The sequence below is a fragment of the Paraburkholderia gardini genome (genome assembly GCF_907164575.1).
Classification (GTDB): domain Bacteria; phylum Pseudomonadota; class Gammaproteobacteria; order Burkholderiales; family Burkholderiaceae; genus Paraburkholderia; species Paraburkholderia gardini.
In genome coordinates, this window is record NZ_CAJQYY010000004.1 from 114528 (window position 1) to 169971 (window position 55444).

The window sequence follows — 55444 nt, forward strand, 5'->3', positions numbered from 1 at the left end:
TGACGTCGTCAGGGCGCAGCAGCGGCACGAGTTGCTGCGCGAGCCACGTATTGACGCGGCAATAGCCTTCGAAATCGTGCCGGTCGTACTGTACGAGATCCGCGCGATAGTGGAACGCCGGCCAGAGCGTTGCATTCGAAAACCCGCGGTAATACTGGTCGTAATCGCGCCGCACGAGGCCGATGGTCGCGAACGTCACCGGTCCGCGCTCCTCGACGCTGATCCGCGGCTGACCGGACGGCAGCACGTCGCCGCTCCAGCCGAACCACATGCCGCCGGTTTCCTTCAGCGCGTCATAGACGCCGACTGCCAGCCCGCCCGCCGCGGGGCCCCCTTCCGAGATCGGCGCGACCCGGTTCGATACGATGATCAGTCGACTCATGAAGCGCAATTCTCACGCTGAAAAAAACAGTCACTGCGACGGAAGTGCCGCATGAACGTCACGCCTTGCCGCCTGCCGCGACAACCGCGGCGAGCCAGTCGATCAGCGCGCCGACCGAGTCGAGCCGCGTTCTGGCGACCGAATCGCCGCCGCCGACCTTGATCGACACGCCGCCGCGCTCGTTGACGACGACGAAGCCTTTCTCGTCGGTCAGGTCGTCGCCGGCGAATACGGGCGTGCGACCGGTGAACGGAGGCTCGTCGAGAAAGGCGCGCAACGCGCGACCCTTGTCGACGTCCTTCGGCTTGATTTCATAGACCATCTTGCCGGGCTGGAGCACGTACGCATCCGGATATTCGGCGACGAGGCGACGGGTGGCCTCGCGAGCGACGGGTTCACGCTCGGGCGCATTGCGATAGTGCAGCGCGACCGCGGCGCCCTTGATCTCCAGCAGCATGCCCGGATTCGTGCGGACGACCCCGGCGAGTTCCTGCTCCATGCGCAGCAGCCGGTCGTCGTTAAAACCCGTGCGTTGGGTGTCGCCGTTCGCGTCACGCCGCTCGGCGCCGTGCAGCCCGGCGATCGGCATGTCGGGCATGCCGAGAAACGAATCGATGCTGTCGATGCTGCGCCCCGAAACGATCGCGACCGCGCCGTTCGTGAGACGCTGCAGCACGCCCAGCAGTTCGATGACCCTGGGTTGCACCAGCACGCCGTCGGGCGTCGGCGCCAGCTCGACGAGCGTGCCGTCGAAGTCGAAGAAAAAAGCCGTCTCGCTCGGAGACAGAACAGCCGGGAGTGCTCGCATCGTGTTGTCTTGCCTTTCAGCCGCTTGCAGCCGGAAAAGTGTGCGCATCTTACCGCGCATCCACCAATTTTTCGAGAAGGTAAGGTTCACGCGCTGGCTGGCCGGACATCGGCGCCCGTCCGTCAAACCGATTTCGTTCAAAAACAGAACAATCCGGTTTCATGCAGCTTTCAGCCACATGTGGCATTTTGCCCTGGTCGCCCCGTGCAAACAGGCGCACGGACGCATTGTCCGACGAATTGCGATAAAGTCGCAGGCACCGCGCGTTGCGCGGAACGCGGCCGTTGTCCTGGAAACTGCAACAGCGCACCTTTCTTCCGCATTGCCTGATCGAGTTATCGAGATCCCATTTGTTCCCTTCCGCCCCATCCAGCCGCCAGACACAGCGCCAGCGTGACCTGTCGCACGAGGCCGCAAACCGGCCGCGCGCGAAGCGCATCGTGTCGCGTGGCCTGCTTGCGCTGCTTGCCACCGCGTTCACCACGCTGGCCGCCGGCGCACTCACGGCCTGCTCGCACGACAGCACGCCGTGGCAGTTGACGAACGTGACCGGCCACCTTCCCGACCTGCAGTTCGCCCTGACCGGGGACGACGGCAAGCCCGTCACCGGCGACACCTTCAAGGGCCGCGCGGCGCTCCTCTATTTTGGTTATACGCACTGCCCGGATGTCTGCCCGGAAACGATGGGCCGGTTGATGCAGGTGATCGACCGGCTCGGCCCGGATGCGCAGCAGGTGCGCATCCTGTTCGTGACCGTCGACCCCGCCCGCGACTCGGCGCAGGCGCTGCACGATTACGTCGGCGCGTTCGATGCGAAGCACGCGTACGGACTGACGGGCAGCGACGCCGAAATCGAAGGGCTCGCAAAGCGCTATCGCGTCGCGTACCAGATGGAAAAGCGCGACCCGAAAGGCAATTACGAAGTCACCCACAGTTCCGCCGTCTACGTGTTCGATGCAGCGGGCCACGCGCGCCTGCTTGCCACCGATCACGATTCGCCCGACGCTATCGCCCACGATCTGCGCCGTATCATTGACGCTCGTTCCTGACCTACGCCAACCATGACGCTCATGCCGACCAAGACCTCCATTTCGACCACACTGGCTGCACTCTTCGCGGCCACCACGCTTCTCGCTGCCACCGCCCACGCGGCCGGCGTGCAAGCCATCACGACGCAAAACGCATGGGTTCGCTGGCTGCCGAACAACCTGCCTGCCGGCGGTTACGTGACGCTCGTGAATGCAAGCGACAAACCCATCGATCTCGTCGATGTTTCGAGCGACGACTACGGCAGCGCGATGCTGCACGAGACAGTCTCGAACGGCTCGACGCAAAAAATGGTGATGGTGGACAAGCTCACCGTACCGGCGCACGGCGAGGCGAAGATCGCGCCCGGCGGCTATCACGTGATGCTCGAGGAACCGAAGCACAAGATCGCGCCGGGCGACACGGTGCATCTGAAACTGACGTTCTCCGATGGCGAGACGCTGAACACGCCGTTCGCCGTCAAGTCGCCCTCACAGACGAAGTAACGCCGCGCGATGAACCTGCTTGTCTGGCTCGAACCCTGGGAGTTTTCGCCGACGGTCGTCGTCGCGGTTGTCTTGACGGCCGTGCTGTTTGCCCGCGGCGTGAGCAAGGCGAAGGTGTCGATCGCGCGACAGCTGTCGTTCTGGTTCGGGCTGATCGCGCTGTACGTCGCGCTGCATACGCGACTCGATTATTTCTTCGAGCATGAATTTTTCATGCATCGCGCGCAGCATCTCGTGCTGCATCATCTCGGGCCGTTCTTCATCGCGCTGTCGTATCCCGGCGCGGCGATCCGCGCGGGCATTCCGTTTTCCTGGCGCCAGCGTTTCGTGCGTCCCGTTCTGCAAACGCGCGTCGTGCGCGCGACGCTCGACGTGGTCATGCATCCGGTCGTCGCGGTTGTGCTGTTCGTCGGACTGATCTATTTCTGGCTGCTCTCGCCGGTGCATTTCGTCGCGATGCTCGACTGGCGGCTTTATCGCGTGATGAACTGGAGCATGGTGATCGACGGCCTGCTGTTCTGGTGGCTCGTCCTCGACTCGCGCGCGGCGCCGCCGGCGCGGCTCTCACCCGGCCGGCGCGTGCTCATCGTGATCGCGGCGATTCCGCCGCAAATCCTGCTTGGCGCGTTCATCTTCTTTTCGTCGCACGAACTGTATCCGGTGTATTCGATCTGCGGACGCGCGTTCACATGGCTGAGCCCGATGCGCGACCAGCAGATCGGCGGCCTGCTGGTGTGGATTCCGGGTTCGATGATGAGCGTGATCGGCGCGCTCATCGCACTGCGTCACTGGATGCGGCTTTCAGGCCGCGGGCGACTGCGCGACGGGCGTAAGGCGCCGGCGAAGGCTGCGAACCCCGCGCATTCGCGCGCCTCGCCCGCCGGCCAGCCTTGACTTGACGGCCCGATTCGCGACGCGCGCGGCTCAGGGGAGCGCATTCTGCTCAGGCGGAGCGCATCCAGATGTGCGGGATGCCGTCTTCTTCGTGGACGTCTGAAATCGCTTCAAAGCCGAACGCGCCGTAAAACGGCTGCAGATGCGCCTGCGCATGCAGACGGATCGGCGTGGTCGGCCATTGCCTGGCGATATATTCGAGCGCGCATTCGAGCATTCTCGTACCCAGCCCCTGACCGCGAAAATCCGCGGTGGTCAGCACGCGACCGATACGGATATCGGTTTCGCTTTCGTCCGGCAGGAGCACGCGGAGGTAACCGGCTAGCTTCGCGCGCGGCGCGCCCGGACCGTACGCAAGGAGATGCCAGGCCTCGGTGTCGAGGCCGTCGATGTCCCCATACAGGCAATTCTGCTCGACGACGAAGACCGCGCTACGCGCGGCCAGCATGTCGTAGACCTCGGCGGGGGTCAGGTCGTCGAAGGCTTTCCAGCGCCATTCGATCATCGGTTGCGACAAGGTCTGATCCATATCAATCTGTTTCGAGGAGGCGCTTGCGCGCACATCAAAGCCGGATTATGCCGCGCCGCGCGTCTGAAGGCCAATATGGTGTCACCCTGTATGCCGATCGCAGGTCATTTTGAACGGCTGGTGCGTGCGCAAGTCAGTTTTGAACAAACCGGCCTATAACGATGAAGGACAGCACGTTGCCCACCCTGTTGAAGCAGGAGTTGCCATGACCGACGTCATCACTGAAATTGCACGCTTTAACGCCGGGCGCGATCCAGAACGGCTCGCGATGAAGTACGCGAGCATGCGCACATCGGCGTTCGTCTTTCTGCGCGGCACGTGTCACCTGTTCTACGCGCGGATGCCCACAGGCGGCGTACTCGACCATATCCCGCAGACGTGGATCTGCGGCGACATGCATCTGGAAAATTTCGGCAGCTACAAGGCCGACAACCGCCTCATCTATTTCGACATCAACGACTTCGACGAAGCCTGCCTCGCGCCGTGCCTCGCGGAACTCGTGCGTCTGCTCACGAGCGTGCTCACCGCCGCGGACGGCCTGCACGTCAGCCGTGCCGAAGCACTCGCGCTCTGCCACACCGCGATCGACGCATACAGCGCCGCACTGCGCTTTGGCAAGGCACGCTGGATCGAAGAGGAACTGGCGACCGGCATGGTGCGTGAGCTGTTCGACGCGCTGCACGAACGCACGCGCGTCGACCACCTGAACCGGCGCACGGATCTGAAAGGCAAGAAACGGACGTTAAAGGTCGACGGGAAAAAAGCGTTGCCCATCGACGATAAAACGCGCGCCGCCGTAACCGCGTTCATGAAGGCGTTCGCCGCGAGCGAGCCGGACCCGTCGTTCTACAGGATGATCGATATCGCGCGACGCATCGCGGGCACAGGCAGTCTTGGCGTCGATCGATATGTGATGCTCGTGGAAGGCAAAGGATCGTCGGACGGCAACTATCTGCTCGACCTGAAGGAAGCGTTGCCTTCTTCGGTCGCGCCTCATGTGAAGACGAAGCAACCTGCGTGGGACACCGAAGCGCAGCGCGTCGTCGCGATCCAGCAGCGCGCGCAAGCGGTCTCGCAGGCGTTCCTGCACGTGGTCGAATTCAACGGCAAGCCGTATGTATTGCGAAGCCTGCAACCGTCGGAAGATCGAGTGACGCTCGCGAACTGGAACGGCAAGCTGTCGCGGCTCGAATCGGTCGTGAACAACATGGCGGAATTGAGCGCGTGGTCGCAGCTACGCAGCGGCGGTCGCCAGGGCTCCGCCATCGCCGATGAACTGATTGCATTTGGCAACCGTACCGACTGGCAGATGCCGCTCATCCAACTCGCGGTGCAATGCGAGGCCCAGGTGGAAGCCGACTGGCACGCGTATTCGGATGCGTATGACCGTGGTGTTTTTGGGGCGAGCGCGAAGCGCTAGCGATCGCGTCGAATTTCGAGCCTGCGTGATGCGCGTGCGGAGTCAGCATGGCACTTCGCGTCGTACTGCTTCGGATTGACCTGCGTCGAAGGAAGATATGCGGAAAAAAGAAAAGCCCCGATTTTTCGGGGCTTTTCTTTCAATGCTGGAGGCGCGAGCCGGAGTCGAACCGGCCTAAACGGCTTTGCAGGCCGCTGCATAACCGCTTTGCTATCGCGCCGTAAGCGGACTGCCGAACCGTGAAAACGCGCTGCATTTTGACGATTCGCAGATTTGTGCGATGGCCAGATAACCAACCGGCCTTCCAAACAAAAAGGGAAGCGCTGCTTCCCCTTGTGTATGGAGCGGGAGACGAGGCTCGAACTCGCGACCTCAACCTTGGCAAGGTTGCGCTCTACCAACTGAGCTACTCCCGCGTTGTACTTCACTGCTAACAACGCCCTGCCATTTTCACTGCTGCAAAACGCTGCTTCAAAATCTGGAGCGGGAGACGAGGCTCGAACTCGCGACCTCAACCTTGGCAAGGTTGCGCTCTACCAACTGAGCTACTCCCGCGTTGTGCTGCTGCTTTGCTGCCTTCCGCTGCAGAACCGCTTGCACCGGAGAGACGAGATTATGTACAAGGCGCTGAAACGTGTCAACCCCTTTCCAGCGAGAGATCGCGCGTGATTTAAACGATCCCGCCCCGCTCACGAATCTGCGGCCATGCCAGCTTCATGTAGTACAGCATCGACCAGATCGTCAGCACAGCGGCGAGATAGATCAGCCAGCAGCCCCACACACGCGTATCGATCGAAAACCCCGCGACGAGCGGCACCGGCTCCCACAACAGCAACATCGGAATGGCGACCATCTGGCACGCCGTCTTGAACTTGCCGAGCGAATTCACCGCGACGCTTTTCGACGCGCCGATCTGCGCCATCCATTCGCGCAGCGCGGAAATCGCGATCTCGCGGCCGACGATCACGAGCGCGATCGCCGCGTCGAGCCGGGCGAGCTGCACGAGCACGAGGAGCGCGGCGGTCACCATCAGCTTGTCGGCGACCGGGTCGAGAAACGCGCCGAACGCCGACGTCTGGTTCCATTTACGCGCGAGATAGCCGTCGAACCAGTCGGTCAGCGCCGCCAGGATGAAGATCACCGCGGCCGCGAGATTGCGGTGCGGGAGGCTCATCACCGAGTCATTCAGATAGAAGACGCCCACGACGAGCGGGATCAGTACGATCCGCAGCCACGTCAGGAAAATCGGAAAATTAAACGGCATGGGCGGGGGCCACGTCAGACAAGGGAGATGCAATTGTGCCGTGTCGCCGGATATGCCACAAGCAAAGGGACGCGCGGCGCGCACGCTTCGGCCCGTGGTCACGCGGTTTCGCGGCGCGGGTGCCGGTCGCGGCGTCAGTGCAGTTGACGGTAAATCTGCTCGGCAAGCGCCTGGGAAATGCCCTCGACGCTCGCCAGATCGTCAACGCTCGCCGCCACCACGCCGCGCAGCCCGCCAAACCGCGCGAGCAGCCGCTGACGGCGTTTCGCGCCCACGCCCTCGAGTTCCTCGAGGCGTGACGTCTGCCGCGTCCTGGCGCGTTTCGCGCGCATCCCGGTGATCGCGAAACGGTGCGCTTCGTCGCGGATCTGCGCGACGAGCATCAGCGCGGCGCTTTCCTTGCCGAGTTCGAGCGGCAGGCGGCCGCCCACGAAGATCAGCGTTTCGAGCCCGACCTTGCGCCCTTCGCCTTTCGCGACGCCCACCAGCATGTCGGTATCGAGCCCGAGCTCCGTGAACACCTGGCGTGCGATCTCGACCTGGCCCTTGCCGCCGTCGATCAGCACGATCGTCGGCAACGTGCCGCCCGCGGCGACGGGTTCGGCGGCATCGGGCGTGACGGCTGGGCCGGCGGTGTCTTCGGGTTGCAGCGTGGCCGCTTCATCGGCGGCATTCTGCGCGGCCTGCGCGACCATCTTCTCGTAGCGCCGCGTCAGGACCTGGCGCATGGCGGCGTAATCGTCGCCGGGCGTGATGCCGGTGATGTTGTAGCGCCGGTACTCGCCCGACTGCATCTTGTGATGGTGATACACGACGCACGATGCCTGTGTGGCCTCGCCCATCGTGTGACTGATGTCGAAGCATTCGATGCGCAGATGCGCGAGATCTTCACATTCAAGACCCAGCGTATCGACGAGCGCCCGCGTGCGCGCCTGTTGCGAGCCCTGCTCCGAAAGCAGCCGCGCAAGCGCGAGCCGCGCATTCTGCACAGCCATCGCGAGCCAGACACGCTTCTGGCCCTGCGGCTGCCGCAGCAGCGTGACCTTGTGGCCCGCCTGTTCGTTCAGGAGATCAATCAGCTCGCGGTTGGCAGGCGCGTGGCTTACGACGAGCACCGGCGGAATCCGGTTGCCCAGGTAGTGCTGCGCGATAAACGCGTCGATCACCTCGCCTTCGATGCCTGGGCCGCGTGGCGTGTCGCCTGCATCCGTATCCGCCGTATCTGTATCGGCATCTATATCCATTTCCGCAGGAAGCGCCTGCGCCATGACAAGCGCATCCGGCACATCCGAAGCATCGGCTTCGACGGAAACAGCCGGCGCGGTCAGCGCGACGTCGGCGCTTTCCGCGGCGAGGCCGCCTTCGCCGGCCGTCAGCGCGGCTTCGACATGCGTCGGGAAATACGCCTTGTCGCCGAGATGGCGGCCGCCGCGCACCATCGCGAGATTCACGCACACACGCCCGCCCAGCGCGACGACCGCAAGAATATCGACGTCGCTCTCGCTGCCGGTTTCGATCGCCTGCTGATGCAGCACAGTCGAGAGCGAACTCATCTGGTTGCGCACCGCCGCCGCCTGTTCGAACTTCAGATCGACGGCGAACGCATGCATCTTCTGTTCGAGTTCCTGCATCACTTCTTTCTGCCGGCCGAGCAGGAAGCGCGACGCGTTCGCCACGTCGCGCGCGTAGTCTTCCTCGCTGATCGCGTTGACGCACGGCGCGGTGCAGCGCTGGATCTGATGCAGCAGACAGGGCCGCGTCCGGTTGTTGAACACGGAGTCTTCGCAGGTGCGTAGCTGGAACACACGCTGCAGGATCTGGATGCTTTCGCGCACCGCCCACGCACTCGGGAACGGACCGAAATACTGGTTCTTTTTATCGACGGCGCCGCGGTAATACGCCATGCGTGGAAACGTGTGGCCCGTCAGCTTCAGGAACGGATAGGACTTGTCGTCGCGAAACAGGATGTTGTAGCGCGGCGCGAGTGCCTTGATCAGATTGTTCTCGAGCAGCAGCGCTTCGGCTTCCGAACGCGTGACGGTCGTCTCGATGCGCGCGATGCGCGTCACCATCATCGCGATACGCGGCGACAGCAGCGTCTTCGTGAAGTAACTCGACACACGTTTCTTGAGATCGCGCGCCTTGCCGACATACAGCACGGCGCCATGCGCGTCGTAATAACGGTAGACGCCCGGCAGGTGCGGTAACTGGGCCAGTATTTTTTTGGGCTCGAAAGCGTCGGAATCGGTCATGCAGGATCAGGCTGGGCGCCGCGCGCAAGCACGCGGAATCGGGGGCAAGTGCTTTAGAATCGCCAGTTTAGAACATTCCGCGCGCGTCCGAACAACGTCCGCCGGCCGCCATGTCCGCTCCGACTGTCTCCAGCTCTCCTCCGCCCGCCGGCATCGCGTGCGATATCTTCTGCGCGGTCATCGATAATTTCGGCGACATCGGCGTCTGCTGGCGCCTCGCTCGGCAACTCGCCGGGGAACACGGCTGGCAGGTGCGCGTGTTCGTCGACGACCTCCACGCGTTCCAGAAACTTTGCCCTTCGCTCGTCGTCGAGCGCACGCGCCAGTCCATCGAAGGCATCGTGATCGAGCATTGGCACACGCCATCGCATGCCGGCGATACGCTCGAAATCGCGGATGTCGTCATCGAGGCGTTCGGCTGCGAGCTGCCGTCCGCGTATGTCGCGGCGATGGCCGGACGTGAGCGCACACCGGTCTGGCTGAACCTCGAATACCTGAGCGCGGAAGACTGGGTCGCCGATTTCCATCTGCGCCCGTCGCCGCATCCGCGCCATGCGCTCAGGAAGACGTTCTTTTTCCCCGGGTTAGGCCCGGGAACCGGCGGCGTCCTGAAAGAGCGCGGGCTCGACGCGGCCCGCATCGCCTTCGAATCCTCCGACGCCGCGCGCGCCGCATGGTGGCAGCAGGCAGCGGGCGTACGGCCCCCCGCACCGGAGGCGACGGTCATTTCGCTGTTCGCCTACGAAAACCCGGCCGCCGACAGCCTCCTCGAACAATGGCGCGATAACCCGGGCGAAATCGTCCTGCTCGTGCCGGAAGGCCGTATTTCAGGCGCGGTCGCGCGCTTTTTCGGGCTGCCGTCGTTCGCGGCGGGCACGCATGCGCGGCGCGGGCACCTCACCGCCCACGCGCTCGCCTTCACCGACCAGCGCGGATACGACGCGTTGCTGTGGGCGAGCGACGTCAACTTCGTGCGCGGCGAAGATTCGTTCGTGCGCGCGCAATGGGCGGCAAAACCGTTCATCTGGCACATTTATCCGCAGGCCGATGACGCCCATCTGCCGAAGCTCGACGCCGCCCTCGCCCACTATGCCGGCCCGCTGCCGGACACGTCCCGCGAAGCGCTCGCCCGCTTCTGGCACGCGTGGAACGGCGTGGGCACGCCGGACTGGGCGAAATTCCAGCGCCACCAGGCAGCCTTCGAAGCCCGCGCCGCCGGATGGGGGCGCGAACTTGCGGGCGTCGGCGATCTCGCTGGAAATCTGGCCGGATTTGCAAAAAGTCAGTTAAAATAAGCGGTTATCCAACGGCCGACGACTCAAGCGCGGCCCGATTGCAGCGACGCGCCAGACCTGAAACCGGCGCTTTTTGCTGGATCGGCGCCATTCGTATGCGCCTGAATGGGTAACCCCGGGATAACCGCCGGGGTAAGCACCGGGCACCGGACGCGTTTGCGTCGTATGCCGTTGAGCACAAAAGTTGAAGCTACTTATTTCGTACAGGACAGTTTTATGAAGATCGCACAGGAACTCCGCACCGGTAACGTCGTGATGATCGGCGCAGACGCGATGGTCGTGCAGAAGGCCGAATACAACAAATCGGGCCGCAACTCCGCCGTCGTGAAGATGAAGTTCAAGAACCTGCTGACGGGCGCAGGCATGGAATCGGTCTACAAGGCCGACGACAAGTTCGACGTCGTGCTGCTCGAACGCAAGGAAGTGACGTACTCGTACTTCGCCGACCCGATGTACGTGTTCATGGACGCCGACTACAACCAGTTCGAAGTCGAAGCCGAAATGATGGGTGATGCGCTGCACTACCTCGAAGACGGCATGGCTTGCGAAGTCGTGTTCTACAACGAAAAGGCCATCTCGGTCGAACTGCCGACCACGCTGGTCCGCGAAATTCTGTACACGGAACCGGCTGTCAAGGGCGACACGTCGTCGGGCAAGGTTCTGAAGACAGCAAAGCTGAACACCGGCTTCGAACTGCAAGTGCCGTTGTTCTGCAGCATCGGCGACAAGATCGAAATCGATACGCGTACGCACGAGTACCGTAGCCGCGCCTGATTGAGCGCCGGATCTGCCCCGCCGTTTCTTCGAAGCGGCGAATCGCGAAAAGCGCCCCTCGGGGCGCTTTTTCTTTTTTGCACGACCGTGTATGGTTTAAGCAAACTTTACCGGCCCGACGTGAAAATTTTCCGGTGTCGATACAACCGATATCTGTCCGGGGCAGACAAAACGTTGATAAATATGAATATTTCTCTTTGGCACGCTCTCTGCTTATGAAAGAAGTCACTCCCGACTGCACGGCGCAATCAGAGCCGGTGAAGTTTGCCTGATCCAAAGCAGTTGCCATCGCACCTGTCGACACGCGCGTGATGTCTGAGCGAAGCGCGTGCCGGCAGGGATTTCCGATCAATTGAAAAGTGCGTCCGCCATGCCACACGCCCTGATTGTCGAAGACGATCCCAATAGCCTGTCCGGGCTGTCCGCCATCCTGGCCGCCGACGGTTTCTCCGTCGACACCGCCACGACGCTCGCTGAAGCGCGCGCCGCGCTGGCGCGCTTTATCCCCGACGTCGTTCTCGTCGACCTGAACCTGCCGGACGGCAGCGGGCTCGACCTGCTCCAGCATCTGCCCGCGCAACCGCCCGGCGGCGCCCTGCCCGTCATCGTCATGACCGGCAACGCAACCGTCGAAAGTGCGATCGAGGGCTTGCGGCACGGCATCTGGGACTACCTGTTGAAGCCGGTCAACATTCCGCGTCTGCGCAGCCTGCTCGCGCGCATCCCCCGTCCTTACGAGCTGACCGAAGAGGTTCAGACGCTGCGCGCGGCGCTGCGTCTCATGGGCCGGTTCGGGCCGATGGTCGGCCGCAGCAGCGCGATCCAGCATGTCTACGACACGATCGAGCACATCGCGCCAACAGAAGCCGCCGTCCTGATCTCGGGCGAATCCGGCGCGGGCAAGGAAGTGGCCGCGCGCACGCTGCACGAGATGAGCCGGCGTCGCAAAGGTCCGTTTGTCGTGTTCGACTGCCAGACGGCCGCCGCGACGGCGGGCGACCGGCCGCTCGACAGCCAGCTCTTCGGGCACGAGCGCGGCGCGTTCAGCGGCGCGGATCAACGTGAACCGGGCCTCTTCGAGCAGGCCAGCGGCGGTACGCTGTTTATCGACGAAATTTCCGGGTTGCCGCAGCCGCAGCAGGAAGCGCTGCTGCGCGCACTCGATTCGCAGACGTTCATGCGCGTGGGCGGCACGAATCAGCTCGTGACCGATTTCCGCCTGATCGCGTCGACCCGCAAGGTGCCGCGCGCGGCGGTCGCCGAAGGCTCGCTGAACGAAGACCTGTGGCTGCGTCTGGATGCCGCCGCGCTCAGCCTGCCGCCGCTGCGCGAACGCGGCGACGATGCCGCACTCTTCGCCGAGGCGCTCGTCGACCAGCTCAATCACGAGGCCCATGCTCGCGGCCTCACGGGGACGACGAAGCTGATTGCGCCAAACTTCATCCGCGAATGTCTCGCGTATGACTGGCCGGGCAACGTCCGCGAATTGCAGGATCGCGTGAAGCGCGCGTACATCGCATCGGGCGACGTGCTCGAGTCATTGCACGCCGACGAAGCCGGCACATCCGGCACACGCGAACTCAACGGCAGTCGCGTGCAGGTGACCGTCGGCACACCGCTCGCGGACGTCGAGGAAATGCTGATCCGCGCGACGCTCGATGCAGTGGGCGGTACACGACATCGAGCGGCATCGCTGCTCGGTATCAGTCCGAAAACGCTCTACAACAAGCTGCAGCGGATGCGTCTGAATTAGGACTGTGGTCCCGCAACGGTGAACGACAAAACGCCCGCGTCAGCTCACAACTGGTGAACTGACGCGGGCGTTTTTACGCGCGAACGTCGCGCGCGAACTTCGCCTCAGGGGAACGTGTTACGTAGCAGCGTCTTTGCCTGCTGATATTCCGGCTCGGCCATCAGCCTGCTCCATTTGAGCGCCTTGCCACGCGGGCGCATGGCCTTCAGTCGCTGACGCGATTCCTTCGACGGCGTGAAGCGCAGCGCATCCAGCACCTTTTCGGCTTCTTCGGGCTGGTTGCAGATGAGGACCATGTCGCAGCCCGCCTGCAACGCAGCCGTGGCGGCCTCGGTCAACGTGCCGCCCTGACGCGCGGCTTCCATCGAGAGATCGTCGCTGAAAATCGCACCCTGGAAGCGCAGACGCTCGCGCAGGATGTCCTGCAGCCACACACGCGAAAAGCCGGCTGGCTTCGCGTCGACCTGCGTATAGATCACGTGCGCCGGCAACACCGACGCCAGCGACATTCCGAGCCAGTCGTAAGGCGCGACATCGTCCGCGAGAATCGCTTCGAGCGGACGATCGTCGGTCGGCATCGCGACGTGCGAGTCGGCCCCGGCATAACCGTGCCCCGGGAAGTGCTTGCCGCAGTTCGCCATGCCGGCCAGCGCAAGCCCGTGATTCAGGCTTTTCGCGAGCATCGTGACGACGCGCGGATCGCCATGAAACGCGCGGTCGCCGATCACCTGCGACTGGCCGTAGTTCAGATCGAGCACCGGCGTGAAGCTCATGTCGATGCCGCACGCGCGCAACTCCGACGCGAGCACGTAGCCGACTGCCGTCGTGACCTTCGTCGCGTGGAGCACGTCCCTGTCCCAAAGCGCGCCGAGCCTGCCCATCGCGGGCAGCACCGTGAAGCCGTCGGTGCGAAAGCGCTGCACGCGGCCGCCTTCGTGATCGACGGCGATCAGCAGGTCGTCGCGCACCGCGCGGATCGCATCGGTGAGCGCATGCAGTTGCGCGCGGCCCTCGAAGTGCCGCGCGAACAGGATCACACCGCCGGTCATCGGGTGCGCGAGACGGCGCACATCGTCAGTGGTCAGCTGTTTGCCGACCACATCGAGCATCACGGGTCCAGGAGCATATTTCATCTGATTTGTGGCAACAGGTATGAAGCGCGGCCTGACGCCGCGCTGGATGGATTCGGGTGAAGTTCAGGAAGCAGCAGGACCGGCGACTTCGGCGATCACGAACGACACGGCATAGTCGCGTTCGTCGCTGATCGTCACGCGCGCCGTGATGCCGCGCGCGTCGAGCCACTCGGCCAGTTCGCCCGAGGCGACGACCATCGGCTTGCCGCTCGGCTCGTTGAGCGTCTGCAGCGCGCGCCAGGTCATCGGCCAGCGCATGCCGAGACCGATCGCTTTCGAAAACGCTTCTTTCGCCGAAAAGCGCGTCGCGAGGAACGCAAGACCGCGTGCCGCCGATCGCGCATGGCGGGCGTGATAGATGCGCAGTTCGTCCGCGCCGAGCACTTTCCCGGCAAAGCGGCCGTTGGTGCGCTCCATGACCGCCGCCACGCGGCTTACCTGAACGATGTCGGTGCCAATGCCGTAGATCGTCATGCCGTGGTCGCCGTTTCAGTTATCGAAGGAATCACGCGCTGGCGCCGAGACGCGCGGCGACCATGATCGCCTTCATCTCGCGCACTGCGTTGTCCCAGCCGGCGAAGATCGCATGCGCGACGATCGCGTGACCGATATTCAGTTCGACGATGCCCTCGATCGCCGCGATCTGCTGGACGTTCGTGTAATGCAGGCCATGACCCGCGTTGACCTTGATGCCGAGCGAGCGTCCGAACGCAACGCTACGCACGACGCGTTCGTATTCGCGCTGCTGCTCGCCCGCGTCGTGCGCGTCGGCGTAACGACCTGTGTGAAGCTCGATGACCGGCGCGCCGGCTTCATGCGCCGCGCGAATCTGCGTTTCGTCCGGATCGATGAAAAGCGACACGCGCGAACCCGCGTCCGCGAGTTGACGGCACGCCGCGCGCACGGCCTCGAACTGGCCGGCGACGTCGAGACCGCCTTCGGTCGTCAGTTCCGCGCGCTTTTCGGGCACGAGACAGACGTCATGCGGTTTCACTTCGCATGCGATGTCGAGCATTTCCTGCGTGACGGCGCATTCCAGATTCATCCGCGTTTTCAGGAGCGGGCGCAGCGTGCGCACGTCGGCGTCGACGATATGGCGGCGGTCTTCGCGCAGATGCAGCGTGATCGCATCGGCGCCGGCTTCCTCGGCCGCGAGCGCCGCGCGGATCGGGTCGGGATAGGAGGTGCCGCGCGCGTTACGCAGCGTGGCGACGTGATCGATGTTCACACCGAGGTCGATCACGCCAGGAGACGTCAGAAAGAAGCTCATAGGCTCTGCAGGTCGATCAATATCTGGCGCGTCGCGAGCGGCGTGCCGGCAAGGTAGGTATTGAGCAGGAAGCGCATCAGTGTCCTGCTCTGCGAGATTGTCTGAGGACGATGGTAATCGTCCTGCTCCATGTCGAGCAATGTCTGTCCGGCAATCACCGGCCATTGCGCGGGAAGCTCACCGGACGCTTCACGCACGCCGCGCTCCGGATCGAACACATAGCGTCCGTCCGCCACGACCGCGCGACGCGTGACGGTACGATCGAGCGCCATCGCATAGCCAGTTTCCCGCAGCAGCACGCGCTCGAACGAACGCAGCACCTGCACGGGCGGCTCGTCATGCGCGAGACGCGTCATCGTGACGACATAGTGATGGAACAGTTGCGGATGCGGATCTTCGCGTGCGCAGAATTTGACGAGCAGCTCGTTCACGTAGAAGCCGCACAGGAGCGCGTCACCCGCGAGCGGCAGCATGCCGCCGACCCACTCCGCGCCCGTCAACGTGCGCACTTCCGACTTGCCGGACCACGACAGCGCGAGTGGCTGGAACGTCTGCAGGACACCGCGCAGCGCCGAATGCGGACGCTTCGCGCCTTTCGCGACGAGCGCGAGACGGCCGTGATCGCGCGACAGCACGTCGACGATCAAGCTGGTTTCGCGATACGGATAGCTATGAAGGACAAATGCGGGCTGTTCGGCGACCCGGTAATCGGACGCCGACGCGCGCGAAGGACGGCGCGCGGGCGCCTTGCGCGCCTCGCCTTCGCCGCTGCTTTTCGCAGAAGAGGATTTGCGGGCCCGGGAAGGCGCTGGCGCCGGCGCAGCCGGTTCGCCGTCGTCGTCCGGATCGGCGCCGGGTTGCAACGTCACCCAGGCGTCATTCGTACCCATAGGCGCGAAGTCCGGCTTCGTTATCGGCCCAGCCGCTTTTCACCTTGATAAAGGTTTCGAGGTACACGGGGCCGTCGAAGAGCTTTTCCATGTCGAGACGCGCTTCGGTGCTGATCTGTTTCAGCTTCGCGCCTTTCTGGCCGATGATCATCGCCTTGTGCGTGTCGCGCTCGACCATGATCGTCGCGAAAATACGGCGCAGGCGCCCTTCCGTCTCGAATTTGTCGATCAGCACGGTGCTCGTGTACGGCAGTTCGTCGCCCGTCCAGCGGAAGACTTTTTCGCGCAGGATTTCCGCGGCAAGAAAACGCTCGCTGCGATCGGTCAGATCGTCTTCGCCGTAGATCGGCGAGCCTTCCGGCAGGAACGGCTTCACCGTCGACATCAGGCGCCTGATGTCGTCGGGGTTCTTCGCCGACAGCGGCACGATCTCGTTGAACTGGCGCAGCGCGCTCACCTGTTGCATGAAGGGATACAGACTGTCCTTGTCGGACACGCGGTCGAGCTTGTTCGCGATCAGCAGCGTGGGCACCGACGGCGGGATCAGGTCGAGCACCTTCTGGTCGTCCGGACCGAAACGGCCGGCTTCGATCACGAACAGGATGGCGTCGACGGATGTCAGCGTCGAGGTGACCGCGCGATTGAGCGAACGGTTCAGCGCGCCGCTGTGCTTCGTCTGGAAACCCGGTGTATCGACGAAGATGTACTGCGCGTCTTCGAGCGTGTGAATGCCGGTGATGCGATGGCGCGTGGTCTGCGCCTTGCGCGACGTGATGCTGACTTTCTGGCCGACAAGCGCGTTCATCAGCGTCGATTTGCCGACGTTCGGGCGGCCGACGATCGCGACCATGCCGCAACGAAAACCAGGGGGAGTGGGAGCGTTCATATTCGGGCTACAGCAGGTTCGGGTGGACGCGCGGCAGGGGTACGACCCGTGCGGCGCGCTGGATGCATCAATGGCCGGCGTCGGCGGCGCGCGTTTGCACCGCGCCTGCTACACCGGGTTCGAGTTCGGCTTCGTCCGGTGTGCCGGCAACGCCCGACGCCGGTTCGCGGCTGCGAAGCGTGAGCTTGTCGGTGGCGATGCGACTGACGTCGGCTTTGTCGGTGGCTTTGTCGGTAACTTTATCGCTGCGATCGACTTTGTCCTGCGACTGCGCGGGCTCGCTGTATTCGACATGAGCGGCGCGAATCACGGCAAGCGGCAGCGAGGGTGGCACGCTCGCGGGTTCGTTCGCGGCGCTCGCGCCGTCTGGCACGGTCTGTGCCGCTCGTGCTTCGCCACGCCCGGCGCGCTCCGACGATTTTCGATGATCCGGCGCGCGTAGATCCAGCGCGGTCTGCACGCCCGCGACGCCCGGCACGATCTCCGGCTCCGCGCGCTTCGCAGCACGGGCGCCCTTCGAGCGCTTCGGTTTCGTGACCAGCGCGGGCGCGGCTGCCATGACTTCGTCGAGCGCCTTCTTGGCCGCGGCCTGCTCGGCCGCGCGACGGCTGGCGCCCGAGCCCGACACCTTCACATCCAGCTTCGGCACCGTGCATTCGACTTCGAACTGCTGATTGTGCGCCGCACCATGTGTCGCGACAACCGTATAGGTCGGCAACGCGATCTTGTGACCCTGCAGGTATTCCTGAAGCAACGTCTTGGAGTCTTTGCCGAGCGTGCGCGGATCGATGTGGTCGAGAATCGGCACATACAGACGTTTGATGACTGTCTGCGCGGCGTCGAAACCGCCGTCGAGGAAAACCGCGCCCAGCACGGCTTCCAGTGTATCCGCAAGAATCGACGGGCGACGGAAACCGCCGCTGCGCAACTCGCCCTCGCCGAGACGCAATCCTTCGGAAATATTCAGGGCCTGAGCAATTTCATACAGCGACTGCTGCTTGACCAGATTGGCGCGGACGCGCGACAGATCGCCTTCGTCCAGCTTGCTGAAACGTTGGAACAATAGCGCGGCCACCGCGCAATTCAGAACGGAGTCGCCGAGAAACTCGAGCCGTTCATTATGCGTAGCACTGTGACTGCGGTGAGTTAAAGCCTGACGCAACAATTCCGCATTGCGAAATTCGTAGCGCAAACGGCTTTCCAACGGAGATAGGGGCATGTGCAGAGTATAACGCGGGCGCCTGCCCCGGCGAAGACGCGGGACGGCCGACGAAAAAGCGTGGTGAAGCGACGTTACCGCACGTTCTTAAAGTAGCGTGCTAACACGCCGCGCGCTGTGCGCGGCGTGCGATGCGGCCCGGTTGCCACGCGATCAGTTGAAGGAACCGATGCGCTTGAGACTGCTGAAGTTCATCCAGACGAAGAACGCGCGACCGACGATGTTCTTGTCCGGCGCGAAACCCCAGTAGCGGCTGTCCGCACTGTTATCGCGGTTGTCGCCCATCATGAAATAGTTGCCTGGCGGTACCTTGCAGATCACGCCCTGCGCGTTATACGTGCAGTTGTCGCGATATGGGTAATCTTCCGCGCCGACGATGAACGGCGGAACCGCCGGATTGTTCAGGATCGCGTTCTTGCGTCCGTCGAGATCTTCTTCGAACTGCTTCGCGTAGCCAATGCGCTCTTCGTCGAAGTAATCCGGCAGCGCCGTTTCAGGCACCGGCTTGCCGTTGATCGTGAGCTTCTTGTCCTGATACGCGACGACATCGCCCGGCAAACCGATCACACGTTTGATGTAGTCGACCGATTCGTCTTTCGGATAGCGGAACACGACGACGTCGCCGCGTTCGAGCGGACGGCCCTGCGTGATTTTCGTGTTGATAATCGGCAGACGAAGACCGTAATCGTACTTGTTGACGAGGATGAAGTCGCCGACGACCAGCGTAGGCACCATCGAACCCGACGGAATCTTGAACGGCTCGACGACGAACGAGCGTACGACGAATACGACGAGAATCACCGGGAAAAAGCTCGCCGAATATTCGAGCCACCAGGGCTGGCGCAACTTTTCGTCACGCAGACGCGCACGCGTTTGCGGCGCGTTTTCATCGGCGAAACGCTCGCCAACACGCGCCTGCTGGCGGTCGAACTCGGCGACCGCAGCGTCGGCGGCGCGGCGCCTTCGCGGGATGAAAACCAGTTTGTCTGCGACCCAGGCGATGCCCGTTACGACGACGAGCACAAAAAGAATCAGCGCAAAATTCATGGGGTTCCGTTTCTTCTCTTATTTGTCTTCGACACGCAGGATTGCGAGGAAAGCCTCTTGCGGGATTTCCACCGACCCGACCTGCTTCATCCGTTTCTTGCCTGCTTTCTGCTTTTCCAGCAACTTCTTCTTGCGTGAGATATCGCCGCCATAGCACTTCGCCAGCACGTTCTTGCGCAACGCCTTGATGTTCTCACGCGCGATGATGTTCGCACCGATCGTTGCCTGAATGGCCACGTCATACATCTGACGCGGAATCAGCTCGCGCATCTTGGCCGCGACTTCACGGCCACGGTACTGGCTCTGCGAACGGTGAACGATCACCGACAGCGCATCGACCTTGTCGCCGTTGATCAGCATGTCGACCTTTACCACGTCTGCCGCGCGATATTCCTTGAACTCGTAGTCCATCGACGCATAACCGCGCGACGTCGACTTCAACCGGTCGAAGAAGTCGAGCACGATCTCGCCCATCGGAATTTCGTACGTCAGCTGAACCTGACGACCGTGATACTGCATGTTGATCTGGTTGCCGCGCTTGTTGGTACAGAGCGTGATGACCGAACCGACATATTCCTGCGGCATGTACAGGTTGACCGTGACGATCGGCTCGCGTACTTCCTCGATCCTCGACGGGTCCGGCATTTTCGCCGGATTCTCGACCATGATGACCGTGCCGTCGCGCTGCAGGACTTCGTACACGACGGTCGGCGCCGTGGTGATGAGGTCCATGTCGAACTCGCGCTCGAGCCGTTCCTGGACGATCTCCATGTGCAAGAGGCCAAGGAAGCCGCAACGGAAGCCGAAGCCCAGTGCCTGCGACACCTCCGGCTCGTACTGCAGCGAAGCGTCGTTCAGCTTCAGCTTTTCGAGCGATTCGCGCAGGGCGTCGTACTGGTTCGCCTCGACCGGATAGAGGCCGGCAAACACCTGCGGCTTCACTTCCTTGAAGCCCGGCAGCGGTTCAGCCGCTGGACGGTTCACGAGCGTGACGGTGTCGCCCACCTTCGCGGCTGGCAACTCCTTGATGCCCGCGATGATGAAGCCCACCTGCCCCGCCGACAGCACCTCGAGATTCTTCGACTTCGGCGTGAACACGCCGATGTGCTCGACCGGATACTGCGCGCCGGTCGCCATCATGCGGATGCGGTCCTTCGGGCGCAGCGTGCCGTTCACAATGCGCACCAGCATCACCACGCCGACGTAGTTGTCGAACCACGAATCGATGATCAGCGCCTGCAGCGGCGCCGCGGTGTCGCCCCTCGGCGGCGGCACTTTCGCGATCAGCGCTTCGAGCACGTCTTCGACGCCGAGACCGGTCTTCGCGCTGCAACGCGTGGCGTCGGTCGCGTCGATGCCGATTACGTCCTCGATTTCCTCGATCGCGCTTTCCGGGTTCGCCGCGGGCAGATCGATCTTGTTCAGCACAGGCACGACTTCGACGCCGAGCTCGATCGCCGTATAGCAGTTCGCGACCGTTTGCGCCTCGACGCCCTGACTGGCGTCGACGACGAGCAGCGCGCCTTCACACGCCGACAGCGAGCGGCTGACTTCATATGAGAAATCGACGTGCCCCGGCGTGTCGATCATGTTGAGGTTGTACACCTTGCCGTCGCGTGCGCGATAGGAGAGCGCCGCCGTCTGCGCCTTGATGGTGATGCCGCGCTCACGCTCGAGATCCATCGAGTCGAGCACCTGCGATTCCATTTCGCGGTCGGAGAGACCGCCACACAGCTGGATGATGCGATCGGCGAGCGTCGACTTGCCATGGTCGATGTGCGCAATGATCGAGAAATTACGAATATGATCCATTCAGTACCGATCAAGCAAAAAAGGCGCGCTCGGACGATTGCGGAGCACGCCTTGTAAGTAGGTGAAAAACCGGACTATTTTAGCCGAAAAGGCCTTCGCCCGGCGCTTTTTGCGGGACGGCCAGCCAGGTGGCCAGGGTGTGTGCATGCGCGTGCGGAGCTCGCGGGTCCCTTTCACTGCGCGGAGCGGTCAGGCGTGACGCGCGCCATGAGCGCGGCACGGACGCGCGCTTCGTCGAAATGATAGTGGCACAGTTCGACGCCATCGCAGATCAGAACAGGGACGTGCTCATTGTAACGGGCTTCGAGCACCGGGTCGGCATCGATGTCGATCACGTCGACATGCGTGCCGAACTCGGCCAGCAAAGGCTCGAGCGCTGCATGCATGTCGTCGCACAGATGGCACCACGTGCGCCCGTAGAGCGTCAGCGGTGCCGCCATCGTCACTTCTGCGCCGGCGCCGAACGCGGACGGATCGGCACGAACTGCGTATTGTCGCCGCGGCGCACGAGCAGCGCCGTCATCTTTTGCGGGTCGAGATGCGACGTGGCGTCTTCGAACTCCTTCGCGTTCGAGACGTCGGTATCGCCGACACGCAGAATGATGTCACCCTTCTGCAACCCGACTCGCGCGGCTGGGCCCTCCGCCGCGTCGATCTGCACGCCTCCGCGCAGTTTCAATGCTTTCAGCTGATCGGAAGGAATATCACTGACCGCGAGACCCAGCGCGTTCGTGGCGCGCTGCTTCGGCGGCGGCGTTTTCTTCGTATCGGCCTTCGCGGTCTTGTCCGGCTGCATCTCCGCGATCGTGACCGGCAGGTCGCGCGTCTTGCCCTTGCGCCAGATCGTGATGGTTGCCTGCGTACCCGGCTTCGTGTCACCGACCATCCGTGGCAGATCCGTCGCGGTATCGACCGGATGACCATTGAACTTCAGGATGATGTCGCCCGGTTGCACACCCGCCTTGTCCGCGGGACCGCCCGGCTCGACGCTGCTCACAAGCGCACCCTGCGCCCTCGGCAAGCCGAGCGAATCGGCCACGTCCTTCGTCACCTCGCCGATCGCGACGGCGATGCGGCCACGCGTCACCTTGCCGGTCGTCTTCAGCTGGTCGGCCACGCGGATCGCTTCGTCGATTGGAATCGCGAAGGAAATGCCCATGAAGCCGCCCGTACGGCTGTAAATCTGCGAATTGATGCCGATCACCTCGCCCTGCATGTTGATCAGCGGGCCGCCCGAGTTGCCCGGATTCACCGCGACATCAGTCTGGATAAACGGCAGATAGTCGCCCGTATCACGGCCCTTCGCGCTCACGATACCGGCGGTGACCGTGTTTTCGAGCCCAAACGGCGAGCCGATCGCGACGACCCATTCACCCACGCGCACCTTGTTCGAATCGCCAATCGTGACGGCCGGCAGGTTCGCGGCATTGATCTTCACAACCGCAACGTCCGTGCGATCGTCGACACCGATGAGCTTCGCCTTGAACTCGCGCTTGTCGGTAAGTGTGACGTAGATCGTGTCGGCATCGTCGACGACGTGCGCATTCGTCATCACGTAACCGTCAGCTGACAGGATGAAGCCCGAGCCGACGCCACTGTTCTGTTCGGTATCGCCACCGCCACCGCTGTCGGGCGTGTCCTGCTGGCCCTGGTTGCCACCACTACCGCCTCCACCACCGCGGGGCTGTGTATCAGGCGATTGCGGCGATTGCGGCATCGGAATACCGAAGAAGCGCCGGAAGAACTCTGACATGTCGCCATCGTCCATGCCCGGTGGCAGACCTCGCGTCGAACTCGACACGCGCGAGGTCGTGCGGATGTTCACGACGGCGGGCCCAACCTTGTCAACGAGGTCGGTAAAGTCGGGAAGACTGGCTGCAGGCGCCGCCAGCGCCGTGTGCGGCACGAGCGGCAGACACACTGCCACCACCGCGGCTGCAAGGAAATTGCGCACCGAGAAGTTCGTCATAAGGTCTTGAGCCGGAGGATTACTTTGTAGCCTTGTATTCTATGGCAGACGCAAATTGCTGCAACGTGGCCTGGGGCACTTCCCCGAGCAAGGTAATCCAGAAATCGCCGTGGCGCTTCACGAGCACATGCGTTGCACCACTACTGCCCGACCCCTCCTTGCGCGTGTTCTTTTCGACAGGTTCGACGAAGATCGAAATGGCCGCGAGACCGTCCGAAAACACCGCCTGATCGACCGGAATAGTCGGATCGCCAGCGTCGCGCGCGGCCATCGGGCGGCGCAACTCACGAATCTTGCGGAAACCCGGAACAGTCGGCGACATCTGCCAGCCTTGCGCTTCCATGTCGACTGGTTCGATTGGCGGATGCACCACCGTCCACCCGGCCGTGTTGTGAATGCCGTTGACGATTGCAGCCTTGTCGACCGGCACGCCGATGCGGATCTGCGAAAACGACAGCTGTTCGAGCACCTGACCAGCCGGATCAAGCGTCTGCGCACGCAGCAGCAGCCCGGTTTTCGTGTCGGCCCACAGTTTGTAGGCGTAGCGGTACGCGTCCTTCGGATCGAGTTCGATTACCTGGCTGTCGATTCCGGCCACGCGATCGGCGCCAAGCAGCTTCGGTTCATAGACCGACAGCACCTGATCGACCGGCGCGGACAGGAGCGCGGGGAACGAATCCTTGTTCTGACGCTTTTCGACGACGCACAGATGACGTTCGGGCACGAACGTATAGAGGTCGTCGTTATGGCGCAGCATCTTGCGCGGCTTGCCGTCGAGGCTTTCCAGCTGCTCGTATTCGCCGTCGTTGCGCGTCGCGTAATGCGAGATGCGCGACGACTGCACGAACGAACCGCGCTGATAGACGAACGCACCCTCGTAATTCTGCTGCTGCGCAGCCTGATGGATGCGATTGAGCCACTCGGCCGCCGTGCGATGGTCGGTCGCCGGATCCTGGGATTGTGCGAAAACGCGGGATGTTACGGAAAGCAGTACGGCTGCACAGAACAGAAATGCCGGCAGCCGCCCCCAGTTTGTCGTTTTATTGAACTGCGGAGTCTGCATCAACTATTGGTCCTGCGAGGTCACGGCAGCGGCAGCACGGATCAGCGGCATCGAGCCCGGAACGACCGGCTGCTGGGCGAACTGCTGGTGGGCTTCCAGATACTGGTCAAGATTGGCGTCACGGATGATGTTCACATCCTGCATGGCCGGCTGCACGTTCGCGACCGGCACCGAGGCCATCGCCACACGCTGCATGGAAGATACCGAAGCCATCTGCGCGCCACCGGACGTACCGACACCTTGCAGTTGCGGAACGACGATCCACGTGAGCGTTGCCGCGGCGGCGGCTACTGCAAACGTCGGCAAAACCCGCCGGCGCAGCGCCAGCAAACGTTGCGCGACTGGCATCGGCGCAGGCGCGAGCACGTGCGCTTCCGATTCGAAGCGTGCCGCAAAACCCGCCATGAACGCCTGACTGGCAGCCGGACTGACGGCCAGATCGTCGGAACGCAATGCGTCGCCGATCAGGTGGTAATCCGCCCACATCCCACGGTCTTCACGATTCAGATCCGCGATAAATTTGTTCAGATGCTCTTCGCCGGACAGCTCTCCGTCGACAAAAGCGGACAGACGCTCGCCTCGCGAGCTTGCTTGCGATTGCATCGAGACCGACCCCATGATGCTCCCCATCTTGCTGACACTCATAGTGACACCACCTAACCCAGATACTGCGCCCTTGCCCGTCCGGCTAGCTGGCTATTACCAGCGCTTGCCCTCGGGTGTGTCAAGCAACGGACGCAATTTTGCCGCAATGGCTTCGCGAGCGCGAAAAATTCGCGATCTGACGGTACCGATAGGGCATCCCATCATCTCAGCGATTTCTTCGTAACTCAAACCTTCAATTTCACGAAGAGTAATGGCGGTGCGCAGCTCTTCCGGTAAAACCGCCATTGCAGCATTGACCGTCTCGGCGATCTGCTTGCTCATCAACATCGACTCAGGCGTGTTGATATCCCTTAGTTGGTCGGCATCCGAGAAAGTTTCAGCTTCTTCAGCATCCGCTTCGGTCGACGTCGGCGCGCGCCGGCTCTGGGTCGCAAGGTAGTTCTTTGCCGTGTTCACCGCAATACGGTACAACCACGTATAAAACGCGGATTCGCCCCGAAACTGGGGAAGTGCCCGATATGCCTTGATAAAGGCATCCTGGGCCACGTCCTCGACCTCGGCGGGGTCCCGCACGAGGCGCGAGATCAGCCGGATGATCTTGCGGTGGTATTTGGTGACCAGAAGCTCGAACGCGGCCTTGTCGCCCTTCTGGACGCGCTCGACCAGCACCTGATCAATTTCTTTTTCGCTCACCTGATAAATCCGTTAGCTATAGGGTGCATGGCGGGGCACCATTGTAGCGTCCCCATCATCGCGTCACGTTACGCCGGTAACAGTGGTTACAGTCTTTATAGTGAAGTTGGGGAGCCGCGCCGGCCAAGGACCGACAGTTCGAGGAAGACGCTGGCCGGAACTGCGTCGGCCGCAATAAACAACGGTTTGAGGGGCCCGGTCTCCCCGGCAATCGCAAGAATGAGGAGCCGGTTGCTCCACTGCGAACAGCCGGTTATCCGGGCCTGAACGGGTGTTGCATCGCGCTCGTTCCATAACCACAGACCATTTGCCCCGATTCTCAACCATCGCGGCTGGGTACGCTCCCAACCGCGTGCGCTGGCCGCGAGCAGAATGAAAACGGTGAAAACCAGAGGTAGCGCCGGCCCGGCGCCAGGACGCGGCGCGAGGCAGGTGAACATGGCCGAGGTCGCGATCATGACGAAAATCGCGATCGCCCAGCGCACCGCCGGGGAACGCCGCAGCGCGATGCGCCGGTGCGATCCGTCTGACGGCGCCGATCCGGCAAGATACGCCGGACCGGCTGTCTCAACGTGAACCGTCAAGCCGTCAGGCGCGCTTGAAGACCAGCGTGCCGTTCGTGCCGCCGAACCCGAAAGAGTTCTTCAGCGCGACGTCGATCTTCATTTCCCGCGCGGTGTTCGCGCAGTAATCGAGATCGCAGGCCGGGTCCTGGTTAAAGATGTTGATGGTCGGCGGCGAGATCTGATGATGCACGGCCAGCACGGTAAACACCGATTCGAGCCCGCCCGCGCCGCCGAGCAGATGCCCGGTCATCGACTTGGTGGAATTGACGACCATGTTCTTCGCGTGATCGCCGAAGGCGCGCTTGATGCCGGTTGTCTCAGCCAGATCGCCCAAAGGCGTCGAAGTACCGTGCGCGTTCAGGTAGCTCACCTGATCCGCGTTGATACCCGCGTTCTTCATCGCAGCCAGCATGCAGCGGCGTGCGCCGTCGCCATCCTCGAGCGGTGCGGTCATGTGGTACGCGTCGCCGCTCATGCCGTAACCGGACACTTCCGCGTAAATCTTCGCGCCACGTGCCTTGGCGTGTTCGTACTCTTCCAGCACCATCACGCCCGCACCCTCACCCAGCACGAAACCATCGCGGTCCTTGTCCCACGGACGGCTTGCCGTCGCGGGATCGTCGTTACGCTGCGACAGCGCGCGCGCCGCCGCAAAGCCGCCGACACCGAGCGGCGATACCGTCGATTCCGCGCCGCCTGCGATCATCACGTCGCAGTCGCCGTATTCGATCAGGCGCGAGGCTTCGCCGATGCAGTGCAGACCGGTCGTGCAGGCCGTGACAATCGCGAGGTTCGGGCCTTTAAGGCCGAACTTGATCGACAGATGGCCGGAGATCATGTTGATGATCGACGCCGGCACGAAGAACGGCGAGATCCGGCGCGGACCGCGATTCAGCAGTTCGGTCTGCGTGATTTCGATCATCGGCAGGCCGCCGATACCCGAACCCACGACCACGCCGACGCGTTCCGCGTTTTCCCCGGTGATTTCGAGGCCGCTGTCGTGCATCGCCTGAATGCCGGCAGCGACGCCGTAATGGATGAACGTATCCATGTGGCGCGCTTCCTTACCGGGGATGTAGTCCTCGATATTGAAGCCCTTGACCTCTCCGGCGAAGCGGGTCGAGAAGTTCGATGCGTCGAACTTCGTGATGTCGGCAATGCCGGATTTGCCGGCGACCAGATTGGCCCAGCCGTCGGCAACATTATTGCCAACAGGCGAAATCAGCCCCAGGCCTGTAACAACAACTCGACGACGGCTCACGGTAACCTCGTTTTCATAAATGACAAAAGCAAAAGCCACAGCGGCCACAGGAACATGCCCTGTGAGCCCTGTGGCTGTTAACCTGGCAAAATCGTCCGAATGACCTTAGGCCTTGACGTTTGCGCGGGCGTAGTCGATCGCTTGCTGGACGGTCGTGATTTTCTCGGCTTCTTCATCCGGAATTTCCATGCCGAATTCGTCTTCGAGGGCCATCACGAGTTCGACCGTGTCGAGCGAGTCAGCGCCGAGGTCGTTCACGAACGATGCTTCGGTCTTGATTTCTGCTTCGGCAACGCCCAGTTGTTCTGCGACGATCTTCTTGACGCGCTGTTCGATATTGTCCATTACCCCTCCAAGGGAAATAAGTTCAAAAATGCAGGTGCGCGCATTTTATCAGGTTTGACACGCTAAAAAAGCGGCGCGCACGGTTGCTGACCCACCACCCACGGCACGTTTACCCGAAAGGTATAAGCCGGTGATGAAAAACGAAAACTTTTACGACATATACATGCCGCCATTCACGTGCAGCGTCGTGCCCGTGATGTAGCCAGCATGCGGTGAAGCCAGAAACACGACGGCGTGCGCGATATCTTCCGGGCTGCCCAGACGGCCAAGCGGAATCTGCGTTTTAAGCGCGGTTTGCTGCTCTTCGGGCAGGGATTTCGTCATGTCGGTATCGATGAAACCTGGCGCCACGCAATTGACCGTGATGTTGCGGCTGCCGATTTCGCGCGCGAGCGCCCGCGTCATGCCCGCGACACCGGCCTTGGCCGCCGCGTAGTTCACCTGCCCCGGATTGCCCGCCGAGCCGACCACCGACGTGATGTTGATGATCCGGCCGCCGCGCGCCTTCATCATCGGACGCAGCACGGCGCGCGACAGACGGAAAACCGACTTGAGATTGGTGTCGACCACCGAATCCCATTCGTCGTCTTTCATGCGCATGGCCAACTGGTCCTGCGTGATGCCGGCATTGTTCACGAGTACGTTGAGCGCGCCGAATTCCTTCACCGTGCCGTCGATCAGCGCTTCCGCAGCCGCTGCGTCGTTCACGTCCAGCACGGCGCCGCGGCCGTTCACGCCTTCGGCCCTGAATGCTTCGGTGATCGCGGCCGCCCCCGCTTCGCTCGTGGCCGTGCCGATCACGGTCGCACCCTGGCGCGCCAGTTCAAGCGCGATCGCCCGGCCGATGCCGCGCGAAGCGCCCGTCACAACAGCGATCTGCTTGTCGAGAGTCTTTTCCATCTTGATGTCCGGATTGCCCGTGAAAGTCCGGGCTGAAATAATCGTTGAATCTGCTGCCGGGGCAGCAGACTTGCGCCCGCTACCCACCGCAAAGGCGAATTACGCCGTCGCGAGCTTGAGCGCTTCGTCGAGCGATGCCGGATCGACGATCGATGCGCCGACTAGGTTGCCGTCGATGCGCTTCGTCAGCCCCGCCAGCACCTTGCCCGGCCCGCATTCGATGACGTGCGTGACGCCCTGACCCGCCATTGCCTGCACGCACTCCACCCAGCGCACCGCCCCGGCGGCCTGGCGCACGAGCGCGTCCTTGATGCCGGCCGGTTCGGCCACGATGGCAACGTCAACGTTATTGATGACAGGAATCGCCGGCACCTGAATGTCCACGTCCGCCAGATACGCACGCAACTGGTCCGACGCCGGCTTCAGCAGCGACGAGTGGAACGGCGCGGAAACCGGCAACGGCAGCGCGCGCTTCGCGCCCTTCGCCTTCGCGACGTCACATGCCTTTTCGACGGCCGCCTTGTGACCCGCGATGACGACCTGCAACGGCGCGTTGAAATTCACCGCCTCGACAACGCCTGCCGACGACGCTTCGGCGCAAACCGCACGCACCGTATCGTCATCGAGACCAAGAATCGCGGCCATGCCGCCCTGGCCGACCGGCACCGCCGTCTGCATTGCCTGCGCGCGAAAACGCACGAGCGGAACCGCATCGCGGAATGCGAGCGCGCCGGCCGCAACCAGAGCGGTGTATTCGCCGAGGCTGTGCCCCGCGACGATCGCCGGCGCCGGGCCACCGGCCGCCTGCCACGCGCGATAGATCGCATAGGCGGCGGTCAGCATGACCGGCTGGGTATTGGTAGTGAGATTCAGATCGTCGGCCGGGCCTTCGGCGATCAGCTTGCCGAGATCCTGACCGAGCGCGTCGGAGGCTTCCTGAACCGTCTCGCGCACGATGGCGTGATCGGCGAATGCATTGAGCATGCCGACCGACTGCGAGCCCTGACCAGGAAAAACGAACGCAAATGTCATATCGTCCTCAAATTCGGTGAGAAGTGGAGCCGCGCACGCGACATCGCCATGAGACAGGGCAACCGGCAGCGAAATGTCGCGCTGGCCGCAAGCCTGTCGATCAATAGCGGATGACCGATGCGCCCCACGTAAAGCCGCCGCCCACGCCTTCGATCAGGACGTTCTGACCGCGCTTGATGCGCCCGTCGCGAACCGCGACGTCGAACGCGAGCGGAATCGATGCCGCCGACGTGTTGCCGTGCTCGCCGACGGTGACCACCATCCGCTCCTGCGGAAGACCGAGCTTGCGACACGTGCTTTGCATGATGCGGATGTTGGCCTGATGCGGAATCAGCCAGTCGATCTGCTCAGGCGCGAGGTTGGCCTTGGCGAGCGCTTCGATCGCAACCTTCTCCAGCACGTTGACGGCGAGTTTGAACACCGCCGGGCCGTCCATGTGCAGGAACGCGCTGCCCGCCACCACGCCGCCGTTCACGTTCCCCGGCGTGCACAGAATCTTCGCGTGGCTGCCATCGGCATGCAGCGCGCTCGCGAGTACGCCCGGTTCTTCGGACGCTTGCAGGATGACCGCGCCGGCGCCGTCGCCAAACAGCACGCACGTGGTCCGGTCGTTGAAATCGAGAATGCGCGAAAACGTCTCGGCGCCGATCACCAGCGCCGTACGATGCTGCCCGCTGCGAATGAAACTGTCGGCGATGGCAACTGCGTACGCGAAGCCGGAACACACGGCCTGCACGTCGAACGCCGCGCCGTTATTTTTGATACCGAGCTTGTTCTGCAACAGACACGCCGTGCTCGGAAAAACGAAATCCGGAGTGGACGTAGCGACAATGACGAGATCGATGGACTGCGGGTCGATGTCAGCCGCTTCGATCGCGCGTTGTGAAGCGATCAGCGCGAGGTCGCTCGTGGTGACATCAGGTTCTGCGAAATGGCGGGCATGAATACCCGTGCGCGCGACGATCCACTCGTCGCTTGTCTCGACACCCTGTTTCGCGAGACGTTCAGCCAGATCCTGATTCGTGACGCGTCGGGGCGGCAGATAGCTGCCGGTGCCCAGCACGCGGGAATAAATAGTCGATTGAGCCATTATGCCTTCGAGGATTGCGCAGCGTAGGGATCGGCTGGCTGGCCCGCGACCGGGCTGGCCTGACCCGCGCCGCCTGTCTCCGGATTCACTCCGGGGGCTGCCCCACGCGCTGCCTGTTCGAGAGGACCCGCATTCTCTTCCATCGCGGATGCAAGGCGTTCGAGCACGCCATTTTTGACGGCATCATACCCGCGTTTGATCGCCCACTCAAACGCGTAGGCATCGGCCGAACCGTGGCTCTTGATCACGAGACTGCGCAACCCGAGCAGCGCCGCACCATTGTATTGCCGGTGGTCGACGCGCTTCTTGAAACGCATCAATACCGGCAATGCGAGAAAGGCCATCAGCTTCGTGAGCCACGAACGGCCGAACTCTTCCTTGATGATATCGGAAAGCATCTGTGCGAGCCCTTCCGACGTCTTCAGCGCGACATTGCCGACGAAGCCATCGCAGACGATGACGTCGACGGTACCTTTATAGATATCGTCGCCTTCGACATTGCCGCGGAAGTTGAGCGTGCTTGCACGCAGCAGTTCGCCGGCGCGCTTGATCGTCTCGTTGCCCTTGATGACTTCTTCACCGATGTTGAGCAGGCCGATGGTGGGCCGCTCCTTGCCTTCGAGCGCGGACACGAGCGCGTGCCCCATCTCGGCGAACTGCAGCAGATGCTGCGGCTCGCAATCGACATTGGCGCCAAGGTCCAGCATCATCGTGTAGCCGGTGCGGTTCGGCAGGGCGAACGCGATCGCCGGGCGCTCGATGCCCGGGAGCGTTTTCAGCACGTAACGGGAAACCGCCATCAGCGCGCCTGTGTTGCCGGCGGAGATGAAGGCCTGCGCTTCGCCTTCCTTGACCCGGTTCAGCGCAACGCGCATCGACGAGTCTTTCTTTTTGCGCAGGGCGACTTCGACCGGATCGTCCATGGCGACGATCTCGGTGGCCGCGACGACCGTCAGCGCCGGCTCGTCCAGCGCTTTCAACTTCTTCAGCTGGGCCCGGATCGCGGTTTCGATGCCGACAAGCATCAGGTGCACGTCGGGATGCGAACGAACGAAGTTGACAGCTGCGGGAACGGTCACGGACGGGCCGTGGTCGCCTCCCATGCAATCGATCGTGAGCTTTACAGTCATGGAATGCGACGAATTTCAGGCACAAAAAAGCGGCAGTTGAATGCCGCCTTTTTGTCGAGCCGGGAAAATGTCAAGCGAGCTGATCGCCACGCGACACGCCATTGAACGCAACCGCGGAAGACGCGACGAGTCGGGAACGATTAGTCGTTCTTCGTCTTGACGACTTTCTTGCCGCGATAGTAGCCGTTCGGGCTAACGTGGTGACGCAGATGCACTTCACCCGTGCTCGGTTCGACAGCCAGCGGTGCTGCGACGAGAAAATCGTGCGAGCGGTGCATGCCGCGCTTCGACGGCGACTTCTTGTTTTGTTGAACTGCCATGATAACTCCTAAAAATTTTCCGAATTCTAACACAGCCCGACAAGGCAATCGGCAGTGGCCGACTGGCCAATACGCCGAAATACCATCGCGCTCCCATGCAACCGTTCAGTGCTTTTCGCCGCCAGGACCGCCCCGCTTGAGCCCTTCGAGCGCCGCAAATGGATTCGGCCGTCCGGGTTCGCCACCCTCGCCAGCTTCGTCCCGCGCCGCCTCTTCGCCCTCGCCATCCGCACCGCTTACGCCCGAGACGAGACTTTCGTGAACCTCGGGGCAAACATCGTGCTTCGGCACCAGCGGCAGCGAAAGCAGCAATTCCTCTTCGATCAACCCGACGAGATCGAACTGGCGTGAGCCCACGATCACCTCGACTTCATCCTCATCCAGCGGGAATTCTTCCGCTTCTTCCTCGGTGTTGACTACCCGGTATATCGCGTCGACGTTGAACGCCTGCTCATACGGGGCCAGACAACGCTGACACACCAGCCACGCCGAACCGTGAAGCGCGAGCCGCAGATAAGGCTGCGGACCCTCGGTGCCGTCGTCCTGCAATTCGGGCTGGGTCGACCCTTCCGCCTGCCAGGTGAACGCGGTATCGCGCTCTGGCGCCTCGGCCGGGACTTCGTTTAACATGCGCGGCAGTTGCGAGACGCGCACCACACCCGCAGCCTGCCGGCCGCTTCGCGCGAATTCGAACAGGTCGAGTTCGCGCGGATCGAGAACGGCAGCGGAACCTGCAGGTTTGCCAGGATGTTCAGTCATGTGCGCTCCTGCGTGGATGGCCTTTCGGCCGGGATGATCCGGCATGCTCGGGGCGTTGCCTGTTGCCATATGTCATATGCGATGCGCAACAGGTGCGCGCGCAAATAACATAGCGATGAAAAGCCCAAAATCATATCCGTTTTGTCTTTTCGAGTCAAACACTTAAGTCCGCATCCCGAAACCGGTTTGCGGTCCGTCTTTACTGCCTTTGGTCGACCATGCCAGCTCCCCCGAATCGCCCGCCCCGCCTGATTCTCGCATCGAGTTCGCGGTATCGCCGCGAACTGCTCGAGCGCCTGCGGATTCCGTTCGACGTCGTCGTGCCGGACATCGACGAGACGCCGCTCGCGGGCGAAAGCCCCGAAACCACCGCGTTGCGGCTCGCCGAAGCCAAGGCGCGCGCCGTCGCCGGATCCAGTGCGGCAGCCGCATCGCGTACGCTTGTTATCGGCTCCGATCAGGTCGCAACTTACGACGGCCTGCAGATCGGCAAACCCGGCACGCACGCAAAAGCGCTGGCGCAACTGCAGGCCATGCGCGGTCGCGAAGTGCTGTTTCATAGTGCGCTTTGCCTCTTCGACAGCGGATCGGGCCAGGCGCAAACCGTCGATGTCGTCACGCACGTGCGCTTTCGCAACCTGCCGGACGCCGGTCTCGAGGCGTATCTCCTTGCCGAAAAGCCCTATGACGTCGCGGGCAGCGCAAAATCGGAAGGGCTTGGCATTGCGCTTCTCGAAGCAATCGATTCAGACGACCCCACAGCGCTGATCGGCCTCCCGCTGATTGCACTCACGGGCATGCTGCTGGCGGCTGGTTACCCACTTTTTGGTGCACGATGAGCGGCGTTCTCTACCTGATCCCCAATACACTCGGCGAAGGCGACGCGGACGCGCTCGCCGCCGTCCTGCCCGCACCGGTTCGCGCACAGGCCGCCGCGCTGCACTATTACATCGGCGAAAACGCGAAGACGACACGAGCGTTCCTGAAGAAAGTCGGCACCGACCGGCCGATTCAGGAAATCGAGATTCGCGAGCTGAACGTGAATACGCCGGCCGGAGAGGTCGAAAAGCTGCTGGCGCCGATTCTTGCCGGAACGGATGCCGGGCTTGTTTCGGAAGCCGGTTGCCCGGCCGTTGCCGATCCTGGCGCGTTGCTCGTACGGCGTGCGCATGAGCGCGGCGTCAAGGTCGTGCCGCTCGTCGGGCCAAGTTCGATCCTGCTGGCGTTGATGGCATCGGGTCTGAACGGCCAGAGCTTTGCGTTTCACGGCTATCTGCCGGTCGACGCAGCGGAGCGCGCGAAGCGTCTGCGCGAACTCGAACAACAGTCGCGCAAGGCGAAGCAAACCCAGATTTTTATCGAGACGCCTTACCGCAACCGCGCACTGGTGGATACGCTGATCGCAACCTGCGCGCCTTCGACGCTCGTCTGCGTCGCGGTCGATTTGACGCTGCCGGAAGAAACCATCGCGAGCCGTTCCGTGGCGGACTGGAAAAAAGCACCGGCCATCGATCTGCACAAGCGACCGGCGATCTTCCTGCTACTGGCGGTCTAGGCGAAGCATCAAGGCGATAACGGCCGCCCGGTCCAGCCCGGTGCCGGCGTGGTACCCGCCGGGTTCCCCTGCCGCGCTGTATGAACAAGCCTGCGGAGTGCGTCAAACCGGTCAACGGCCACTCAGCCACTCATGGTCAATGCAGGCTGAACTTCCCGCCAGCAATCATCGCGTGCACGCCGGCCGCGCCCACTGCCGCGCCGAATTTTCTCGCAACGCGGTCGGTGATGCTTTCCTTCACCGTGTAATCGACGATGTCCGGCGCCTTGATGATCTCGCGCGCGACGTAATCGGTGTCGCCGAGCGCGTCCGCGAGGCCCAGTTCGATGCTCTGCTGGCCGGTCCAGAAGAGACCCGAGAAGATATCCGGCGTCTCATGCAGCCGCTTGCCGCGGCCCTGACGCACGGCATCGATGAACTGCGCGTGGATCTGGTCGAGCATCTCCTGCGCGTGGGCGTCCATCTTCGGCGTTTCCGGCGAGAACGGATCGAAAAAGCCCTTGTTCTCACCCGACGTATGCAGCCGGCGCTGCACGCCGAGCTTGTCCATCAGGCCCGTGAAGCCGAACCCGTCCATCAGCACGCCGATCGAACCGACGATGCTGGCCTTGTCGACATAGATTTTATCGGCGGCAGCCGCGACGTAATAACCACCCGACGCGCACATGTCGTCGACCACGACATAAAGCGGAATCGACGGATATTTGCCCCGCAAACGCCGGATCTCGCGATTGATGATGCCCGCCTGCACCGGACTGCCGCCCGGACTGTTGATGCGCAGGATCACGCCGGCCGTGCCGTCGTCGTCGAACGCGCTCTCGAGCGCGGTATCGATATCGTCCGCGTTTGCGTTGGTGTCGGACGAAATCTCGCCGTCCAGCGTGACGAGCGCCGTGTGGCGCCCGGTCGTCGATACGCGTTCGCCGCTAAAGTCGAACACGCCCCAGACCAGCAGCGCGAGAACACCCAGAAACACGAAGCGGAAAAAGATCTTCCAGCGCCGGGCCGCGCGCTGTTCGGTGATCGCGGCAAGCGCGATGCGCTCGAGCGCCGCGCGCTCCCAGCCCGGCTCCGGTTCAGGCAGGCGGCGGTCCGAACCGGCGGGTTCAATGGGATCAGGATTTTGATTATCGGCCATGCGTCGCAGAATGAAGGATCAAGGGGTGACCGGACGCAATTCGTCGTCCGGAAGCCAGAACACGGCGCGGCCTTCAGGCGTGTCGCGTTCGTCGACCTCGACGGGACGCAGCCTGCCGCCACGGCACGGACCGCCGACACACCGACCGGTGTCCGGCGCATAAATCGCACCGTGCGTAGCGCACATCAAGTATAAACCCGACGATTCGAAGAACTGGCCCTCGGACCAGTCGAGCTCCATCGCCACATGCGCGCAGCGGTTCAGGTACCCATAGGCGCGGCCATCGTAACGCACGAAGAATACAACCACCTCCCCACCGCCATACGTCGCGGCGTGGCGCACGCCGGCGCCGCCGTCCACCAGCTCACTGGAAGCGCAGATCCAGACCGGCTCGTGAGTCGCGCCGCTCATGCGTTCTCGCGCAACCAGGATGACAGCGACCCCACGCTGTCCGCGACGAATTTCGGCGTCAGCGCCGTCAGCGAAGTGGCCGGATGCGCGCCGTAGCCCACGCCGACGCCCGCCACGCCGGCATTGATCGCCATCTGCAGATCGTGCGTCGTATCGCCGATCATCACCGTGCGCACGGGATCCTGCCCCAGTTCGCGTGTGAGTTCATGCAGCATTGCCGGATGCGGCTTGGAGAACGTTTCGTCGGCGCAGCGCGTGCCGTCGAAGAGGCTCGTCAGGCTGCTCTGGTCGAGTGCGCGGTTCAGTCCTACGCGGCTCTTGCCCGTCGCGACGGCCAGCAGATAACCCGTGTCCCGCAATTCCTGAAGCATCTCGCGCACCCCCGCGAAAAGCTCGGTGGTCTGATCCTTGACCAGATAGTGAAAGCGGTAGCGCTCGGCAAGACGCGGGTAGTCAGCCGGATCGAGCGTCGGCGCGGCGATCTGAAGCGCATCGCGCAGGCCAAGACCGATCACATAGCTCGCGGCCTCGTCAGCGGGCACGGGCAGACCGAGGTCGCGACACGCCGCCTGGATGCTGCGCGCGATGTGCACGGTCGAATCCATCAACGTGCCGTCCCAGTCGAATACGATCAGGTCAAATTGCTCTCGGGCCATGCGGGTTCGTCTCGTTTTGGGGTTGATCACGTAATGCGGTGAGCTGGGCGACGAAGCGCCGGCATTCGGCCGGCAGCGGCGCGTCGAACTGCAGGACGTCGCCGGTGGCCGGATGTCTGAGCTTGAGCCGGTACGCGTGCAGGAACATGCGCTTTAACCCCGGATTCGCGTTCGCGCGCGCCAGCGCCTTGTTCAATGCGAAGTCGCCGTATTTGGCGTCGCCGACGATCGGCAGCTCCAGATGCTGCAGGTGAACGCGAATCTGGTGCGTGCGACCCGTCTTCAACTCCGCTTCGACAAGCGCGTACGACGGCCAGCGATCGATCAGGTTGAACACCGTATGCGACGGCAGGCCGTCCGGCTGCACCCGCACGCGCCGCTCGCCTTCGGGGGTCAGATACTTGTGCAGCGGCTCTTTCACTGTATGCCGGCGCCCCCAGTCGCTCGCCCACTCGCCGTGGACGCACGCATAGTACCGCTTGTCCATCTGGTTCTCGCGGATCTGTTCGTGCAGACCGACCAATGCCGCCCTTTTTTTGGCCAGCATCAACACGCCCGATGTCTCGCGATCGAGACGATGCACCAGTTCCAGGAATTTTGCCTGTGGACGCGCGTGCCGCATCTGCTCGATCACGCCGAACGCAACACCGCTTCCGCCATGCACGGCGACGCCGGCGGGCTTGTCGATCACGAGCATGTGATCGTCTTCGAAGAGGATCTTGAAATCCGCCGACGGCACCGGCGCGTGCGCGGCAGATTCGGTGCCCTGCGCGATCCGGATGGGTGGCACACGGACCAGATCGCCCAGTTGCAGACGATACTGCGCATCGACCCGCCCCTTGTTCACGCGTACTTCGCCGCTGCGCAGGATACGGTAGACATGGCTTTTGGGCACGCCCTTACAGACACGCAACAGGAAGTTGTCGATGCGCTGACCGGCCGCGCCGTCGTCGATCTCGATCATCGAGACCTGGTCGCCTGCGACCGCGCTATTGAGCGATTTCTGGGATATTTTGCCTAACTCTTTCATTATGAATATAATTTGCCCAGCAGTCTGCAAGACCGGCACATTGGACCGGTGCATTCAACCGGTGTATTACACTGGAATGCGGGCGGATTGCGCAGGTGCAAGCGATAAACCGCTATTTTACTTGCGCCAGGGTCTGGCTGCTCACCCTGAAAATGAGATGCAGCGAGTTGCACGCACGGAACCAGCACCCGGCAGGGACGGCGCCCACAGGCGCGTTCGGTCACGGTCGGCTCCGACGGTAACGGAATGTTGGCAAAAAAGAATTTATCCGGTGAGCGTAGGTCGCGGGCGGTCTGATGGCCCCGCGTGATGCTCCTGGTTGCGAATATACGGCGTGCGCCCGAGCGCGTCCTGCAGAGAATGCGGGGCATGGCGACGTCAAAATGAGGCGAGACACCCCGAGTGGGAAGTCGGGCGTTTTGAGCAAGCTTCCCGCTGCGGCATGGCCGCAGCCTTCGTCCGGATGGTCCTGCGCACAGCTGGCGCGCCGGAAGGACACATGAAGGCGATGCAGGTCGGACTGCCAGAACCCCCGGCGTGTCGTGCCGTTATTTGAAGCCGTATTCGCGTGTGCCCAGCGGCACCGTGTCCGTATGCCGGACCGGCCCCGTATCTGGCAATTCTCCCACCATCGTTCCCGCTCCAGCGTGCTTGTGAAAACACAATAAGGCGCGGCATGCCGCTGCCCTCGACGTTCCGGCTGACAACCGGCACGCGGGCAGGCAGAGCCGCTCTGGAGCCGTTCAATGAAACGCATGCTGTTTAATGCGACGCAGCAGGAAGAACTGCGCGTCGCCATCGTCGATGGGCAAAAACTCATCGATATCGACATCGAGACCGCCGGCCGCGAACAACGCAAAGGCAATATCTACAAAGGTGTCATCACCCGTATCGAGCCGTCGCTCGAAGCCTGTTTCGTCAATTACGGCGAAGACCGGCACGGTTTTCTCCCGTTCAAGGAAGTCGCCCGTCAGTATTTCCGTGACGGCGTCGACATGCGCTCGGCACGTATCCAGGATGCGCTGCGCGAAGGCCAGGAACTGATCATTCAGGTCGAAAAGGAAGAGCGCGGCAACAAGGGCGCGGCCCTCACCACGTTCATTTCGCTCGCCGGCCGTTACCTCGTGCTGATGCCGAACAATCCGCGCGGCGGCGGCGTGTCGCGCCGGATCGAAGGCGACGACCGTCAGGAACTGCGCGAAACCATGGCGCAGCTGCAACTGCCGGAAGGCATGAGCATCATCGCGCGCACGGCCGGTATCGGCCGCTCGGCCGAAGAGCTGCAATGGGACCTGAACTACCTGATGCAGCTGTGGCGCGCGATCGAAGCCGCGTCGCAAAGCGGCTCGTCAGGTCAGCCGATGCTGATTTATCTCGAATCGAGCCTCGTGATCCGCGCGATTCGCGACTATTTCCAGCCGGATATCGGCGAAATCCTGATCGACACCACGGAAATCCATGACCAGGCACGCGCCTTCATGGACATCGTGATGCCGGACAACGTCAGCAAGGTGAAGCGGTATCACGACGACGTGCCGCTCTTCTCGCGTTTCCAGATCGAACACCAGATCGAAACGGCGTACTCGCGCACGGTGCCGCTGCCGTCGGGCGGCGCGATCGTGATCGACCACACCGAAGCGCTCGTCGCGATCGACGTGAACTCGGCACGCGCCACCAAGGGCGCCGACATCGAGGAAACGGCCGCGCGCACGAACCTCGAAGCCGCCGACGAAGTCGCCCGCCAGTTGCGTCTGCGCGACCTGGGCGGCCTGATCGTGATCGATTTCATCGACATGGAATCGGCCAGGAGCCAGCGCGAAGTCGAGCAACGCCTGAAAGATGCGTTGAAGCACGACCGTGCGCGTGTCCAGATGGGCAAGATCTCGCGCTTCGGCCTGATGGAACTGTCGCGTCAACGCCTGCGTCCGGCCCTGTCGGAAGGCAGCCACGTGACGTGCCCGCGCTGTAACGGCACGGGTCACATCCGCGATACCGAATCGTCCGCGCTGCAGGTGCTGCGGATCATTCAGGAAGAAGCGATGAAGGAAAACACCGCGGCGATCCATTGCCAGGTGCCGGTCGAAGTGACCGCCTTCCTGCTGAACGAGAAACGCGCGGAAATCAACAAGATCGAATCGCGCTTCAAGGTCAACGTCGTGCTGATCCCGAACAAGCACCTCGACACGCCGCATTACAAGCTCGAGCGCCTGCGTCACGACGATGCGCGCCTCGACGAACCGCGTGCTTCGTGGAAAATGGCCGAAGAAGCGGCTCGCGAACTGGAATCGGAAACCGGCTACAGCAAGCGCACCGAAGAAGTGAAGCCGAAGCAGGAAGCAGCGGTCAAGGGCATCACGCCCGAGAAGCCGGCGCCGAGTGCTCCGGTGAAGCCGGCTGCGGCGACGCCCGCGTCTGTCGCGGTAACACCGGCTGGCGGTGGATTCATCGGCTGGCTGAAGAATCTGTTTGGCGTGGCGCCCGCAGCGCCTGCTCCGGCTCCTGCCCCGGCTGAAAAGCCGGCGCGTCCGGCACGCGGCGAACGCGGTGAGCGAACCGGCGAACGCGGTGGCGATCGCAATCGTAACCGCCGTGGCGGCGCAGGTGGCCGCGATGCGGCTGGCCGCACCGAAGGCGCGAGCGCCGGCCGTCAAGGTCAACCGTCGCAACGTCAGGAACGCGAAGGTCGCGAGCCGCGTGAGGCACGCGAAGGCCGTGAGGCACGTGAACCGCGTGAGCAACGCGAGCCGCGCAACGCCCGCGAACCGCGCGAAGCACGTGAAGGTCGCGATGCACGTGGCGAGCGTGGTCAGGAACGTGGCGAACGCGTGGAAGCCAACGAAGGCACACCGCGCGGCGAGCGTCAGGAACGCGGCGAGCGCCGTGAACGCGGAGAACGTGGCGAGCGCCGCAACCGTCAGCCGCAGGAAGGCGAAGCGCTGAATCAGGAAGCAACGCTCGAAACCGCGCTGCCGGTTCAGGCAGACATGACTGAAGGCGCTGCGCCGGCCGATCAGGAAGCGATTGCACGTGAAGGTGAAGAACGTCGTCGTCGCCGTCGCGGCCGTCGCGGCGGTCGTCGCGAGCGCGAGGAAGACGGTTCGAACGTCAACCTGGCCGCCGACGTTGCTGAAGCAGAAGGCGATACCGTGAACGTCGCAGCCGATGCACCGGTGCGTGCGCCGGAGCCGCGCGTGGAACGTAGCGAAGCGAAGGATGTGACGCCGGTGGAAGTCGTGGTTGCCGCCGTTGCAACGCAAACCGCCGTGGTCAGCGAACTGCACGCTGCGGCCGAAACGCCGGCTCTCGCCGTCGAAAAGGCAGCGAAGTCCGAAGCGGTTGTCCCGGCTGACGAAGCACCGGTTGCGCAGGCTGGGTCCGCAGTCGAAGCGCCGGCTGCGCCGTCCTTCGAACCGGTGGCCGCGGAACCGGCACCGGCAGTCGCGGCGACGCCCGCTGAGCCCGTTGTACCGGTTGCGTCTGCCGCACCCGCTGTCAGCGAGACGCTCACGCAGGTCGAACCGGTTGCTCACACGGCGGCGCCTGCCGTCGAAGCGCACGCCGAGCCGGCGCTCGCGCCGGTCTACGAAGCGGCTGTCGAAGCCACCGTCGCACCGGCGGTGCAGGCTGAGGTTCACGCTGAACCACAACCTGCCGCTGTCGAAGCGCCCGTTGCCGCGGTGCCAGCGCCGGCGGCACCGGTAGCAGCGACCCCGGCACGCGAGGCATCGCGCCCGAACGGCCTGTCGCCTGAAGCCCTCCAGCCGGTGCTTGAACAGGCCGGCCTCGTGTGGGTGAACACCGACACGGACAAGCTGCGCGCCGCTCAGGAAGCCGCTGCTCAAACCGTCAAACCAGCACGCGTCGTGCGCGAGCGCAAGCCGCTTCCGCCGGCTGACAGCGCGCCGATGCAGCAGGTCGAAACGGCAAAGCACTCGCAATAAGCCAGTCTGGCTGTTACAGGCAAAAGACCCGCCCTCACCGGCGGGTTTTTTGTTTCTGGGGGTAGCACGCTGTTCCGGGCGCGAGCCGGTGACGCGGCGCCCATACCAGGTATGTCCCCAGGTTGGACGGGGGTCAACGGCGGGCCCCTGTCTTTCCGCTAGAATGGACATCCAGACGATACAAAAGCGATCATGTCCCGACGCATCATTCCTGTTGCCGATGTCAGCGCGATTCCGGATTACTCCGGTCCCGCGCACGCGCCCCGTGGCGAGCTGACGGACACGCTCGCGCGCCCGCTGCGCGACCTGCGCATCTCGGTGACCGATCGCTGTAACTTCCGCTGCGTCTATTGCATGCCGCGCGCGGTGTTCGACAAGGACTACCCGTTCCTGCCCCACGGCGCCCTGCTCACGTTCGAGGAAATCGAGCGCCTCGCGCGCGTGTTCGTCGAACATGGCGTCGAGAAAATCCGTCTGACGGGCGGCGAGCCGCTGCTGCGCAAGAACCTCGAATTCCTGATCGAACGCCTCGCCGCGCTGAAAACCGCCGGCGGCCAGCCGCTCGATCTCACGCTCACCACCAACGGATCGCTCCTCGCCCGCAAGGCGCGCAGCCTGAAAGATGCTGGCCTGACGCGCGTTACCGTCAGTCTCGACGCGCTCGACGACGCGCTGTTCCGCCGCATGAACGACGCCGATTTCGCGGTCGACGACGTCCTGAAGGGCATCGCAGCCGCACACGATGCCGGACTCGCACCGATCAAGGTGAACATGGTCGTGAAACGCGGCACGAACGACACCGAGATCATCCCGATGGCGCGGCACTTCAAGGGCACGAGTGCGGTGCTGCGCTTTATCGAATACATGGATGTCGGCACGTCGAACGGCTGGAACATGACTGAAGTCCTGCCTTCGGCGGACGTCATCGAGCGCATCGCCGCGCATTTCCCGCTCGTGCCGCTCGAAGCGCACAGTGCCGCCGAAACCGCGCAGCGCTGGGGTTACGCCGACGGCGGTGGCGAAGTCGGCGTGATTTCCAGCGTCACGCGTGCGTTCTGCGGCAGTTGCACCCGCGCGCGGCTGTCGACCGAAGGCAAGCTGTATCTGTGTCTCTTTGCCTCGTCCGGCCACGATCTGCGCGCGCTCGTGCGCAATGGCGCAAGCGATGCCGAGATTGCCACCGCCGTCGCCCGCATCTGGCACACGCGCGCCGATCGCTACTCGCAGTTGCGCGGCAGCGCGAGCGCGTCGGAAGAGCGGCGCGTTGAAATGTCGTACATCGGCGGCTAAGGCCGTCGCGTTCATGTCGATCCCCACCGGACAGATCACCGGCCTCGTTCTCGCAGGCGGACGCGGCACGCGCATGGGCGGCCTCGACAAAGGCCTGCAACCCCTGCACGGCGAGCCGCTGGCGCTGCATGTGCTCAGGCGTCTCGCGCCCCAGACCGGACCGGTTCTGATCAGCGCCAACCGTCACATCGAGCAGTACGCCGAACTGGGCGCGGCGTTCGGCGCGACGGTCGTCGGCGATTCCCTGCCCGGTTTTCCAGGCCCGCTCGCCGGGCTGCTGGCCGGGCTGCGCGCGGCGCAAACCGGTTTCGTGCTGAGCGCGCCGTGCGACACGCCGAATCTTCCCGCCGGCCTCGCGCAGCAACTGGTCGACGCGCTCGAAGCGAACGCGGCCGATATCGCTACCGTCACGACCCGGGACGCGAGCGGCGAAACCGTCCTGCATCCTGTTATCGCACTGCTACGCACGTCGCTGGCCGACGATCTGGCGACTTTCCTCGCCGCCGGCGAGCGCAAGGTACGCGCGTGGTACGCGCGCCACACGACCGTCGAAGTCGGCTTTACCGACGGGCGCGCGTTTTACAATGCCAACTCCTTGCAGGAACTCGCCGATCTCGAACGGGCATAAGACCTTGTGCAGCGGCTATAGCCGCCTCCGGTCGCACGCGTCACGAGACGATCGCCGGATCCGCATCCGGGCCGCGACGCATCTCACCCAATGACCACGTTTAACGACTTTTCCCGTTGTATCGTCCAGTACGACCCTCACGCGCTGCCTGTGTCCTCGGCCCAGGCGATCGTGCGCGAATGGGCGAGCCCGGTGACGGCAGTCGAGCGCGTGCCGTTGCATGACGCGCTCGACCGCGTGCTGGCCGAAGATATCGTTTCGCCGATCAACGTGCCCGCGCACGACAATTCGGCGATGGACGGCTACGCGTTCGACGGCGCATCGCTCGAAGCACAGGTCGCCGCCCAGGTTTCGCTTCGAGTCGCGGGGAAGGCGCTCGCGGGTCACGCGTTCGGGCGGGCAATCACGGCTGGAGAATGCGTGCGCGTCATGACCGGCGCGCTGATCCCGCCCGGCTGCGACACGGTCGTGCCGCAGGAAGCCGTGACCCGCGAAGCGGACACGGTTCATTTCGCCGCGACCGCATTGATGCGTGGCGCGAATCGCCGCCTCGCCGGAGAGGATCTGGCACAGGGCCAGCCCGCATTGCGCGCGGGCCGCATCGTGCGTGCATCCGATCTCGGTCTGCTTGCCTCGCTGGGTATCGGCGAAGTGCCGGTGCGCCGGCGACTGCGCGTCGCGTTCTTTTCCACCGGCGACGAGTTGCGCTCGCTCGGCGAGCCGCTCGACCCCGGCTGCGTGTACGACAGTAACCGTCACACGCTGTTCGCGATGCTGCGCCGGATGAACATCGCCGCGCTGGATCTTGGCGTCGTGCGCGATGAACCGGCCGCGCTCGAAGCGGCACTGCGCAACGCTGCCGAAAGCGCGGACGTCGTGCTGACGTCTGGCGGCGTCTCGGTTGGCGAAGCAGATTTCACGAAGCAGCTGGTACGCACGTTCGGCGACGTCGCGTTCTGGAGTCTCGCGATGCGCCCAGGCCGCCCGCTGGCGTTTGGCCGCGTATGGTCCGGCGGCCGGCCCGGCGCCGGTCACCCCGCGCTGTTCTTCGGCCTGCCGGGCAATCCCGTCGCGGTGATGGTGACCTTCTACCAGATCGTGCGCGAAGCGCTCATCGTCATGTCCGGCGCGACGGTTTCGCCGCAACCTGTTATTTCGGCGACCAGCACGCAGGCGATCCGCAAACGCCCTGGCCGCACGGAATTCCAGCGCGGCATCGCGACACGCGACCCGCACGGCCAGTGGCACGTCACGCCAACCGGTTCGCAAGGCTCCGGCGTGCTCAGTTCGATGAGCGAAGCGAATTGTTTCCTCATGCTCGCGCACGAGCAATCTGACATCGATGAAGGCGACACTGTCGACATCATGCTGTTCGACGGCCTCGTCTGAACACCCCATCTCAACGAAACCATCACGACTAGCAGGTTTGATTCAAATGAAAAAGCAGATCTCCTTCATCGCGCCGGGACAAACCGCCAAGGCGCTGATTCTGGTTTATCTGACGTTCAGCGTGCCGATCGTGTTGCTAGGCGTGCTCGTCGCATTCTTCCGCTATGGCTCCGTCGAACTGAGCACCGTGTTCAGCGCGCTGCTGCTGAACGCGATTCTCGGTTTCATCCTGCTGTGGATCGCGTGCCACGCGTATAACTGGGTTGCGTCGCGCTTTGGCGGCATCGAGATTCATCTGTCCGACGCGCCGGAAGAAGCCTGATGGCCGCCACCATCCGCTCAGCGACGCCCGCCGACATCGGCGCGATTTTCGCGCTCATCTACGAGCTGGCCGAATTTGAAAAGCTCACGCATCTGTTCGTCGCGACCGAAGAGGGCCTGCACGATGCGTTGTTCGGTGAGAAGCCTTCGTCAGAAGCGCTGGTTGCCGAAGCAGACGGATGCGTCGTGGGCTTCGCGCTCTTCTTCCACAATTTTTCGACGTTCCTCGGTCGCCGTGGGCTGTATCTCGAGGATCTCTACATCCAGCCTTCACAACGCGGCACGGGTCTCGGCACGGCGATGCTGCAGCGCCTCGCCGCGCTGGCCGTCGAACGCCAGTGCGGACGCTTCGAATGGTCCGTGCTGGACTGGAACCAGCCAGCCATCGATTTCTACGAGAAGATGGGCGCGAGCGTAATGCCCGACTGGCGCATCGTGCGCATCACGGGCGACGCGCTCGAGAAGCTGGCCGCGCCTGGGCGTATCAAGGCGGGTTGATTGCCTGGCTCTGCCGCGCCGCCATTGGTGTCGGGTTAGCGAAGTTTTCCTTCGATGGGCCCGCCGTCGTCAGTCAGCTAGCGTCAACCACGTTGCACACGCTGGGCATCTTCACCCCGCCGCAGCGTGCGGTGCGTGAAGACCGGATCACGGTTCGTCCGCATCCGCGCCTGAGAGCGTATCGCCGAGCAGCCCGCTCGCCGCTTCGCCCGGCAACGCCTCGACATCGCGCAACTTGCGGTTCATCACCCGCGTACGCGTTTCTGCCTGTTCGATCGAACGCGTGACGGTTTCGAGTTGCGCCTTTGTCTTCGACAGCACGTCGCCGAACTTGCCGAACTCCGTTTTCACCGCGCCCAGAACCTGCCAGACCTCGCTCGAACGCTTTTCGATCGCCAGCGTGCGAAAACCCATCTGCAGACTGTTGAGCAACGCTGTCAGCGTGGTCGGGCCAGCAATCGTCACGCGGTATTCACGCTGTAACAGGTCGGTCAGGCCAGGGCGACGCAGGATCTCCGCATACAGACCCTCGGTTGGCAGGAACAGCAACGCGAAATCAGTGGTATGCGGCGGCGATACGTACTTTTCCGCGATGGTCCGTGCCTCCGCGCGGATACGCGCTTCGAGCGCGCGCGACGCGTCTTCGACCGCCACCGGATCAGCCCGCTCCTGCGCATCGATCAGACGCTCATAGTCTTCGCGCGGGAATTTGGCATCGATCGGCAGCCACACCGGAATCGCGACGCCATCGGCTGAATCTTGCCGCCCCGGCAGCTTGATCGCGAACTCCACACGATCGCCGCTCTTCGGAATCGTGGCGACGTTCTTCGCGTACTGGTCGGACGTCAGCAACTGTTCGAGCAACGCCTCCAGCTGCACTTCGCCCCACGTGCCGCGCGTCTTCACGTTCGTCAGCACCTTCTTGAGATCGCCGACGCCCGCGGCGAGCGTCTGCATCTCCCCCAGCCCGCGATGCACCTGCTCGAGCCGGTCGGAGACCTGCTTGAACGATTCGCCAAGACGCTGCTCGAGTGTCGCGTGCAGTTTCTCGTCGACCGTGCGACGCATTTCCTCGAGCTTCGTCGAGTTGTTCGCCTCGATGTCCTTCAGACGCTGCTCGATCGTCGCCCGGACCTCGGCGAAACGCCGGTCGTTCGCCTCGGTCAGCTGGGCCAGCTGCATCGTGAGCGTGTCGCCGAAGCGCTTGAGCGTCACGCCCTGCTCTTCTCGCGCCTGCAACGACTGCTGCTGCAAACTCTGGCGCACGGCTTCGAGCTGTTGCGCGTTCGATTCGGTGAGCTTCACGAGCTGCTGCGCAAAGCCGTCGATCTGGTTGTTCTGGACGGTCGCGATACTCGTGAGCTGCGACGCAAGTGTCGTCTGGAACTGCGAAAAGCCGCTGGCCAGTTCCAGCCGCGACGTGCGCGCCGTCTCCGTGATCTCGCTGCGCAGTTCACGTTCGAGCCGTTCGTAAGCACGCGCCTGCGCGTCGGCGGCGTCGGTCATCCGCCCGCCGAGCGCCGCGAGAGAGTCGTTCGTATCGGCACCGTTGCGGCCGCGCATCAACACGAGCAAGGCAACGACAAGCGCGATCGCCAGAATGACGACGGCCGCGAGCAAAAGAGTGGTCATGTACGCCCTTTCCCCAGCACTTCAGGATTGATCGGACTGGGCGGCCGCTCGGCACGCGGACCCTCGCCGAGCGCCGCGATGAGATTGTCCGCCGCGAGATTCGCCATCGCGCGCCGCGTGGCTTCGGTCGCGCTCGCGATATGCGGCGTGAGCACCACGTTCGGCACGGTAAGCAGATCGGGATTGAGCTTCGGCTCGCCTTCGTACACGTCGAGGCCTGCCGCCGCGATGCGCTTCGCGCGCAATGCCTCGACGAGCGCGGCGTCATCGACAATACCGCCACGCGCGATATTCGTGAGCGTCGCCGTCGGCTTCATCAAGGCAAGCTCGGCCGCGCCGATCGTGTGATGACTGTCCTTCGTATAGGGCAGCACTAGCACGACGTGATCGGCACGACGCAACAGTTCTTCCTTCGATACGTACTGCGCGTTCAGTTCAGCCTCGATCTGCTCCGCGACGCGCGAGCGGTTGTGATAGATCACCTGCATGTTGAAGCCGCGCGCACGCCGCGCCAGCGCCTGCCCGATGCGCCCCATGCCGATCACGCCAAGGGTCGAGCCGTACACGTCGCCGCCAAGGAAACTGTCGTAGCTCCACTTCTGCCAGTGGCCGGCGCGCAACCAGTGTCCGGATTCCTCGATACGGCGCGCGGCCGCCATCATCAGCGCCCAGCCGAAATCGGCCGTCGACTCGTTCAGGACATCGGGCGTGTTCGTGCCGAGCACGTTCGCGCGATTGAACGCGGCCATATCGAAGTTGTTGTAGCCGACGGCCATGTTCGCCACCACACGCAGCCGTGGCGCCGCGGCAAGTGTCGATGCCCCGACCGGGTCGCCGGCTGTCAGCGCGCCGTCCTTGTCGGCAAGCCGGCGGGCAAGTTCGTCGGCGCCCAGCACGTCTGCGTTGTTCCAGTCCACATCGAAATGCTGCTTGAGCCGGTCGATCACGTCCGGAAAGATCGGACGTGCCACAAGAATCTTCTGCATTGTCATTCTCCGGAGTTGCCGCCCGCGCCGCCCGCACACGACGCTGGCCTCATTACGCCTCTATACAGTCAGAAAAACAGCCAGGTGCCCAGCAGGAACACTGGCATCAACACGACCAGCGCCCAGCCAAGGTACGCGAAAAAGCCCGGCATGCGCACGCCGCGCGATTCCGCGATCGCCTTGACCATGAAATTCGGCGCGTTGCCGATATAGCTGTTCGCGCCCATGAACACCGAGCCCGCAGAAATGGCCGCGAGCGTCATGGCGCCCGAGGTCATGAGCGTATGCGCATCTCCGCCGGCCAGGTTGAAAAACACCAGATAGGTTGGCGCGTTGTCCAGGAACGACGACAGGATGCCGGTCGCCCAGAAATACATCGCATCGTGCGGCTGGCCCGACGCGTCGTTGACGAGATGCACGATGCCCGCGAACGCGCCGTCCTGGCCCGCGCGCAGGATCACGATAACCGGCGCGATCGTCACGAAGATACCGGCGAACAGCTTCGCCACTTCCTCGATGGGCGCCCAGTTGAAATCGTTGCCTTCGCGTGCGGTGCGCGGCGTGATGGCGAGCGATACGAGCGTCACGACGATCAGCGCCGCGTCGCGAACCGCGTTTTGCAGCGCTACGTGCGTGCCGAACAGGTCGAATTCGATACCCGGCTTCCACAGGCCGCTCATCAGCACGAGCCCGATCACCGCGCCGAGCAGCACGAAATTGATCTTGCCATCGAGCCCGAACGGCGCGGAATCGGGCGTCGGATCCAGAAACGGTGTGCGCGACTCCTCGCGATGGCGGAAATAGTACGAATCGAGCACGTAAAAGATGGCGAGCAGCGCCACGCAGACAAACAGCATCGGCAACGCGAGATGCGTCGTCGTCCAGAAAAAGTTCACGCCGTTGAGAAAGCCGAGGAAGAGCGGCGGATCGCCGAGCGGCGACAGCGAGCCGCCTGCATTCGCGACCAGAAAGATGAAGAACACCACGACGTGAACCACGTGTTTGCGATTGTCGTTCGCGCGCAGGAGCGGGCGAATCAGCAGCATCGCCGCGCCCGTCGTGCCCATGATGCTGGCGAGCACGGTGCCGAGCGCGAGAATGCCCGTGTTAAGACGTGGCGAGCCATGCAGGTTCCCACGTACGCAAATGCCGCCCGCCACCGTATAGAGCGAAGTCAGCAGCACGATGAACGGGATGTATTCCTCGAACAGCGCATGCACGAACGTGCCGAACGCCACATCCGCGCCGAAAGCGACGGCGAACGGAATCAGGAATACGGCTGCCCATGCCGCCGAGATCTTGCCGAAATGGTGATGCCAGAACGTCGGCGCGACGAGCGGGAATATCGCGATAGAAAGCAGCATGCCCGCAAAAGGCACGCCCCATGACGCGGAAAGCGTTGCACCATCGAGTGTGGCGGCGGCGGCAAGTTGTGGACACGTTGCCACCAGCAAGGCAACAAGCGCCATGCCCGCGCGCGACGCGGTATGTCGTTTCATCAGGGGATCCGGAATTGAGATAAGCGACCGGTCGCGTAACGCTTTACGCGCCACGGACGACGATCGCGTGAACCCGGTAAGGGCCGTGCGCGCCAAGCACGATGGTCTGTTCGATATCGCCGGTACGCGAAGGCCCGGAGACGAAATTGACCGCACGCGGCAACTCGCCGCGCTCGGCCCGGATCAGGCTGAACGCATCCTCATGACCCGCGACTATGCGCGATGCTGGCACGATCGCGATATGCGTTTCCGGCAGCAGGCCCGCCGATGAATACGTCTGCGGTCCCGACAGCAGTACCAGCGTACCGGTTTCGGCCGTCGCGCAGAAGCAGTCCGTGATGCCGACGGGGTCGAGGTTCCCGGGCTTGCGAAATTCGACTGCGATGCCGGCGTCAGCCCACGCGAGTTCGCGCAGCGTCTCCCACGCGACGGCCTGCACCGGAAGGTTGCGCTCCAGCAGATAACGATGCGCTGCCGCGGGCACATCGCTCAACGTCGCGACTTCCTCGACGGTGGTCGACATCTTGCGTGCTTCATCGACAAAACGCGCGACGAGGTCATCCGGCATGGGCGGCCGCGGACCTTCGGGATGGCGCGCGAGATAGTCCGCGACGGCTTCGCGTTCGGACGCGGCAGGTTCGGCTGGACGGCCCTGCGCTGCGCGTATGCGAGCCAGAATGTTGCGACGGGCAACCGGTGTGTCCATGTGCAATCCTCGTGACGATGACCATGACCTTGCGGTATCGGGAGAATTATACCGGCCGCCCCTCGCGCGAACACCTGGCCGGATGGCCGTGTTCGCGCACGTCGACGTTGCGTTACTTCGCGGCGTCTTCCTCGGGCGATTCGATGCCGAACACCTGGCGCAGATAGGCGAGATAGGCCCTGTCTTCGCACATGTTCTTGCCCGGCGAATCGGAGAGTTTCGCGACGGGCTGACCATTGCAGCGGACCATCTTGATCACGATCTGCAGCGGGTTATAGCCGAGATCGTTGGTGAGGTTCGTGCCGACGCCGAACGCGAGCTTGCAACGCCCGCGGAACCGTTCATACAGCTGGAGCACCTTCGGAATATCGAGCGCATCGGAGAACACGAGAACTTTCGTGCGCGGGTCGCAGCGGTTCGCCTCGTAGTGCTTCAGCAGGCGTTCGCCCCAGTCGAACGGATCGCCCGAATCGTGGCGCGCCCCGTCGAACAGCTTGCAGAAGTACATATCGAAGTCGCGCAGGAACGCCTGCATGCCGTACACGTCAGAGAGCGCAATACCCAGATCGCCGCGATATTCCTTCGCCCACATCTCAAAGCCGAAGATCTGCGAATCGCGCAGCCGCGGCCCCAGCGCCTGACAGGCCTGCAGGTACTCATGCGCCATCGTGCCGAGCGGCGTCAGGCCATGCTTGAGTGCGTAGAACACGTTGCTCGTGCCCGCGAACTGCTCGCCGAGACCGTCCTTCAGCGTGAGGATCACCTCTTCATGCCACTGCTTCGAGAAGCGGCGCCGCGTGCCGTAATCCGCGATCTTGCATTCGGAGAATTCCGGACGCGCGCCCAGCAGCTGGATCTTCTCGCGCAGACGCTCGCGCCCTTCCGTGTAATCCGGCTTTTGCTGCGTGTTGCGGAAATACACCTCGTTGACGATCGCGAGCATCGGAATCTCGAAGAGGATCGTATGCAGCCAGGGTCCCTTGATTTCGATGTCGATCTCGCCGTTTCCCTTCTCCGATGGCTTGATCGAAATGTATTTTTCGCTCAGATGGAAAAGCGCGAGAAACTCGATGAAGTCGCCCTTGATGAAACGCATGCGGCGCAGGTAATCGAGCTCGTCGTCGGTGAAATGCAGATGGCAGAGCTGACGGACCTCATCGCGGATTTCGTCGATATACGGCACAAGATCGATGTTCGGCGTCCGGCAGCGAAATCTGTATTCCGCATTCGCAGCGGGAAAATGATGCAGAACGACCTGCATCATCGTGAACTTGTACAGATCAGTATCGAGCAGCGAATTAATAATCATGTTGTGCAAGCCGGACTGCCAATAATCGGAGATGGCCGCAGGAGGCACCTCGTAACCCGGATGCCCCGAACGGACCGACCTGTCGCATGTTACCCGAATGCGCGCCGCCACACGGGCCGAAGGGCCTCTGCCGGATGGCCAGCGTCCGGCCGCCAGGGTGGGCTCGCGCCAGCAACAGCCGCCGCGCTCCATAAACTAATCACGAAACGATATAAACCCCCATTGACCGCCAGCCTATACGGCTCTTGACCTTACGCTACAATAGCGGTTTTGGCGTTTCGCCTCCCCAGATACCGCATGCAGGAGCTGCCTGAATGACTCACGTTGTGACCGAAAGCTGCATCAAGTGCCGCTATACCGACTGCGTCGATGTGTGCCCGGTGGACTGCTTTCGCGAAGGTCCCAACTTCCTCGCGATCGATCCCGATGAGTGCATCGACTGTGCTGTTTGCGTCGCCGAATGCCCGGTGAACGCGATCTATGCCGAAGAAGACGTGCCGGGCGACCAGCAGGATTTCATCCCCCTGAACGCCGATCTCGCGAAGGGCTGGCCGAGCATCACGAAGACCAAAACGCCGCTGCCGGAAGCCGACGACTTCAAGGACGTGAAAGAAAAGCTGGCGATGCTCGAGCGTTGAGCGGCGCGGGTCTGCGCCCCGGAGCGCCGCGCGCCACGTGCAGCGGAAGCACAATCGGGGTGAGCAAAAGCTATTGACAGGCCCTGAAGCACCCCATACAATTTCGCTTCTCTGCTGTTGTTGTTCCCCGATAGCTCAGTTGGTAGAGCGCCGGACTGTTAATCCGTAGGTCCCTGGTTCGAGCCCAGGTCGGGGAGCCAAGAAATTGCAAAGGCCCGTTAGCCATAACGGGCTTTTTTACGTAAAGTAGCACCGCAGCAGCAAGTTGCATTGTTGTTCCCCGATAGCTCAGTTGGTAGAGCGCCGGACTGTTAATCCGTAGGTCCCTGGTTCGAGCCCAGGTCGGGGAGCCAGAATTCGAAGGCCCGCATTTTTGCGGGCCTTTTTGTTTTCTGTTTCTGCACTCCTCTTTTGCCTTCCGTGCTTTACGCAGCCACCGGTTGCGTAAAGCCGGAACGATCAGCCCTGCGCATTCCCCCCGAGCCATACCACCGTCAGCGACCGCACGCCCTGCGCGCCGCGGATCAGCACGCCTTCGATATCCGCCGTCGCCGACGGGCCGGTCACGAGCACCGCGTAGCGCGCATCGCGAAAATCCGGCCGACGGTAGACGTCCTGCAAGCCATCGACGATCCGCGTCGGGTCGAGCAGCACGACGAGATGCTGCGCCAGATAGCCCAGCGCGTTCACCACGTACTCTTTCTCGCTGAACCAGACCGAGCCGGTTTCCGCGACGCCGAAGCGCGCCCTCACGACGCCCACGTCGACGTCCTCCAGCGAAGCCGGCGGCGTGTCCGGGTTCATCGCACGCGTGCCCTGCACTTCGGACGTTGCGCTGCAGATCACCGCGTCGGCGCCGAAACGCGCGTCGAGCAGCGCGCGCACGTCCGCGGCCGTTGCCGCCTCGACGCAGGTTCCACCCATCAAGCCAAGCGCCGCGGTGAAACGCTCGCGCAGGTCGCCGCCGGGCGAAGCGAACAGCGGCACATCGGGTCGCGGCCGACCCGCGGGCTGCGCCGCGCGCACCCTCGCGAGGAAATCGTCACGCGTTGCCATCACGGCCTCCGCGATTCTTTTTGTACCACTCGTGGAAAGTCATGGCCGGCGCGTCCGGCAATTCGCGTTGCCGGCCCCAGATGTTGAGCGGGTTATACAGCACGAAATTCGGCAGGCGCTTCAGCGCGCCGCCCAGCGACGCGATCGTCGCGCGATACAGCGTCGGGCTCGCGAGGAGCCGCCCCGCCATTTTCAGCACTTCCTTCTTCACGAACGGCACTTCGTGGCGCACCGCGATCACTTCGCGCCACTTGTAGATCTGCTCGTGGATATTGATCTTCACCGGACACACGTTCGTGCAGCTGCCATTCAGTGTCGACGCGAACGGCAGCGCGCTATAGCGCTTCAGGTCGAACGTCGGGTTGATGATCGCGCCGATCGGCCCCGAATACGTGCCGCCATACGAGAGCCCGCCGCTGCGCCGGTACACCGGACACGTATTCATGCAGGCGCCGCAGCGGATGCACTTGAGCGAGTACCAGAAGTCCTCCATCGCGAGCCGCTCGATACGGCCGTGGTCGACGAGGATGAAATGCATCTCCGTGCCGGGCCGCGGTGCGCGAAAGTGCGACGTGTACTGCGTGATCGGCGAGCCCAGTGCACTGCGCGAGAGCATCCGCACGAATACGCCAAGATCGGCAATCCGCGGAATGATTTTCTCGATGCCGATCGAAGCGATATGCAGCGGCGGCACATTGGCCGACAGGTCCGCATTGCCCTCGTTCGTGCAGACGACCACTGTGCCCGTCTCCGCAATCGCGAAATTGCAGCCGGTCATGCCGGCGGTCTTCTCGCGCACGAAATACGGGCGCGTGTCCATGCGCTGGCTTTCGGCGAGATAGTGAATGTCGCTGTTCTTCGGATCGGTGCCGATCGTGCGGCCGAACAGTTCCGCCACGTCGCCGCGCAGCTTGTGGACCGCCGGCACGACCATGTGGCTCGGGTCCTGGTGATCGAGTTGCTGGATGCGCTCGCCGAGATCCGTTTCCATCACCGTGATGCCGCGCGGCTCCAGATAGTCGCGCATCGCGCATTCGTCGGTGAGCATCGACTTGCTCTTGACGAGCGCCGTCATGCCACGCTCCGACATGAGCCGGTAGACGATCTCGTTGTGCTCTTCCGCGTTCGCCGCCCAGTGAACCACGACGCCGTTGGCCCCGGCCGCATCCGCGAACTGCTCGAGATACGACGACAGATGCGACAGTGCGTGTTCCTTGATGCCCGAGGCGAGTTCGCGCATCGTCTCCCATTCGGCGATGCCGTGCGCCTGCGCATCGCGCTTCTGGCGCAAATCCCACAGCCGTTTGTCGTGAAACGCGACGTGATCCGCTTTCGCGATGAATTCGCCGGCCGCTTTCGCGTGATCGATACGCTTCATTCGCGTGCTCCGTTCAGCACCTGCGCAATATGGATGAAGCGGGCGTCCGCCTTCATCCGCTCGGCGCAGCCCTGTTGATGCATCAGACACGACATGTCGCCCGACACGATGTACTGCGCGCCCGCATCCAGATGATCGCGCACCTTGTCCTGCCCCATGCGGACCGAGACGGCCTCTTCGGTCACCGAGAACGTGCCGCCGAAACCGCAGCATTCGTCGGGTCGCGCGGGGCTCACGAACTCGATGCCCTTCACGCCCTGCAGCAGCGTGCGCGATTTCGAGAACGGCATGCCGGCGATCTCCGAAACCGATCCCTGATGCAGATGCCGCAACGCGCTGCAACTGTTGTGCAACCCGACGCGGTGCGGAAACTCCGCCCACGGAAATTCCCGCACGCCGACTACGTCATGCAGGAACTCGACAAGCTCCCAGGCACTGGCCCGCACCTTCGAGACTTCGCCAGTCTGCTCGATGGCGGTGAAATGCTCG

At 63.1% G+C, this 55444-nt stretch carries 55 protein-coding genes and 5 tRNA genes (2 of these 60 only partly in view); 18 read left to right on the forward strand and 42 right to left on the reverse strand.

The genetic code is table 11. From position 1 onward, the window contains the following. Together otsA and otsB are read right to left on the reverse strand one after the other, a co-directional pair. On the reverse strand, positions 1 to 382 hold the 5' end (the start) of the coding sequence (gene otsA / locus LPA34_RS04870; protein ID WP_228975511.1) for an alpha,alpha-trehalose-phosphate synthase (UDP-forming). 1052 nt of this gene lie to the left of the window's left edge; 382 of the gene's 1434 nt are visible here — the first part of the coding sequence; it begins with the start codon at positions 380 to 382; its stop codon lies off the left edge, out of view. A 58-nt stretch (positions 383 to 440) separates the two neighbouring features. Then, a complete protein-coding gene (otsB, locus tag LPA34_RS04875) occupies positions 441 to 1190 on the reverse strand; it encodes a trehalose-phosphatase (protein ID WP_228975516.1) in 750 nt (249 codons plus the stop codon). Positions 1191 to 1627: 437 nt separating this feature from the next. Between otsB and LPA34_RS04880 the strand changes: the two genes are divergently transcribed. The 3 genes from LPA34_RS04880 to LPA34_RS04890 are packed head-to-tail and all read left to right on the forward strand — an operon-like array spanning position 1628 to position 3616. Beyond that, positions 1628 to 2239 (forward strand): SCO family protein, encoded by a 612-nt coding sequence (locus LPA34_RS04880; protein WP_407672499.1) that lies wholly within the window; start codon positions 1628 to 1630, stop codon positions 2237 to 2239. A 21-nt stretch (positions 2240 to 2260) separates the two neighbouring features. Then, positions 2261 to 2722: a copper chaperone PCu(A)C gene (locus tag LPA34_RS04885; protein ID WP_228975517.1), complete on the forward strand. Its 462-nt coding sequence runs from the start codon at positions 2261 to 2263 to the stop codon at positions 2720 to 2722. Positions 2723 to 2731: 9 nt separating this feature from the next. Beyond that, positions 2732 to 3616 (forward strand): cytochrome c oxidase assembly protein, encoded by an 885-nt coding sequence (locus LPA34_RS04890; RefSeq protein WP_228975519.1) that lies wholly within the window; start codon positions 2732 to 2734, stop codon positions 3614 to 3616. A 49-nt stretch (positions 3617 to 3665) separates the two neighbouring features. Here the strand turns inward: LPA34_RS04890 and LPA34_RS04895 are convergent, their stop codons facing one another. Continuing rightward, positions 3666 to 4145 carry a GNAT family N-acetyltransferase gene (locus tag LPA34_RS04895; RefSeq protein ID WP_228975520.1) on the reverse strand — a complete coding sequence of 160 codons (480 nt, stop codon included), beginning with the start codon at positions 4143 to 4145 and terminating at the stop codon, positions 3666 to 3668. Between the two features lie 205 nt (positions 4146 to 4350). Between LPA34_RS04895 and LPA34_RS04900 the strand changes: the two genes are divergently transcribed. Beyond that, positions 4351 to 5565 carry a DUF2252 domain-containing protein gene (locus LPA34_RS04900; protein WP_228975522.1) on the forward strand — a complete coding sequence of 405 codons (1215 nt, stop codon included), beginning with the start codon at positions 4351 to 4353 and terminating at the stop codon, positions 5563 to 5565. Between the two features lie 146 nt (positions 5566 to 5711). Here the strand turns inward: LPA34_RS04900 and LPA34_RS04905 are convergent. The 5 genes from LPA34_RS04905 to uvrC all read right to left on the reverse strand — a co-directional run bounded on the left by LPA34_RS04905 (position 5712) and on the right by uvrC (position 9081). Then, positions 5712 to 5785, reverse strand: a tRNA-Cys gene (locus LPA34_RS04905). A 120-nt stretch (positions 5786 to 5905) separates the two neighbouring features. Further along, positions 5906 to 5981 (reverse strand) — tRNA-Gly (locus LPA34_RS04910). A 63-nt stretch (positions 5982 to 6044) separates the two neighbouring features. Next, positions 6045 to 6120: transfer RNA gene (locus LPA34_RS04915), tRNA-Gly, on the reverse strand. Between the two features lie 115 nt (positions 6121 to 6235). After that, the gene (pgsA, locus tag LPA34_RS04920; protein ID WP_228975524.1) at positions 6236 to 6829 is read right to left on the reverse strand and encodes a CDP-diacylglycerol--glycerol-3-phosphate 3-phosphatidyltransferase; all 594 of its coding nucleotides are present in this window, start codon (positions 6827 to 6829) and stop codon (positions 6236 to 6238) included. Between the two features lie 134 nt (positions 6830 to 6963). Next, positions 6964 to 9081 carry an excinuclease ABC subunit UvrC gene (uvrC, locus tag LPA34_RS04925; protein ID WP_228975528.1) on the reverse strand — a complete coding sequence of 706 codons (2118 nt, stop codon included), beginning with the start codon at positions 9079 to 9081 and terminating at the stop codon, positions 6964 to 6966. A gap of 110 nt (positions 9082 to 9191) precedes the next feature. Between uvrC and earP the strand changes: the two genes are divergently transcribed. From earP to LPA34_RS04940, 3 genes are all read left to right on the forward strand, one after another. After that, a complete protein-coding gene (gene earP / locus LPA34_RS04930) occupies positions 9192 to 10376 on the forward strand; it encodes an elongation factor P maturation arginine rhamnosyltransferase EarP (RefSeq protein ID WP_228975529.1) in 1185 nt (394 codons plus the stop codon). 216 nt (positions 10377 to 10592) lie between these two features. After that, positions 10593 to 11150 (forward strand): elongation factor P, encoded by a 558-nt coding sequence (efp, locus tag LPA34_RS04935; RefSeq protein ID WP_090529246.1) that lies wholly within the window; start codon positions 10593 to 10595, stop codon positions 11148 to 11150. Between the two features lie 370 nt (positions 11151 to 11520). Beyond that, positions 11521 to 12903, forward strand: coding sequence for a sigma-54-dependent transcriptional regulator (locus LPA34_RS04940; protein ID WP_228975531.1), 1383 nt, complete (start codon positions 11521 to 11523; stop codon positions 12901 to 12903). Positions 12904 to 13007: 104 nt separating this feature from the next. Here the strand turns inward: LPA34_RS04940 and nagZ are convergent, their stop codons facing one another. From nagZ to LPA34_RS05050, 22 genes are all read right to left on the reverse strand, one after another. Further along, positions 13008 to 14036, reverse strand: a complete 1029-nt coding sequence (gene nagZ / locus LPA34_RS04945; protein ID WP_228975533.1) for a beta-N-acetylhexosaminidase — start codon at positions 14034 to 14036, stop codon at positions 13008 to 13010. A 63-nt stretch (positions 14037 to 14099) separates the two neighbouring features. After that, on the reverse strand, positions 14100 to 14510 hold the full coding sequence (gene acpS, locus LPA34_RS04950) for a holo-ACP synthase (protein ID WP_228975535.1): 411 nt from the start codon (positions 14508 to 14510) through the stop codon (positions 14100 to 14102). A gap of 31 nt (positions 14511 to 14541) precedes the next feature. Further along, positions 14542 to 15306, reverse strand: a complete 765-nt coding sequence (gene pdxJ / locus LPA34_RS04955) for a pyridoxine 5'-phosphate synthase (RefSeq protein ID WP_228975536.1) — start codon at positions 15304 to 15306, stop codon at positions 14542 to 14544. Beyond that, the gene (recO, locus tag LPA34_RS04960) at positions 15303 to 16196 is read right to left on the reverse strand and encodes a DNA repair protein RecO (protein ID WP_228975538.1); all 894 of its coding nucleotides are present in this window, start codon (positions 16194 to 16196) and stop codon (positions 15303 to 15305) included. The genes pdxJ and recO overlap by 4 nt, the downstream gene beginning before the upstream one ends. Then, positions 16183 to 17082 carry a GTPase Era gene (gene era / locus LPA34_RS04965; protein ID WP_228975539.1) on the reverse strand — a complete coding sequence of 300 codons (900 nt, stop codon included), beginning with the start codon at positions 17080 to 17082 and terminating at the stop codon, positions 16183 to 16185. Before era ends, recO begins: the two co-directional genes overlap by 14 nt. A gap of 67 nt (positions 17083 to 17149) precedes the next feature. Next, positions 17150 to 18301: a ribonuclease III gene (gene rnc / locus LPA34_RS04970; RefSeq protein WP_228975542.1), complete on the reverse strand. Its 1152-nt coding sequence runs from the start codon at positions 18299 to 18301 to the stop codon at positions 17150 to 17152. A gap of 153 nt (positions 18302 to 18454) precedes the next feature. Next, the gene (lepB, locus tag LPA34_RS04975) at positions 18455 to 19348 is read right to left on the reverse strand and encodes a signal peptidase I (RefSeq protein WP_228975544.1); all 894 of its coding nucleotides are present in this window, start codon (positions 19346 to 19348) and stop codon (positions 18455 to 18457) included. Positions 19349 to 19366: 18 nt separating this feature from the next. Further along, the gene (lepA, locus tag LPA34_RS04980) at positions 19367 to 21160 is read right to left on the reverse strand and encodes a translation elongation factor 4 (protein WP_228975547.1); all 1794 of its coding nucleotides are present in this window, start codon (positions 21158 to 21160) and stop codon (positions 19367 to 19369) included. A gap of 173 nt (positions 21161 to 21333) precedes the next feature. Further along, positions 21334 to 21606 carry a glutaredoxin family protein gene (locus LPA34_RS04985; protein ID WP_228975549.1) on the reverse strand — a complete coding sequence of 91 codons (273 nt, stop codon included), beginning with the start codon at positions 21604 to 21606 and terminating at the stop codon, positions 21334 to 21336. Then, a complete protein-coding gene (locus LPA34_RS04990) occupies positions 21603 to 23129 on the reverse strand; it encodes a DegQ family serine endoprotease (protein ID WP_228975551.1) in 1527 nt (508 codons plus the stop codon). The genes LPA34_RS04985 and LPA34_RS04990 overlap by 4 nt, the downstream gene beginning before the upstream one ends. Before the next feature lie 19 nt (positions 23130 to 23148). Continuing rightward, a complete protein-coding gene (locus tag LPA34_RS04995; RefSeq protein WP_228975553.1) occupies positions 23149 to 24192 on the reverse strand; it encodes a MucB/RseB C-terminal domain-containing protein in 1044 nt (347 codons plus the stop codon). Positions 24193 to 24195: 3 nt separating this feature from the next. Continuing rightward, positions 24196 to 24810 (reverse strand): sigma-E factor negative regulatory protein, encoded by a 615-nt coding sequence (locus LPA34_RS05000; RefSeq protein ID WP_228975703.1) that lies wholly within the window; start codon positions 24808 to 24810, stop codon positions 24196 to 24198. 81 nt (positions 24811 to 24891) lie between these two features. Beyond that, positions 24892 to 25491, reverse strand: a complete 600-nt coding sequence (gene rpoE / locus LPA34_RS05005) for an RNA polymerase sigma factor RpoE (protein ID WP_090529204.1) — start codon at positions 25489 to 25491, stop codon at positions 24892 to 24894. A 95-nt stretch (positions 25492 to 25586) separates the two neighbouring features. After that, positions 25587 to 26075, reverse strand: coding sequence for a hypothetical protein (locus tag LPA34_RS05010; RefSeq protein WP_228975555.1), 489 nt, complete (start codon positions 26073 to 26075; stop codon positions 25587 to 25589). Positions 26076 to 26079: 4 nt separating this feature from the next. Continuing rightward, on the reverse strand, positions 26080 to 27318 hold the full coding sequence (fabF, locus tag LPA34_RS05015; protein WP_228975556.1) for a beta-ketoacyl-ACP synthase II: 1239 nt from the start codon (positions 27316 to 27318) through the stop codon (positions 26080 to 26082). Positions 27319 to 27423: 105 nt separating this feature from the next. After that, positions 27424 to 27663, reverse strand: coding sequence for an acyl carrier protein (gene acpP, locus LPA34_RS05020; protein WP_014897657.1), 240 nt, complete (start codon positions 27661 to 27663; stop codon positions 27424 to 27426). Positions 27664 to 27813: 150 nt separating this feature from the next. Then, positions 27814 to 28563, reverse strand: coding sequence for a 3-oxoacyl-ACP reductase FabG (fabG, locus tag LPA34_RS05025; RefSeq protein WP_228975559.1), 750 nt, complete (start codon positions 28561 to 28563; stop codon positions 27814 to 27816). A gap of 99 nt (positions 28564 to 28662) precedes the next feature. Next, entirely contained in the window at positions 28663 to 29595 is a 933-nt protein-coding gene (fabD, locus tag LPA34_RS05030; RefSeq protein ID WP_228975560.1) for an ACP S-malonyltransferase, read from the reverse strand. Between the two features lie 100 nt (positions 29596 to 29695). Beyond that, positions 29696 to 30685 (reverse strand): beta-ketoacyl-ACP synthase III, encoded by a 990-nt coding sequence (locus LPA34_RS05035; protein WP_228975562.1) that lies wholly within the window; start codon positions 30683 to 30685, stop codon positions 29696 to 29698. Beyond that, the gene (gene plsX, locus LPA34_RS05040; protein WP_228975564.1) at positions 30685 to 31815 is read right to left on the reverse strand and encodes a phosphate acyltransferase PlsX; all 1131 of its coding nucleotides are present in this window, start codon (positions 31813 to 31815) and stop codon (positions 30685 to 30687) included. Before plsX ends, LPA34_RS05035 begins: the two co-directional genes overlap by 1 nt. 140 nt (positions 31816 to 31955) lie before the next feature. Then, positions 31956 to 32135: a 50S ribosomal protein L32 gene (gene rpmF / locus LPA34_RS05045; protein WP_228975567.1), complete on the reverse strand. Its 180-nt coding sequence runs from the start codon at positions 32133 to 32135 to the stop codon at positions 31956 to 31958. A 105-nt stretch (positions 32136 to 32240) separates the two neighbouring features. Then, positions 32241 to 32894, reverse strand: a complete 654-nt coding sequence (locus LPA34_RS05050; protein WP_228975570.1) for a DUF177 domain-containing protein — start codon at positions 32892 to 32894, stop codon at positions 32241 to 32243. A gap of 218 nt (positions 32895 to 33112) precedes the next feature. Between LPA34_RS05050 and LPA34_RS05055 the strand changes: the two genes are divergently transcribed. Next, on the forward strand, positions 33113 to 33733 hold the full coding sequence (locus LPA34_RS05055; RefSeq protein WP_228975572.1) for a Maf-like protein: 621 nt from the start codon (positions 33113 to 33115) through the stop codon (positions 33731 to 33733). Next, positions 33730 to 34449 carry an SAM-dependent methyltransferase gene (locus LPA34_RS05060; protein ID WP_228975573.1) on the forward strand — a complete coding sequence of 240 codons (720 nt, stop codon included), beginning with the start codon at positions 33730 to 33732 and terminating at the stop codon, positions 34447 to 34449. The genes LPA34_RS05055 and LPA34_RS05060 overlap by 4 nt, the downstream gene beginning before the upstream one ends. 136 nt (positions 34450 to 34585) lie before the next feature. Here the strand turns inward: LPA34_RS05060 and LPA34_RS05065 are convergent, their stop codons facing one another. From LPA34_RS05065 to LPA34_RS05080, 4 genes are read right to left on the reverse strand one after another with little or no spacing between them, the layout of a single operon-like run. Continuing rightward, on the reverse strand, positions 34586 to 35587 hold the full coding sequence (locus tag LPA34_RS05065) for a S49 family peptidase (RefSeq protein WP_228975575.1): 1002 nt from the start codon (positions 35585 to 35587) through the stop codon (positions 34586 to 34588). 18 nt (positions 35588 to 35605) lie between these two features. Beyond that, complete coding sequence (locus LPA34_RS05070; protein ID WP_228975577.1) at positions 35606 to 35998, reverse strand: Rieske (2Fe-2S) protein; 393 nt, start codon at positions 35996 to 35998, stop codon at positions 35606 to 35608. Continuing rightward, entirely contained in the window at positions 35995 to 36654 is a 660-nt protein-coding gene (locus LPA34_RS05075) for an HAD-IA family hydrolase (RefSeq protein ID WP_090529180.1), read from the reverse strand. The genes LPA34_RS05070 and LPA34_RS05075 overlap by 4 nt, the downstream gene beginning before the upstream one ends. Continuing rightward, entirely contained in the window at positions 36635 to 37684 is a 1050-nt protein-coding gene (locus LPA34_RS05080) for an RluA family pseudouridine synthase (protein ID WP_228975579.1), read from the reverse strand. The genes LPA34_RS05075 and LPA34_RS05080 overlap by 20 nt, the downstream gene beginning before the upstream one ends. Positions 37685 to 38430: 746 nt before the next feature. Here LPA34_RS05080 and LPA34_RS05085 point away from each other — a divergent pair. The 6 genes from LPA34_RS05085 (at position 38431) to LPA34_RS05110 (ending at position 45751) form a co-directional block, all read left to right on the forward strand. Then, the gene (locus LPA34_RS05085) at positions 38431 to 41625 is read left to right on the forward strand and encodes an Rne/Rng family ribonuclease (RefSeq protein ID WP_228975580.1); all 3195 of its coding nucleotides are present in this window, start codon (positions 38431 to 38433) and stop codon (positions 41623 to 41625) included. 192 nt (positions 41626 to 41817) lie between these two features. Beyond that, positions 41818 to 42915 carry a GTP 3',8-cyclase MoaA gene (gene moaA, locus LPA34_RS05090; protein ID WP_228975582.1) on the forward strand — a complete coding sequence of 366 codons (1098 nt, stop codon included), beginning with the start codon at positions 41818 to 41820 and terminating at the stop codon, positions 42913 to 42915. 13 nt (positions 42916 to 42928) lie between these two features. Next, a complete protein-coding gene (gene mobA, locus LPA34_RS05095) occupies positions 42929 to 43543 on the forward strand; it encodes a molybdenum cofactor guanylyltransferase MobA (RefSeq protein ID WP_228975585.1) in 615 nt (204 codons plus the stop codon). A 90-nt stretch (positions 43544 to 43633) separates the two neighbouring features. Then, positions 43634 to 44932, forward strand: coding sequence for a molybdopterin molybdotransferase MoeA (gene moeA, locus LPA34_RS05100; protein WP_228975586.1), 1299 nt, complete (start codon positions 43634 to 43636; stop codon positions 44930 to 44932). 46 nt (positions 44933 to 44978) lie between these two features. Next, complete coding sequence (locus tag LPA34_RS05105; RefSeq protein ID WP_090529165.1) at positions 44979 to 45254, forward strand: hypothetical protein; 276 nt, start codon at positions 44979 to 44981, stop codon at positions 45252 to 45254. After that, positions 45254 to 45751 (forward strand): GNAT family N-acetyltransferase, encoded by a 498-nt coding sequence (locus LPA34_RS05110; RefSeq protein ID WP_228975589.1) that lies wholly within the window; start codon positions 45254 to 45256, stop codon positions 45749 to 45751. The genes LPA34_RS05105 and LPA34_RS05110 overlap by 1 nt, the downstream gene beginning before the upstream one ends. Positions 45752 to 45898: 147 nt before the next feature. Here the strand turns inward: LPA34_RS05110 and LPA34_RS05115 are convergent, their stop codons facing one another. The 5 genes from LPA34_RS05115 to pncB form a co-directional block, all read right to left on the reverse strand. Continuing rightward, on the reverse strand, positions 45899 to 47383 hold the full coding sequence (locus LPA34_RS05115; RefSeq protein ID WP_228975591.1) for a DNA recombination protein RmuC: 1485 nt from the start codon (positions 47381 to 47383) through the stop codon (positions 45899 to 45901). Next, positions 47380 to 48369 (reverse strand): 2-hydroxyacid dehydrogenase, encoded by a 990-nt coding sequence (locus LPA34_RS05120; RefSeq protein WP_228975593.1) that lies wholly within the window; start codon positions 48367 to 48369, stop codon positions 47380 to 47382. Before LPA34_RS05120 ends, LPA34_RS05115 begins: the two co-directional genes overlap by 4 nt. 68 nt (positions 48370 to 48437) lie before the next feature. After that, on the reverse strand, positions 48438 to 49868 hold the full coding sequence (locus LPA34_RS05125) for a sodium:proton antiporter (protein WP_228975594.1): 1431 nt from the start codon (positions 49866 to 49868) through the stop codon (positions 48438 to 48440). A gap of 43 nt (positions 49869 to 49911) precedes the next feature. Then, on the reverse strand, positions 49912 to 50574 hold the full coding sequence (locus LPA34_RS05130) for a LutC/YkgG family protein (RefSeq protein ID WP_228975595.1): 663 nt from the start codon (positions 50572 to 50574) through the stop codon (positions 49912 to 49914). A gap of 112 nt (positions 50575 to 50686) precedes the next feature. Then, positions 50687 to 51883, reverse strand: a complete 1197-nt coding sequence (pncB, locus tag LPA34_RS05135; RefSeq protein WP_228975597.1) for a nicotinate phosphoribosyltransferase — start codon at positions 51881 to 51883, stop codon at positions 50687 to 50689. 314 nt (positions 51884 to 52197) lie between these two features. On the opposite strand from pncB, the gene fdxA reads away from it, so the two are divergent. From fdxA to LPA34_RS05150, 3 genes are all read left to right on the forward strand, one after another. Further along, positions 52198 to 52521, forward strand: a complete 324-nt coding sequence (fdxA, locus tag LPA34_RS05140) for a ferredoxin FdxA (RefSeq protein ID WP_228975599.1) — start codon at positions 52198 to 52200, stop codon at positions 52519 to 52521. A 124-nt stretch (positions 52522 to 52645) separates the two neighbouring features. Next, positions 52646 to 52721 (forward strand) — tRNA-Asn (locus tag LPA34_RS05145). Positions 52722 to 52798: 77 nt separating this feature from the next. After that, positions 52799 to 52874: transfer RNA gene (locus tag LPA34_RS05150), tRNA-Asn, on the forward strand. A gap of 106 nt (positions 52875 to 52980) precedes the next feature. Here the strand turns inward: LPA34_RS05150 and LPA34_RS05155 are convergent. The 3 genes in view from LPA34_RS05155 to LPA34_RS05165 are tightly spaced (each overlapping or abutting the next) and all read right to left on the reverse strand, a layout consistent with a single transcriptional unit that may run on beyond the window. Continuing rightward, positions 52981 to 53577 (reverse strand): LutC/YkgG family protein, encoded by a 597-nt coding sequence (locus tag LPA34_RS05155; protein WP_228975601.1) that lies wholly within the window; start codon positions 53575 to 53577, stop codon positions 52981 to 52983. Beyond that, a complete protein-coding gene (locus tag LPA34_RS05160; RefSeq protein WP_228975603.1) occupies positions 53564 to 54955 on the reverse strand; it encodes a lactate utilization protein B in 1392 nt (463 codons plus the stop codon). The genes LPA34_RS05155 and LPA34_RS05160 overlap by 14 nt, the downstream gene beginning before the upstream one ends. Continuing rightward, a protein-coding gene (locus tag LPA34_RS05165; protein ID WP_228975605.1) for a (Fe-S)-binding protein crosses the window boundary here: on the reverse strand, positions 54952 to 55444 show its 3' portion. The gene runs 251 nt beyond the window's last position; the window shows 493 of its 744 coding nt (coding positions 252–744); its start codon lies beyond the right edge, outside the window; its stop codon occupies positions 54952 to 54954. The genes LPA34_RS05160 and LPA34_RS05165 overlap by 4 nt, the downstream gene beginning before the upstream one ends.

What these genes read in the sequence shown, in the direction of transcription:
- acpP (WP_014897657.1), bottom strand. Translation starts at nt 27,663, where the DNA reads ATGGACAATATCGAACAGCGCGTCAAGAAGATCGTCGCAGAACAACTG.
- LPA34_RS05060 (WP_228975573.1), top strand. Translation starts at nt 33,730, where the DNA reads ATGAGCGGCGTTCTCTACCTGATCCCCAATACACTCGGCGAAGGCGAC.
- LPA34_RS05085 (WP_228975580.1), top strand. Translation starts at nt 38,431, where the DNA reads ATGAAACGCATGCTGTTTAATGCGACGCAGCAGGAAGAACTGCGCGTC.
- LPA34_RS04885 (WP_228975517.1), top strand. Translation starts at nt 2,261, where the DNA reads ATGCCGACCAAGACCTCCATTTCGACCACACTGGCTGCACTCTTCGCG.
- earP (WP_228975529.1), top strand. Translation starts at nt 9,192, where the DNA reads ATGTCCGCTCCGACTGTCTCCAGCTCTCCTCCGCCCGCCGGCATCGCG.
- LPA34_RS05160 (WP_228975603.1), bottom strand. Translation starts at nt 54,955, where the DNA reads ATGAAGCGTATCGATCACGCGAAAGCGGCCGGCGAATTCATCGCGAAA.
- LPA34_RS04895 (WP_228975520.1), bottom strand. Translation starts at nt 4,145, where the DNA reads ATGGATCAGACCTTGTCGCAACCGATGATCGAATGGCGCTGGAAAGCC.
- rnc (WP_228975542.1), bottom strand. Translation starts at nt 18,301, where the DNA reads ATGCCCCTATCTCCGTTGGAAAGCCGTTTGCGCTACGAATTTCGCAAT.
- fabD (WP_228975560.1), bottom strand. Translation starts at nt 29,595, where the DNA reads ATGACATTTGCGTTCGTTTTTCCTGGTCAGGGCTCGCAGTCGGTCGGC.
- nagZ (WP_228975533.1), bottom strand. Translation starts at nt 14,036, where the DNA reads ATGAAATATGCTCCTGGACCCGTGATGCTCGATGTGGTCGGCAAACAG.
- LPA34_RS05000 (WP_228975703.1), bottom strand. Translation starts at nt 24,810, where the DNA reads ATGGGGTCGGTCTCGATGCAATCGCAAGCAAGCTCGCGAGGCGAGCGT.
- mobA (WP_228975585.1), top strand. Translation starts at nt 42,929, where the DNA reads ATGTCGATCCCCACCGGACAGATCACCGGCCTCGTTCTCGCAGGCGGA.
- recO (WP_228975538.1), bottom strand. Translation starts at nt 16,196, where the DNA reads ATGGGTACGAATGACGCCTGGGTGACGTTGCAACCCGGCGCCGATCCG.
- LPA34_RS05105 (WP_090529165.1), top strand. Translation starts at nt 44,979, where the DNA reads ATGAAAAAGCAGATCTCCTTCATCGCGCCGGGACAAACCGCCAAGGCG.
- acpS (WP_228975535.1), bottom strand. Translation starts at nt 14,510, where the DNA reads ATGACGATCTACGGCATTGGCACCGACATCGTTCAGGTAAGCCGCGTG.
- pdxJ (WP_228975536.1), bottom strand. Translation starts at nt 15,306, where the DNA reads ATGAGCTTCTTTCTGACGTCTCCTGGCGTGATCGACCTCGGTGTGAAC.
- pncB (WP_228975597.1), bottom strand. Translation starts at nt 51,883, where the DNA reads ATGATTATTAATTCGCTGCTCGATACTGATCTGTACAAGTTCACGATG.
- LPA34_RS05070 (WP_228975577.1), bottom strand. Translation starts at nt 35,998, where the DNA reads ATGAGCGGCGCGACTCACGAGCCGGTCTGGATCTGCGCTTCCAGTGAG.
- LPA34_RS05065 (WP_228975575.1), bottom strand. Translation starts at nt 35,587, where the DNA reads ATGGCCGATAATCAAAATCCTGATCCCATTGAACCCGCCGGTTCGGAC.
- LPA34_RS05110 (WP_228975589.1), top strand. Translation starts at nt 45,254, where the DNA reads ATGGCCGCCACCATCCGCTCAGCGACGCCCGCCGACATCGGCGCGATT.
- LPA34_RS04990 (WP_228975551.1), bottom strand. Translation starts at nt 23,129, where the DNA reads ATGACGAACTTCTCGGTGCGCAATTTCCTTGCAGCCGCGGTGGTGGCA.
- LPA34_RS04890 (WP_228975519.1), top strand. Translation starts at nt 2,732, where the DNA reads ATGAACCTGCTTGTCTGGCTCGAACCCTGGGAGTTTTCGCCGACGGTC.
- LPA34_RS04940 (WP_228975531.1), top strand. Translation starts at nt 11,521, where the DNA reads ATGCCACACGCCCTGATTGTCGAAGACGATCCCAATAGCCTGTCCGGG.
- lepA (WP_228975547.1), bottom strand. Translation starts at nt 21,160, where the DNA reads ATGGATCATATTCGTAATTTCTCGATCATTGCGCACATCGACCATGGC.
- fdxA (WP_228975599.1), top strand. Translation starts at nt 52,198, where the DNA reads ATGACTCACGTTGTGACCGAAAGCTGCATCAAGTGCCGCTATACCGAC.
- plsX (WP_228975564.1), bottom strand. Translation starts at nt 31,815, where the DNA reads ATGACTGTAAAGCTCACGATCGATTGCATGGGAGGCGACCACGGCCCG.
- LPA34_RS05050 (WP_228975570.1), bottom strand. Translation starts at nt 32,894, where the DNA reads ATGACTGAACATCCTGGCAAACCTGCAGGTTCCGCTGCCGTTCTCGAT.
- efp (WP_090529246.1), top strand. Translation starts at nt 10,593, where the DNA reads ATGAAGATCGCACAGGAACTCCGCACCGGTAACGTCGTGATGATCGGC.
- uvrC (WP_228975528.1), bottom strand. Translation starts at nt 9,081, where the DNA reads ATGACCGATTCCGACGCTTTCGAGCCCAAAAAAATACTGGCCCAGTTA.
- LPA34_RS05035 (WP_228975562.1), bottom strand. Translation starts at nt 30,685, where the DNA reads ATGGCTCAATCGACTATTTATTCCCGCGTGCTGGGCACCGGCAGCTAT.
- LPA34_RS04900 (WP_228975522.1), top strand. Translation starts at nt 4,351, where the DNA reads ATGACCGACGTCATCACTGAAATTGCACGCTTTAACGCCGGGCGCGAT.
- LPA34_RS05055 (WP_228975572.1), top strand. Translation starts at nt 33,113, where the DNA reads ATGCCAGCTCCCCCGAATCGCCCGCCCCGCCTGATTCTCGCATCGAGT.
- rpmF (WP_228975567.1), bottom strand. Translation starts at nt 32,135, where the DNA reads ATGGCAGTTCAACAAAACAAGAAGTCGCCGTCGAAGCGCGGCATGCAC.
- otsB (WP_228975516.1), bottom strand. Translation starts at nt 1,190, where the DNA reads ATGCGAGCACTCCCGGCTGTTCTGTCTCCGAGCGAGACGGCTTTTTTC.
- LPA34_RS04995 (WP_228975553.1), bottom strand. Translation starts at nt 24,192, where the DNA reads ATGCAGACTCCGCAGTTCAATAAAACGACAAACTGGGGGCGGCTGCCG.
- LPA34_RS05130 (WP_228975595.1), bottom strand. Translation starts at nt 50,574, where the DNA reads ATGGACACACCGGTTGCCCGTCGCAACATTCTGGCTCGCATACGCGCA.
- moaA (WP_228975582.1), top strand. Translation starts at nt 41,818, where the DNA reads ATGTCCCGACGCATCATTCCTGTTGCCGATGTCAGCGCGATTCCGGAT.
- moeA (WP_228975586.1), top strand. Translation starts at nt 43,634, where the DNA reads ATGACCACGTTTAACGACTTTTCCCGTTGTATCGTCCAGTACGACCCT.
- LPA34_RS05080 (WP_228975579.1), bottom strand. Translation starts at nt 37,684, where the DNA reads ATGAAAGAGTTAGGCAAAATATCCCAGAAATCGCTCAATAGCGCGGTC.
- LPA34_RS05115 (WP_228975591.1), bottom strand. Translation starts at nt 47,383, where the DNA reads ATGACCACTCTTTTGCTCGCGGCCGTCGTCATTCTGGCGATCGCGCTT.
- fabG (WP_228975559.1), bottom strand. Translation starts at nt 28,563, where the DNA reads ATGGAAAAGACTCTCGACAAGCAGATCGCTGTTGTGACGGGCGCTTCG.
- LPA34_RS05125 (WP_228975594.1), bottom strand. Translation starts at nt 49,868, where the DNA reads ATGAAACGACATACCGCGTCGCGCGCGGGCATGGCGCTTGTTGCCTTG.
- pgsA (WP_228975524.1), bottom strand. Translation starts at nt 6,829, where the DNA reads ATGCCGTTTAATTTTCCGATTTTCCTGACGTGGCTGCGGATCGTACTG.
- lepB (WP_228975544.1), bottom strand. Translation starts at nt 19,348, where the DNA reads ATGAATTTTGCGCTGATTCTTTTTGTGCTCGTCGTCGTAACGGGCATC.
- LPA34_RS05155 (WP_228975601.1), bottom strand. Translation starts at nt 53,577, where the DNA reads ATGGCAACGCGTGACGATTTCCTCGCGAGGGTGCGCGCGGCGCAGCCC.
- LPA34_RS05075 (WP_090529180.1), bottom strand. Translation starts at nt 36,654, where the DNA reads ATGGCCCGAGAGCAATTTGACCTGATCGTATTCGACTGGGACGGCACG.
- era (WP_228975539.1), bottom strand. Translation starts at nt 17,082, where the DNA reads ATGAACGCTCCCACTCCCCCTGGTTTTCGTTGCGGCATGGTCGCGATC.
- LPA34_RS05120 (WP_228975593.1), bottom strand. Translation starts at nt 48,369, where the DNA reads ATGCAGAAGATTCTTGTGGCACGTCCGATCTTTCCGGACGTGATCGAC.